Origin of the sequence: Pelagicoccus sp. SDUM812002, from assembly GCF_031127835.1 — a bacterium.
Lineage (GTDB): Bacteria > Verrucomicrobiota > Verrucomicrobiia > Opitutales > Opitutaceae > Pelagicoccus.
In genome coordinates this window covers 1-57671 of the sequence record NZ_JARXHX010000023.1, presented here as the reverse complement: position 1 = coordinate 57671, position 57671 = coordinate 1, and the positions used below count along the sequence as shown (strand labels likewise).

Sequence of the window (57671 nt, the reverse complement as noted above, 5' to 3'; positions counted from 1 at the left end):
CTTTGTGGATACGCAGGAGTCCTTCTGCGAAGACGTCTCTTGCAGTGGCTTGGACGAGGTTTTCGGTGAGCTTTCCGCCGTACCAGTGGAGACGTCGGCCGCCGCGTTCGGTGGTGGCGGTTAGGCCCTCCTCTTCTTGCACGTCGAAGTAGCGGATGGATCGCAGGCTCGGCAGGTACATGAAGAAGGTGCTCCCGATGTGATAGCGCATGCTGTCTTCGACAGCTTGCCAGAGACTGACGATACGAGGGTTCGCTTTGCGGAAGTCGTCTACGGTGCGTTTGGCTTCGCTGATGGACATCTCCAATCCGTATCCACGGGCCAAAGACTGGAAGGTTTTGCAACCGGCTCCGTAGCCAAGACCGATGACACGACACTTGGCGAGAAGATAGAGGTTCGGATTCTCTTTCTTGAGATCACCACCTTTCCAGTTCATCGAGGTTTCGGCGTGGGCTTGGTAGATCGGGAGACCGTTGCGGATCTTATCGAGCAGCTCGTGATCGCCTGCGATCCATGCGAGGACGCGGGGTTCGATCTGAGAGAGATCGGCGATGATTAGCTTGTGTCCAGGTCGAGCGACCAGGCACTTGCGGGGATCGACTCCATAGTAGGCTTCGCGATTGAAGTTCTGAAAGTTGAGCCCGGCGTCGCCTGCCCAGCGTCCGGTGGCGATAGCTCCGAAGTACTTGAGACCGAATGGAAGGCTGCCATCGCGGCGACAGCGGCTTTGCATGGTTTCGAGGACCTTGAGCATGCGATTGGCCTTTCGCCACTCGCTCATGTGCTTGAGCCATGGATACCGTTCTCCGTATCGCTCGATCCACTCTTGAGTTTGCGGATCGTCTTCGCTGGTGGAGTTGGGAATCGGGATGCGTGCTTGCTGGCAAGCCTCGGCGAATGCCTTGGGACTGCTCGGCTTGAGACGTGGGAACCAAGGGAGGTTCGTCGCTTCATCATCGCGAACTTGGGTGAGCGTTTCGATGCCTTCGCGGATTCGCTTCTGGTCGAGATGCACGCCGTACTCGCCTTGCTCGATGGTGAGCTGGGATAGGAGGCGTTCCTTCTTCGGCCATTTATCGCAATGGGAGATCCAGAGTTCGCAAGCGAGGCGAGCATCGTCGAGGGCGTAGTCAAGCACGGCTTTGTCGTGGCAGAGCAAACCGCCTTGGATGCCTTTCATCGCGTCGCGGATGGCCTTGTTCGGCTTTTCGCCAAGCAGCTTTTCTGCGGCTCCTGCGAGGTTGCGAGGAGCTTGCAGATAGACGGCCAAAGCGGCGGAGTCGTGCCACTCGCGAGGCATGATGTGAGCGGGAACGATTCCCAGCTCTTTCATACGGAAGAAGACAGCACGGTCGAAACGGGCGTTATGCGAGATCCAGACGCAGTCGTTGAACTCTTCCCAAGGACATTCGCTCGGGTGGCCGACGAAGTTGCCATGCGGCCCCCAGAAGGACGCGAGGTAGCAATCGAAGCGAGGATCAGCGACATAAGCGTCCACTCCGAGGGAGCGGATGTCGTATCCTTTAGTGTAATACGTTTCGGTATCGAAGCCGTAGACGCGACGTTGTGCCGCGGTGGTACGGGAGCCGCCGTTGGCCCCGGCCAGGAGTCCGAGACTCATCTGGTCGGGGTCGGTTGGTTCCGGCTTGGCGTAAGGTGGACTTAGGCAAACCATGATCGTTTAGCGGCGACGAGGGTTGACAGTGCAATTTTCGCTGAGGGCTTGCCTCACCTCTTCTACGTCGAATCGGACGAGATGGCCGATCTTGACGTATGGGATTTTGCGTTGGGCTTGCATTTGGCGGACCCAGCGAACGGAGGGGCGGGACGACTTGTCGAAGAGGACTTCGAGCAGTCCATTTGCATCAACGAGTTTAGGTTTAGATTCGGTAGATAAACTTGTTTCCATTTAGATTTTCAGGTTTCTGCACACGCGGGTGCATTGGGTTTCGTAATTGAGTTTTAGAAAAGGAGGCCCGCCCATCCGCGGACGGGCCTTTAGTTGTGGGTTTTTACAGCTTCGAGAGGTCGTCGGAGTGGACTAGTATCCAGAAACCCTTACGGTTCTTCTCAGCTAGACAAACGACGGGAGTTTTCTCCTCCTTGTCGGCGAGTTGCTTGGTTTCATCCCAGAGCGTGACGGCGGAATGCTTCTGACGTTGCTTGCACTCGATGAAGAGATCGGGGTGCAGCGAGTCGGAGCGAGTGACCTTGGAGTTGCCGCCGGAGAGAGCGTTGCGTTCCGTGTTGAAGTACGTGGCGACGCGACGCTCTAGGGCCTTCCAGGCCTTATCCGGCACCCTTGGCTCCCTTCCGTGGATCGAAGCCTTTCATGTGTCGCCACATGGAACAGGCTTTTTTGAATACGTCGTATTCCTCGATCAGAAGTTCGGGAGTGTAGGAGCAGACTTCGAGGCGTCCGGGCTCCGTGGTGGAGATGTAGACATTGGCTCCGAAGACTTTTCCGAGGTTCTCCTCGCCCCAGTAGGTCGCAGCATAGGCGGCGATCTGCATGGCTTGGCCGTCGTAGGGATAGACCGGTTGGCCGGGAGTGGTTTTGCGGGTCTTGAAGTCAATGACGCCAATTCCGTTCCCTCCATAGCGACAAGCTACATCCATTGTTCCGGCGAATCCTTCCTTGTGATTTACCAGCGTCTTTTCTCGTTCAACGAACTCGATTTGCTTCTCATGTTTCCAGTCAATGACCGGATTGGTGTAGACTTGGAGGTCTTCGGCAATCGGTACACCTTCGAAGTACTTTTCTAGAGCGTCGTGGATACGCGAACCGAGTTCCGCAGCTTCGCCGACTTGAGCAAATGCCTCTTCGATGATGCGATCTGAGAAATACTCGTCGCTTTCGTTCTTGGTGCGTTCGAGTCGCATCGAAGCGAGGGCGACTTGTCGCATCTTCCAGCGATCGAGTTGAGGCTTGGCGAAGATTCCGAGGATGGAGGTAACGCTTGGATACAAACGCAGACGTCGAGCGTCGCGAATGGTGGTGGGGCGGAGCCCGTCACCGCCTGCACGAGGCACGCGATGACAAGGGCTACCGTCTTCTTTGTACCAGTGGGATGAGGAACCACTGTCTTTTTTGAGAACTGCCATTTTTATTCTAGGTGTTGGGTGTTGGGTTTAGCTAGGCCTAGAACGGGTTGCTCGGATTCTGAGGAGCAATGGCAGGATTCCAGGCAGGCTGTGGAGCTTGCAGCTGGGGTGCCTGTGGTTGAGCGGGCTGGACCGCTTGCGGGTACTGACCATGCGGCGGCACATTCGCGGGAATGTGAGCTGCTGGTACTGATTGCTGCTGTGCTTGGGGAGCGGATACAGGAGCTTGCGGCTCTTGATCTGCTGGGAAGGCTTCGAGTGGAAGCACTTCGCCCTTCAGTTGCTCGATGACAGGAGCAATGCTGTTGAGGCTAGCAAAGGTGCGAGTGTTGTCGCGGTTTTGCTTGTGGGCGATGGTGATCATCGCGCCTTGGCCTTTCAGTTCGCAGTAGTCCCAACCGTACTTTGGGGGATTGCCTAGCCAAGCAGTGAGGAACTTGAAGAGGTTGCTCTTCGGAGAACCGCTAATGCGGAACTCGTAGGATTGAACCTTGTAGATGTTTCCGTCCTGGCCACGGAGGCCGAAGAGGAAACGAGTGACGTCGATCTTCTCGCTCTCGTTGGGGTTCTCGAACTTCGGGCGTTCGACACCGAATTGATCGAGGACGTCGAGACAGGTCGCGACGAAAGTTCCAGCTGGTGCGAGTTCTCCGACTTCGAAAGTGCTCGCTGAGGGTTGTGCAAGTTTTGCCATAATGATTTTCGATTCATTAGGCAGCCCCTCCTTTACTAGGACACCGCGTCTTTGTTTCTTGGAGGAGCTGCTAACACCCCCAAGGCGCGACTTTCGGCGTCACATCTGTGACATTTGGCGTCACATCTCATTTTTCTTTTGAAAATCCACGATTCTAGCGTCTTGCGAAATGGTTGAGATCCGTTCTCAAGAATTGACTTGAGTTTCCGGCAATCTTCTTCACACAAGGATCGTAACCCAAAACGGAATGAAACCTATCGTCGCCCTGATCTTCACAATCGCTCTCGCGTGCAACTCTGCACTAGCGGGCATTGGCGGTTGGGTCTATTGCGTCGAGAAGGATTCTGGAGCGATTTGCAGCGTCACTTCCGAGAAGGCTTCTGGCCTCCCAGAAAAATGCTGTCCAATCGAGGAGGCGAAGGCTTTAGCAAACTCCCCGCTTCCTTTCGAATGCGACCACTGCGCCGATTACGAGATCGATGCGAGCGACGAAGGAGCGACTGTCAGCGTTGACCGAGTTGTGGTCAAAGCCACCGCCGTTATCGCGTGGACCTCGACGGACTTGTTTGTAGTCCGCAACGAAGAGACCCTTTCAAAGAATGCTCCTGTAAGGGCTCCGCCAATACAGAATAGAGCAGCCCAGCTTTTTGCGGACACCGTCGTGTTCCGCGTCTGATATCCTGTTTTAAATTCGAAACCGTCCTAAGCGCCTAGGAGTGCCTCGGACCTTTCTGACCGCGATTCCCACAGGGAAACCGCGTTCTACACTCGAAAACGAAACAGGATTTTCCATGCCCAGTCACCAATCTTCTACTTTAGAAATCGCGCCGCATTGGCGTCTCAGATTAATAGCTATTTCGCTCGCTACCGCGCTTGCCTTCGCTGGCACAGCCGCCAAGGCACGAACGCCGGCTCATCCCGCTCATCCGGCTCCACGCGACATTCCGAGCGAAACTGAGGCTCCAAGAGTATCGGGTACCGTCACGCTTCAGCGTGCTATTTCGCTCGCCATCGAGCACAGCCCCGAGCTTCAGGCGCTCGCTTGGGATGCCAACGGCTCGCTTGCCAGAATTCGCCAAGCTCGCCTCTGGCCGAACCCAGAGCTTGAATACGAACGCGAGAACTTTGGAGGGAACGGAAAATTCGACGGTTCGGACTTGGCCGAATCCACTCTAAGCCTCGCGCAAACCCTCCCGCTCGGTGGAGGCATTAAGCAACGCAGAAAGATCGCTGAACTAGACTCCCAACTCGCCGACTGGGACTATCACGCGGCCCGCCTTGAAACCATTGCCGAAGTCACGCGGCGATTCATCGCCGCTCTCGCTGCGGATCGGAGCCTGGATCTTGCTAAACAGGAACTCGAACTCGCCGAAGCCACCGAAGAACTCACTCAAAACCGTGTTGACGCAGGCGACGCATCGCCGGTCGAGCTGTCCCGCGTCGTCGTCCCCGTTATAACGACCGAGCTCGCACTCAAACGCACCGAACGGCTACGCGAGGCCGCTTATCGAAGACTTTCCCTAAGCTGGGGAGAACGAGTAGTGACGTTCACAGAAATCGCTGGCGACCTGGACGCAGTGTCGCCAGCCCCCAGTCCCGAGGCCTTGATCCAACACCTAGGCGAGAATCCAGACGTTGCTCGTTGGGCCATCGAAATCAGCGCTCGGATCGCCGAACGCCGCCTCGCTAAAGCCGAAGCCATCCCGAATATAACTGGACGATTCGGACTAAAGCGAGACAACGAAAGCGGAGACGAAGCCATCGTAGTCGGGATATCACTACCACTGCCGCTATTTAATAGAGGACAAGCGCAAATTCAATCCGCCCGAGCTGGCGAAGCCTCAGCCCGCAGTCGCCAGAAAGCTGCCGAGCTTCGCCTCGAACGACTCCTTAGCGAATCCTATTCCGAACTTGCCAACGCCTACGACGAAGCCGTCGCCATCCGCGACCGAGCGCTACCCGCCGCAGAAAAGGCTTACCAAGGAACCCAGCTCGCATTCAAGGAAGGCAAGCTTCCCTTCCTCGACGTTCTCGACGCGCAGCGAACCCTTTTCGAGCTCCAAGAGAGCTACCTGCAAGCGCTCCAAGCCTACCACATCGGAGCCGCAAACATCGAATCGCTGATCGGCCGCAGTCTCGCCGATCTGCAAAAACAATCACCCTCCAAATAAACGAATATGAGAAAAAACAAAACGTATCCAAATATCGGATTGTCGTCACTGACAGCGGTTCTCCTCGCAGTCGGAGCGCTCTTATTGAGTGGCTGCGGCCAAGAGAAGACGGAAGTCGCCAAAACGGATGATCATGCCGGGCACGATCACGCCGCAGAGGAAGGCTACACGCCAATCCCTCACAGTCATGAAGTCGCAAGCGAAACATGTTTCATCTGCGACGCATCGAAACGCGACAAAGGCCGACTCTGGTGCAAGGAGCATGACCGCTACGAAGACCGCTGCTGGCTCTGCCATCCTGAACTGGAAGACAAGAGCCGCATGTGGTGCAAGGAACATTCCCTCTACGAAGACGAGTGCTACCTTTGCCATCCAGAGTTGAAGAAGGAAGACGGGGCCTCTGCCTCGGTCACCCCTTCAGCCAAAACCAGCGAGGGCGGTCACGCCCTTTTTTGCAACGAACACAACGTGCCCGAAGCGGAGTGCGGGATCTGCCAGCCAGACCTCGCCGCTTCGCTTCTCCCGGGCGATGACATGAAGGTTCGCTTCATCTCCGAAGCCTCCGCAGGCAAGGCAGGTATCCGAACGGAGCTTCCACGCATGAGCGAGGCCGCTCCTGTCATCGGAGCCTTTTGTGAAACGCAATACAACCTCAACACAATGGCTAAGGTGACTCCCCTCGTCGGGGGCGTCATCCGCCTTGTGCACAAAGACGTCGGCGAAATCGTCGAGGCGGGCGAACCGCTCGTAGAACTACACTCCGCCGAAGTCGCCGCCGCCAAGAGCGCCTACCTTTCCGCCGTAGTGGAACTAGACATACGCAAACAATCCTTCGACCGTGAAACACGCCTCCAGAAACAAAGCGTCACTTCCGAAAAGGAGCTGCTCGAAGCTCAAGCCAACTACCGCAAGGCTAAACTAGCCGCTAGCAACCTTCGCCAACGCCTTCTCAACCTCGGCCTCGAAGACGACGAAATCGCTCGCGTCGAAAACGAGCAGGACACCTCCGCCCAGCTCATCGTCTGCGCCCCGTTCTCCGGCACTCTGGTCGACCGCAAATCCGTGATGGGCGAATCCGTCGAAGCGGGGCACCCGCTCTTCACGCTCGCAGACCTATCCACGCGCTGGCTAGAGATTTCGGTTCCTTCCGATCACGTAGGCCAGCTTCAAGTCGGACAGCCCGTGGAAGCCGCTTTCCCCGAACTGCCAAACGCTCGCGTTACGGGGCGCATCACATGGGTAGACACTTCCATCGATCCGGACACCCGCATGATACGAGCGCGCGCCCTCATCACGGAAAACGCCGAACAACTCACCTCGGGCCTCTTCGGCAAGATCTACATCGCCACCGGCCAGAAACAACTATCGGCCATCGTACCCAAAGCCTCAGTACAACGACATGAAGGCTCGGACTTCGTATTCGTGCAAAACGCTCCCGACCTGTTCGCCCTCCGCCGCGTATCGCTCGGCAACGCGAGAGACGGCCAAGTGCATGTGCTCGCCGGACTAAACCCACGCGACTCCGTCGTGACCGACGGCAGCTTCATCGTCATGTCCGAATTTCTCAAGTCCCGCCTTGGGGCTGGCTGCGTGGACGATTAAGCCACTTTTATTTTCATTTTATCTAGAACCGGATTTTCATCATGCTTTCCAAACTCGTCGAATTCTCACTCAAGAACCGCCTGCTCATCGTGCTCCTGTTCGCCGCTGCCAGCGTAGTTGGAATCTGGAGGCTGAGCATGTTGCCAGTCGATGCGTTCCCAGACACCACACCGGTTCAAGTTCAAATCAACACTGTCGCTCCCGCGCTGAATCCCGAAGAAATCGAGCAGCAAATCACTTTGCCCATCGAACTCTCCGTCGGCGGCCTGCCCGGACTCAGCAACGTAAGATCCGTATCCAAATTCGGATTTTCCCAAGTCGTCGCCACCTTCGACGACGAAACCAAAATCATCGACGCCCGCCAATACGTCTTCGAACGCATCAACTCCGTCGAACTGCCCGACGGCATCGAACGCCCGCAACTCGGGCCCATCGCCACCGGACTCGGAGAAGTCTTTCACTACATCGTTCGTTCCGAAGATCCAGAGCGCACGCTCGAAGAGCTGCGAACTCTGCATGACTGGGTAGTCAAACCGGAACTACGAAAAGTCTCCGGCGTGGCCGAGGTCAATTCCTGGGGCGGCGAAGTCCGCCAGTACCATGTCGTCGTTTCACCCACCGCGCTACTCAAATACAATCTCACGCTAGACGAGGTTTACGAAGCGCTCGAATCCAATAACAGCAACGTCGGAGGCGGCGTGCTCACCGCAAGCGGCGTCTCCCAGCTGGTCCACGGTATCGGCCGCGTGACCAACATTGAGCAAATCGAAAACATCGTCGTCGACTCCTTCGACGGCAACCCCATCCGCATCCGCGACATCTCCGAAGAAGTGAAGATCGACCGCGAAATCCGTCGCGGAGCCGTCACTTCCGACGGACGCGGCGAATCCGTCCTCGGGCTCGCCTTCATGCTCATGGGCGAAAACAGCAAGGTCGTCACCGAAAACCTGAAGGAAAAGCTCGACCAAGTCCGCCCCGCGCTTCCCGACGACGTGATCGTCGAAGTCGTCTACGACCGTACCGAGCTCACCACCTCGGTCATAGGCACCGTGCAGCACAATCTTTTCCTCGGGGCCATCCTCGTTATCGTAGTTCTTTTTCTGTTACTCGGAAACGTCCGAGCCGGGCTCCTCGTGGCCTTCGCCATCCCGCTTGCCATGCTTCTCGCCATTCTCGGCATGTACGAATTCGCCATCGCCGCCAGCCTGCTCAGCCTCGGCGCCATCGACTTCGGCATCATCATCGACGGCTCCGTCGTCATGACCGAATCCAACCTGCGCAACCTCGCCAACAAATCAAAACAGCTCGGCCGGCCGCTCACTAAATCCGAGCGACTGCAAACGATTATCGAATCCGCCAAACAAGTCGCTCGACCCATCGCTTTCGGTATTGGCATCATCATCATCGTTTTTATTCCCATCCTCACCCTCGAAGGCATCGAAGGAAAGATGTTCAAGCCCATGGCCTGGACCTTCATCTTCGCCTTGCTCGGAGCCCTCGTCCTTTCGCTCACGCTATCGCCTGTACTCAGCTACTACTTCCTCCCCCGCAAGCAAAAGCACAGCCAAGGGATCGTAGAGAAAGCCATCCTCGGCGTCTACGGCTTTTGCCTCAACGGAGCCTTGAAAGTAAAGAAGGCCGTACTCATCACCGTACTCGCCATTCTGGCGCTATCCGGCTGGCAAGCCTTCCGACTCGGCGGCGAATTCCTCCCGCGACTCAGCGAAGGGGCCATCGCCATCAATACCATCCGCCTCGCCGGAATCTCCGTAGACGAATCCACCGCCTACAACACCCGCATCGAACAGCTCCTCAAAGACAATTTCCCCGACGAAATTCGCCACGTCTGGAGCCGCATCGGCACTGCCGAAGTCGCCACCGACCCCATGGGCACCGAGCTCACCGATATCTTCGTCTCGCTCAAGCCACGCGACGAGTGGACCAAGGCTGACAACCAAACCGAGCTCGTCGCCGCCATGCAGGAGGAAGTCGCCGACCTGCCTGGACTCAACATCGTCTTCACCCAGCCCATCGAAATGCGGCTCAACGAAATGGTGTCCGGCATCCGCTCCGACCTCGGCATCAAAATCTACGGCGACGACTTCGACGAACTCGTCCGAATCAGCGACGACATACAACGCGTCCTGCTCACCGTCCCAGGAGCGACCGACATCGCCGTCGACCAACTCACCGGCCAACCCACCTTGCAAGTCCGCGTCGACCAGCAAGCCATCGCTCGCTACGGCGTCCCTGCAAACGACGTGCTCCAATTCGTCGAAGCCGTTGGTGGCCGCGAAGTTGGCGAAGTATTCGAAGGACAACGACACTTCGACCTCGTAGCCCGTCTCCCCGACGAGCACCGCAGCGACGCCACAACACTCGCCAACACCATCGTGCCCACCGAGATCGGCCAACGTTTGCCGCTCCGCACGCTCGCCACCATCGCAGAAACCGAAGGCTCCGCCACCATCAACCGCGAGTGGGGTCGCCGCCTCATCCGTGTCCAGTGCAATATCGCCGGACGCGACGCCCGCTCCTTCATAGAAGAAGCCAGAGAGAAGATAGAGCAATCCGTATCGCTGCCAGACGGATACGTCGTCGAATGGGGCGGGCAGTTCGAAAACCTCGAGCGCGCGCAAAACCGCCTCATGCTCGTCGTTCCCGCCACGCTGCTGCTCGTCTTCCTGCTCCTCTTCTTCAGCATGAAGAACCTCCGAGACGTGTTGCTCATCTATACCGGCATACCGTTCGCCCTCATTGGAGGCGTATTCGCACTCTGGATGCGCGACATCAATTTCAGCGTCAGCGCCGCCGTCGGTTTCATCGCTCTCTCCGGCATCGCCGTTCTCAACGGGCAAATTCTCGTCGTCGCCATCCGCAACTTCATCGACGAAGGGCAAGCCATCGGAGCCGCCGTCAAAAACGCCGCTCTGCAACGCCTCAAGCCCGTCCTCGCCACCGCAGTCACCGACGCCGTCGGCTTCCTGCCCATGGCGTTATCGACCGGTGTAGGAGCCGAAGTCCAACGACCACTCGCCACCGTAGTCATCGGAGGCGTCGTCACCTCGACCATCCTAACCCTTGTCGTCCTTCCGATCCTCTACACCATGTTCGGAAAGAAGAAACCTGAAGCCACAGATGGAATGCAAGAAAACGACCTTTAGGATCAAGGACATGGACTGCCCTTCCGAGGAGCAGATGATCCGCATGAAGCTCGAACCGCTAGACAACGTCTGCCGGCTCGACTTCGACATCCAAGAACGGGCTCTCGAAGTCTACCATCACGAAAGTCCGCAAGAGATATTCGAGGCGTTGACCGAACTCGATCTTGGCACGGAAATGCTTTCCACCATCGATGCTCTCGTGCCGACTCACTCCGAGCCCCACGTCCAGAGAACCGCTCTCTGGTGTGTGCTCGGGATCAACTTCGGCTTCTTTCTCATCGAAATGACAGCAGGCTGGATCGCTCATTCGATGGGGCTAGTGGCGGACTCGCTCGACATGCTCGCCGACTCCATGGTCTACGGCCTCAGCCTCTTCGCTGTTGGGGCGGCCGTCGCCACCAAGAAGAAAATCGCCAAGCTTAGCGGCTTCTTCCAGATGGGGCTCGCCATGCTCGGTTTCGCCGAAGTGATCCGGCGCTTTTTCTTCAGCTTCGAGACGCCGCTCTTCGGCTGGATGATCCTGGTCGCCACGCTCGCCTTGATAGCGAACCTCATCTCGCTGCTCATCATCACCAAAGCCAAAAGTAGCGAAGCCCACATGCAAGCCAGCGCCATTTTCACCTCCAACGACATCATCGTAAACGGCGGCGTGATCGTAGCGGGCCTCCTTGTATACGCTCTGGAATCCCGTTGGCCCGATCTCCTCGTCGGCACCATCGTCTTCGCCTTCGTCATCAAAGGCGCAATCAAAATCTTGAAGCTGGCGCGGTAGCGCCCAGGCTATTTTGGAGGATCGACCTTCCAAACTTCGCCCGCATCCGGCGTGTAGGTGCACGTGTATCCTGTTTTCAAGCGCGCCGCGATGTGGTCACGGCCTACAGGCAAGGAAGCAAACATTCGCTTGAAGGCTCGCAAGACCGATTGGCGGGTCTTCTCCTTTTCGCCCTGCAAACGACTTCGACCTCCAGCACCGGCCACCGCCGAAAGGTGCTTTAAAATCGAATCCTTTTCATCCTCAAGGCGGTTGATTTCATCCTCGCGGTCAAAGGCGATAGCTTCTTCAAGCTCTTCTTCGATATCGAGGATGCGTTCTTTGTAGCGCCTGAGAGAAGCCGAGTCCGTCGCTTCTACATCAGAGGCATCTAAGGACTCGCACGCGGCTTCGGGATTAGCCAAAGCGAAAGCCGAGAACTCCTCGGACGGCTTACTCAGAAGCTTAGCCAGAAAGCGAATTCCCTTCGAGTCCGCAACCGTAGCGACCTCGCCATCGAAGATGAAACGCCACGTCTTCCCCTCACAGATCAACGCATGCTGAGGTTTCGATTTCTCGATGCCTAACGACATAGGCCAGTTGATTTCAAAACTATCTGTATCGAAATCAGTCACGAATAGATTAGAAGCCTCAAGCAACTCTTCCGTCGCCGAATCCAGATCCGGATAGACTGGGAACACGACGACCCTTGCCGAGCGGCTCCGTTCGCGAGCCAGAGCCCTCAATCGCAATTCTAGCGAATCGAGAAAACCACTACCTATCGAGAGGTAGACTCTCAGCGTATCCTTTGAGGTAATACGTTTATCTCCTAGTCGAACGAACCCCTCCGATTCCTGAAGTCCCTTGCCAGCGATGGCATTGGACCTCCGCAAAGAATCCGCAAAGGATGAAGGCGAAAAGCAATACTGCCTCACATCGTCTTCGCTCAGAACTTCAAAGCCGTTTGGCTCGTCGGAATCCTCCACGCCAAAGAGTTTCCCGTTCACCTGGCGAACGAGCATCCAGCGATTCTTCTCGTCCAGATAATTTTCGGGGATCGGAGTTTCATTGAGCAGTCCGTTCCGAACCAATGGCTCCCAAAGGTCAGGCTCGTAGCGCTGCAACTCGCGGAAGCGGAACAGAGGTTCCTCGACGGCACTGACCCTTCGCCAAAGAAACGATAGATCATCTGAAACTTTCATTACGCAGACAAGAGCCCCCAGCGTCGAAGATAACGAAAAACCTCCATGCAGCGAGTGGAGCGATTAAACGATATCTTGTTAGAGTCGGAAAGCGTAACCGTTTTTCCACGACGACATTCGGGAAACACAATTTTGATCTTGGCGGAGGCCAAGCGAGCTTCACTCAGAGAAGGGCGAAGTTTGAGCTTCTCCAGTGTTTGAAAAACGTCCTTCGAATTGAAATCGACCCGATGGACTTCCTTCCCGCCGAACTGGCAACGCACATCGGTCAAAGCCGCTTGGTGGCCGGACTCCAGCTCGAAAGTGAAGGTCGGATCCTTCAGCCGCTCTAAGTCGATCAGGGTTTGCGATTCCTCCGAATCGAAGAACTCCGGATCATTCAAGAACACCTTGCCAAAGGTTGTTCTCAAAATCGAAGTATCTCGCTTTGTCGACGATTCGATTTCGATCTTCCCGAAGCGCGGAAAGTAAGCGATGAAGTCCTGCTTCACCGGGCGGAAGATCAACGGCTGGATATCGATGGTCTGGCCATTCTCCTTCATCTCGAGCACGGCCTGCACCCGCTCCTCGTGGTAGACGATGAAGTTTTGAACATCGCCATCGACGAAGCGTTTTACCAAGACTTTCTCCGTTCCCTTGCGAACCGCGAACGCCTTTCGCAAGGCCTTCTCGAAACGCTCCGTGTTCGCATCCACTTCCTCAAGAGAACGAGCGTCCTTCCCCCGAAACATCGTAAACTTATCCACCCGCGAAAGGGTAAGAAAGTCGTAGGCCATCTCGAAGACCTCCGGATGCTCCGAATACACCCGCAAAGCCAACACCTCCACATGCAGCGAGTGAACGCCCGGGATCTCCACCCCGCATTGGTCCAGGGCGTCGAACAAAATCTCGTGCCCGTGCTTCGTCGACAGATCGTAAGCCCGATAGATGCCTTCCAGCATTCCTTTGTAGGCTACCCGATTCCCCGCCGAGGACCGAAGCCATTCCTTAAACGTTTCGACGGTCAGCATCTCCGGAAAGCCGTCTAAGCCTTCACGCCATTGATCACAATAGCGTCGAAGTACGCCTTCGAAACACTTGAATTTATCGAGAAACCTATCGGCATTGAACTTACGACGAGGCGATTTGGGCATAGTTGGATTCCTTCCTTTAGGGTTGTGATTACAGGATACTCGACCCGGCAACAGCTGACCGAATCGAAGAGGGATAAGACTATACCTCACCCATGGGACATAGCCTGTCCTATGCTAAAATTTCTCGAAAAGGACACACTTAATCGAAGGCGCTTATCGTCTTTGACTTCCGGGGATTTACTCCTCTCCGACATTCTTTTCCGAGCGGAATCGAAAACTCAGTCTGCCGCCTAAGCTATTTGCTTGTCAACGTACCGATTTTCATTGGCAACAGGGAGGTTTCTCGCCGGGGTTCTTCGGCGGCCAAGCGGACCACAGAGAAATCACTATCAAAGCAAAAACGCCAATCGGGACCAAATCCTCGGCTCCGTGAGAGAGCATTCCTAGCGTTACGAGGATGGCTCCGACTAGTCCATAGCGTACCGGTCTGTAGCCACGCCACTTGGACGCTTTCCAAGCGAGAGCGATTAGGTTTAGAAGGACGGCGAGACCGAGGATAAAAAATGTCCATCCCCCAATCATGAATCGATCGAGAGCGTAGGCGGCAACGGTCGCCAAGGCACCATAGATCGGGTAACGATAGATCTTCATTTCTTCGCCGACTCACTCGACTCTGGACGATGGCGCCACCAATCACGCACGCACCATGCCGCTAGGATGATCAAGACACCGCCCGAGCCTATTGGCAGGAAAATCTCTTTCTCATGAGCTACCGAGTACCAGACGTAGATAGAAAACCCGATAATGAACAAGATGGCGACCGCAGAGAGCCAAACGGCCATGCTCTTGCGTTCTCGTTGTTCCTTAAGAAGCTTGTGCTTACTACGCTTACTAATCCGTTTTTTGGATACTTTCAAAACAAGTAGTCAGGTCCGTAGATCAAGCTTCCGCCAAAGTGCCCTGCTGTTAAGACGAGAAGAGTGAGTGCCGCGTAAAGCGGAATACGGTAACGCGTTTTAGGCCAGTAGAGGATAACGGCTGAAACCAACACGGCGAGTGTCGCCACACTCGTGCCCAGCCATCTATGGTATTCAAGTATTACCGACAGGTTGTCGGGATAGGACGATTGAGATGCCGCGATCCACCCCATGATAGCCGCGCCAACCGCAGCAAAGGCACCGGCGAACAGTGAGATGTCCGCCAGTTGATTGAATGCAGGCTTTCGTAGTAATGGGCTAAGAATGGCCAGCAAAGCGGCAAAGGGTATCAGAGCCACCGGAAAATGCACAGCAAGCACATGCAACTTGCCGAGAAGCGAAATAATCGGGCTTGAACCGCTTTCGCCATGGTCGGAGTGATCGTGCTCGGAGTCGCCGTGTTCATGCCCATCATCCTTCCCATGGGCTTGCTCCTCTGTTGAACCGTGCTCGGCTTCGCCATGATCCCCACTTTCGACCGCCACCGCCAAGTTCGCCAAATAGGCTTCCGGATCTTTGTTGAAGTCGCGCAGACAAGACTTGCAGCAAAAATAAATCGTCTCGCCTTTGTATTCGGTATGAATGTCCGGCTCGGCGAGGTCCGTCGGCGTGACGGGGCAGTACTCGTTCTTGGTCGAGTCCTGGCTAAATGCCACGATCGTAATCGTGGCGAAAAACGCCAACACCAGAAGTTTTTTCAGTACACTCATAAAAGTATTGTTTAGAATAAAGGAAACGCGGGAACCGTCCTCCTCGACTGGCTCCCGCGCCCTGTTACCCTTCCTCAAATTCTAATGGCTATGACCACTATGGCCGTGGCTGCCTTCTTTCTTCTTCATCTTTCCATGGTCCATATGTCCGTGGCCGCCCTTTGCAGATGCAAGCGTTTCCTTCACGGAGCCGCACTTGAGCATCATCGCTCCATAATAGGGGTTGGCGAGATCTTCGCTGTTTTGCAGCCAGGCGCCGCCTTTGTTGTTAAAGGCCATTGGGCAATGCATCTTAACGACGTCGCTCTTGCCCGAGGTCCCAACGTGCTCGACCATCTTTGCGAGATCCTTAGAGATCGCGTGAAAGGCTTCGCGGGCGATCTTGATATCGGAGGCCGATTGGATCTTAGCCGCTTCTTCTGTAAGATCAGCGAGCGATGGCGCGTCTTCGTGCGAAGGGCCGTGGCCGAGCATTTTATTGAAGGTTCCGGCGCTGCTTTTAGCGGTGGCGAGATCGTCCTTTGCAAGTGCGGTTTGTAGCTCGAAGTAGGGAGTCAGCAGCATATCGACATACTCAGGCTTGATAGCCTTGGAATGGGCGAATGCGGATGCGGCGACAAATGCCGCGATGGTGGCTATTAGTATTTTCTTCATAATTTTCTCTATTTTGTATTTGGTAAATGGTTACGTTTTCCGACTACTTGCTGCAGCAAGAGCTTTCGCTACTATGTGAACAAGATTGCGAGGAGTGTGCATCGTGGTCGCTGCAAGCGCCCCGCGGAGATTTCGGAGCGACCGAAGACCCGATACTTCCCAGAACCGATCCACAGCGCAGCATGCTCGCTCCATAGTATGGGTTCGCTACCTCTTGGGTGCTTTGTATCCACTCGGCTCCTTCTCCGTCGAACGCCATTCCGCAGCGAACGAGGTAGAGCTGCTGATGCGTATTCGAAGCGAGATAGTCGAAGAGCATTTTAGCCTGACCCGTCAATTCTCTGAACGAGGCTCGCGCCGTTTGCAGATTCTGCGAACTGGCGATTTGGTCGGCGTAGCGCGTGAGATTTTCTGTATTGAGATCCGCGGTCGTTTTGTCGAAGGCAGCGATATAGAAAAGGGCGGCATCATGCACGGCTGCCAAGTCGTCTTGGGCTAAGGCCAAATGGATGGCGAGATAAGCCTCCGTGAGACTTTCCGAGAATGGAGAAACCGTCTGCGGGTGGTGTTGAGCGGAAAGGCTCGAAGCGAGCGAAAGCGCTAAAATTGCGGCGGCTGATTTGATTCGTTTCATGCGCGTATTGTATTAGAAAAGAGGAACGGCATGCGGGCTCCGGTCTATGCCCAGAGCCCGCGCCTTTGCCTCTACTTGTTAACGACTACTTTCGAGATGAAATACATCCTCTCCGCATCGTTCCCGTGATTGTCTTGATCTTCATTGTACTACATAAACGTAATAACCTGTCTCGCTTCCTTAAACGCGAGTCACTGTGAAAACCCTCACAACAATTCGTCGTTTATTTGAAGTCTTCCTTTTCTTGGAATAACGCATGCAGCTAGATTTCGCCGAACATTGCCGAGCTACTTTTCTTGCTCCTTTGGTATGCGGCAAAACAATCGGTTGAGCAAAGAGCCACGACGCCTTCTCCTTCCTTAAGAACGCAGTAGATGCGTTTACCGCCAAACTCGTAGTCACAAACATGACAGCTCGGTGGCGGCGTTTCGAAGTTGTATCGGCGTCGCGCGCTCATCAATCGATTCCTCCATCAGCTGTTCCTATTTCGTGAATTTCGTTTTGATCTCCTCGATCCCGCAATAAAGCACGGGAACGACGAAGATCGTCAGAATGGCTAGCATCATGCCTCCAAAGGACGGAATCGCCATCGGCACCATGATGTCCGATCCGCGCCCGACCGAGGTCAGAACCGGCAACAATGCTAAGATCGTGGTCGCGCTGGTCATCATCGCGGGACGCACACGACGGTTGCCCGCTTCGATGGTAGCCGCGCGAATCTCCGCGATACTCTTGGGCGACTTCTCTCGGAAGATTTGCTGCAGGTAGGTACAGACGATGACGCCGTTGTCGGTCGCAATGCCAAACAAGGCCAGGAAGCCCACCCAAACCGCAACGCTCAAGTTGATCGTCTCCATCTGGAAAAGCGCTCGCAGGTTGTGACCGAAAAGATCGATGTTCATGAACCACGGTTGGCCGTAGAGCCAGATCAGCACGAAGCCACCCGACCAGGCGAAAAGGATTCCAGAGAATACCAGCACCGTCTCCGAGATGCGCTTGAACTGAAAATACAGTATGAGCCAGATCGCAAACAAGGCGATAGGCAGCACGATTGAGAGCCGCTTCTCAGCCCGGACTTGGTTCTCGTAGCTGCCGGTGAATTTGTAGCTGACGCCTGCAGGTATATCGAGCTCGCCGCTTGCTATCTTGCCTTGCAGAAACTCCTGAGCTTGCTCCACGACTTCGACTTCCGCGTAGCCGTCGCGTTTGTCGAAAATGACATAGCCCACGAGAAAGGTGTCCTCGCTCTTGATGACCTGAGGACCGCGCACGTAGTTGATGGTGGCTAGCTCACGAAGCGGCACTTGGGTACCATTGGGCGAGGCAACCAGTATTTGTTCTATGGATTCAATCGTATCTCGAAGCTCTCGCATGTAACGCACCCGAACAGGGTAGCGCTCGCGACCTTCGACAGTTTGCGTGATAGGCTTTCCGCCGATGGCGACTTCGATGACATCTTGCACCATCTTGATTTTCACCCCGTAGCGAGCGATGGCATCGCGGTCGATGTCGATCTCCAGATAAGGCTTGCCGACTATGCGGTCGGCTAGCACTGCCTCCTTCTTGATGGAAGGCACTTGCTTGAGCAGCCCTTCGATATCAAGCGCGACTTTCTCGAGCGTTTCCAAATCAGGACCGTAGACCTTGAGGCCCATGGGAGCTCTCATGCCGCTTTGCAGCATTACGATACGCGCCGCGATGGGCTGCAACTTAGGCGCGGAGGTCGTGCCGGGGATCGAAGCCGCCTTCACAATCTCGTCCCAGATATCGTCGGGACTTTTGATCTCGTCTCGCCACTGGCGGAAGGGGCGACCATCTGGATCGAGCACAAGCTCCTCGTTCGCGTCGCGAACGAACTCGTCAGCGGCCTCGTCGTAGGCGAAGCTAAGGATACGACCGTCCTCGTCGGTAATGAACTCCGACTTGTAAGAAATGATGGTCTCGATCATCGAAATCGGCGCGGGATCCAGCGGACTCTCGACACGGCCCAACTTGCCTACGGCGCTCTCGACTTCAGGAATGGCGTTGATGGCCATGTCTTGTTTTCTCAATACATCCATGACTTCGCCAATCGAAGCGTGCGGCATGGTAGTCGGCATGAGAAGATAAGACCCTTCGTCGAGTGATGGCATAAACTCTTTTCCGAGCCCGGGCATGGTGTGGTTCATCGCCACATAGGTATCCGTCTTCTTGGCCCACTCCGGCATCCAGCCAAAGGTCTTTTCCCACCCCAGCCATGCCGTGAAGCCCATAAGGACAATCAGCAAGCTTCCAGCGACGAACAGCATCTTCACCTTTAACAGGAGCTGAAGAATAGGTGCGTAGAACCTGATGAAGATGTAGAAGAAACCAAGCAGGCCACCCACCGTCAGCAGAACGAAAATCGTATTATGTAGCGGCACCTCGGGTCCCAGAGGCTTCCAGTCGAGAGCGAGCCAAACAGCGACCACCGCCGCGACTACGAAGTTGAAACTAAACAAGGTACCTCGCTGGACCTTGGCCGGAATTTTCGGTCCGGCGATATGAAACGCAGCCGAAGCCACGAGGAGCAATCCAAGCCACCAAGGGAACCATGCGAAAGCAAAGATACCCACGATGCCGAACAAGCCCACCACGCCCCACAAGCTCGCCTTCGCTAGGTTCGACTTTGAACGGCCAGCGATGAACCAATGAGCCAACGGCGGGATGACGGTCAGCGCCACCACGATGGAACCGATCAGAGCAAAGGTCTTGGTGTAGGCCAGGGGACGAAAGAGCTTACCCTCAGCCGCCTGCATCGTGAAGACAGGCAAGAAGCTGATCACGGTCGTGAGCACTGCCGTCACCACCGCGCTCGCCACCTCGCTACAGGCCCGATACACGACCTCCAAGCGACTCTCGTCCGGCGGGGCCTCGTCCAGATGCTTGAGAATATTCTCAATCAGGACGACCCCCATGTCGACGATCGTACCGATGGCAATCGCGATACCGGAGAGAGCGACTACGTTGGCGTCCACCCCAAAGAGCTTCATGCCGATGAACGAAAACAGTACCGCCAAGGGTAGAACGCCAGAAATCAAAGCCGCGCTGCGTAGGTGTAGTACCATTACAACCACGACGATTATTGTAACCAATATCTGCTGACGCACTGCGTCTTCGAGCGTACCGAGCGTTTCGTAGATCAAGCCGGTTCGGTCATAGAACGGCACGATCTGCACTTGGCTGACAGTCCCGTCTTCCAACGTTTTTTTAGGTAGGCCAGGAGAGATCTCCGCGATCTTGTCCTTTACTCGCTTGATTACCGCCAATGGGTTCTCGCCATAGCGCGTGACGACCACGCCGCCGACCGCTTCCGCGCCTGCCTTGTCGAGCGCGCCGCGTCGCAAGGCGGGACCGTATTCGATTTCGGCAACCTCATCGAGCGTGATAGGGATGTTTTCCCGTTGCGTGATGACCGTCTTACGCAGGTCGTCCAGGCTTTCGATAAAGCCGAGGCCACGAATCACGTATTCGGCAGCGTTGATCTCGATAGTTCGAGCTCCCACATCGAGATTGCTGCCCCGCACCGCGTCAAACACCTCGTGCAAGGCGATCCCATAGGTTCGCAAAGCGTCGGGGTCCACGTCCACTTGATACTCTTTTACGTAGCCACCAATGGAAGCGACCTCCGCCACTCCATCCACCCCTTGCAAGGCGTAGCGAACGTACCAGTCCTGAGCGCTGCGCAGCTCGTCGAGGTCCCAGCCGCCGGTAGGCTCGCCTTCCGCGTCCATACCTTCAAGCGTGTACCAATAGACCTGCCCAAGCGCCGTCGCGTCCGGACCGAGTTGAGGCGATACGCCTTGCGGCAAGGTTCCAGACGGAAGGCTGTTAAGCTTCTCCAGAATGCGACTACGGGTCCAATAGAACTCGGCGTCCTCCTTGAAAATGATGTAGATCGAGGAGAAGCCGAACATTGAATAGCTACGCACCGTCTTGACCTGCGGCAAGCCGAGCAAGGCGGTCGTCAAGGGATACGTGATCTGGTCTTCGATGTCCTGAGGCGAACGACCCATCCATTCCGTGAATACAATTTGCTGATTCTCTCCAATATCGGGAATCGCATCCACCGGCACCGGATCGCGTGGCAGCGACTCCGTTTCCCAATCAAAGGGTGCGACCATGATCCCCCAAAGGATCAGGCCTGCGGTGAAGAGAACTACGACAAGCTTATTCTCCAGGCAGAACCGGATGAGCTTGTTGATCGGATTTGAAGAATTATCAGTGGGCATGACCTTGATGAGCGTCAGAATTTGCTTCGATGGTTTCCTTAACTTCTCCGCACTTGAGCATCATGGCTCCAAAGTAGGGATTTTGCAGCGGCTCGCTTCTCTGCAGCCAATCGGCTCCCCGATTTGGATACACCATAGGGCAATGCATGACAGTGAGCGATTGATCGAAAGCGTTCGGGTCTGCCTTAGCGGCGGCAATCATCGCATTCGATAAGATTTCGAAGTGGGGCTTGCGCAGGGCATCCAAGCTTTTCGCCGCAAGCATGTCGTGAAGCAGCGCAGGCAACTCGCCCGAGTGCCCCGTCGTCTCCATCATCGCTTTGGCGGAAGCCTTCGCCGCCTCGAGATCATCGCCAGCGAGAGCGGCTTGCATCTCCAGATAGTCGCCTACCAATTGCGATGCTTGTTCGGGCGCAATTTCCAGAGCCGACATTTGATGACCGCTATGATCTTCGCTGCCTTGGGCAGGGTCGCCGCCGTGATTGTGCCCAGGAGCAGGGCCTCCTCCTTGCGGGTTCATCATGCTGGGCTTCGCTTGAATCTGCAGAGCGCTATCGATCTTGAATGCACCCTTGGTGACAACTCGTTCGCCTTCGTCCAAACCAGCCGCCACGAGAAACTGATCGCCTGCCCGAGGACCGAGCACGATCTCGCGTCCTTCGTAGGTCGGGCGTTCCGTATCCGGTTTCTCGATATACACGACCGCACGCTTGCCGGTACGCATGACCGCTGAAGCGGGAACGTAGAGCGGAGCTTCGTCCTCCTCGTCGCGCACGTATCCAAGCTCCTCAGCAGGCACGAGATCCATGCCGCAGATGTCGCAATCCCCTGGACCATCCTTCACGATTTCCGGGTGCATGGGGCTAATCCATTTTCCCGCGAACTCTGGAGCATAGACTTTGCCGCCTTCCGCGAGCTGAGCTTCGACAAGCCCCTTTGCGAACATGCCGGGCTTCAGACGACGATCTTCATTCGGAACGTTGACGCGCACTTGGATCGTACGTGTCTTGCTGTCCACTTCCGGCTCGATGAAGGCGATTTGGCCATGAAAGGTTTCACCGGGGAACGCTTCTACCGTGAAGGCAACGTCCTGCCCGTAGCGGAGCCAAGCGAGGTCCGACTCGTAAGCATCGAGATAGAGCCAAAGTTCGTCGAGATCGACGATGCGGAACAACGACTCGCCCGTCTTCACGTAGTCTCCTTCGTTCACTTTTTTGGATACAACCACGCCGCCGATAGGAGCCCGCAAAATGAAATGGTCCTTCGCCTGTCCGCTTTCGAGAATCGCGTCGATCTGATCAGGTAACAGATCCCAGAGCCGAAGCTTTTCGCGAGCAGCTGCGGTGATCGATGAAGACGGGTCGCTCCGATAGGAAGTAAGCAACTCGCGTTGAGCGGTCAGCAGCTCGGGACTGTAGACCTTAGCGAGATGCTCGCCTCGCTTCACGGCTATGCCCGTGTAGTTGACGAACAGCTCGTCGATACGAGCCGGAAAGCGGGCCGTGAGCGATTTCTCCTTGGTCTCATCGTAGGCCAGCTTGCCGACGAGCCGCACTTCGGTACTCGGAAAACCGCGTTGCACGGCGGTCGTCTGGATCTCGGCCAACGCCTTCGAGCTTTTGCTCATGCTCATGACGCGCGGACCTTCGTCGGCACCAGAGTCCTTCTCCAGGGGGATCAGATCCATGCCGCAGATCGGGCAATCACCCGGCTCGGGCTGCTGGATCTGCGGGTGCATCGAGCAGGTCCATGTACTCGGTTCAGAGGTCGCTGATTGATCGGCCGAGCCGGATCCATCCGCTGCGTGGTTGTGCCCTTCGTGCCCCGTGTCTGGAGCAAGAACGAAGCGGCCGATACCAAGGCCAATTACGAGAGCGGCGCCTACTGAAGCGGCGAGAGTGACAATAGGTTTCCTGTTCATTTCGATTGAGTAGCTTGAAAGGTTCCGAGAATGGGTTGGTTCGCGAGCGTCTGAGCGGCGACGAGTTGCTGCCACGCGTCAGCGGCGGCCCGCCAGTAAAGAAGTTGGAGTTCGAGCAGCGAACGCTCGCTGTCGATGACTTCGAGAATTCCTGTGCGACCGCCTTGATAGCTCGTGCGGCTGTTTTCCACCGCTTGTTCGGCTAGACCGAGCAGCTCCTCCCCGTAAAGCTCGAGGCGGCGGTTTGCATCGGTGAGAGAAGAAAGGCTGCTGGCGAGATCGGCTTTCAGCGCATTGAGTCGGTTTTGGTATTCCGACTGGATCGCTTGTTGCGACGAGGCGGCTTCCGCTTGAGCCGCATGGTTCTTTTTCGACCAAAGCGGAATGTTGACGCCAAAGGTTACGCCCCAGGCATCCTTGCCGGAGTCGACACTCATAGCAGGCGTATCCAGGTCCCCAATTTGCACGTAATTCAAACCCACGGTGAAGTCGGGACGACTCTCCAGCTTGGCCAATTCGATCCTCGCTTCGGCGCTGGCGATCTTGCGTTCGAGCATTTGCAGCTGCGGGTTGTTGACCTCAATGGATTCGAGCAGCGAAGTCGCCCTAGGGCTAACGAGCCCCGGCTTCTGCCATTCGGGCCATGGAAGCAGCGTCGATACGGGAAGGGCCAGCAATTCGCTCAACTGAGCCGATTGAGTGACACGCTTTTGCTGCAGCGACTGCAAGCGGTCGTTCACCTTGCCGATTTCCACCTTGAGGCGAAGCAGAGCGTTGAGGTCGCCGCCCGCTTTTACCTTCTCTTCGACGATAGGTTCTAGCTGAGCTAAAAGATCTAGGTTTTCCCGGGTCAGTTGTGTCGCTCGTTGCGTGTACCCATATTCGTAGTACATCTTGGAAACCATGCGAGCGAGCATGAGTTGCTGGCCTTGGTAGGCATACCAAAGAGCCTCCGCTTGTTCGCTCGTCGCCTTTTCGCGAGCGTCCAACTTGCCGAACCACGGAATCCGCTGATTGACCATTAGAGCGTTCTCCTGCGGGCCGTTGCGCGTCTGAACCGACTCGACGAAGCTTGTCACCTGCAACATCGGATCCGGCAAGGCGGCTGCCTGAGGAATCCGTTGAGTGGCCGCTTCGTAGCGTTTCTCGAAAGCGTCGAGCTGCGGGTTGGCCTCTTGAGCGCGAGCAAGATAGTCCTCCAAAGAGGAGAGTCGGCTTGCAGCTCCCTCGTCTTGGGCGAACAGCGTGGCAACGCCCCAAATCCCGCAAAGAGCAAGGGCGGTTGTACGCAGTTTATGAAGGTGGCTTCGTAGTCGTAAAGTCATCGGTATTCGCTTCAACGCAATGATTTGCCGAAACCCTCAAAAAAAGAAGGTATAAATTCGGGGTGGGTTTTAGGCCTCTGAATTCGCTCCAAACACTAGGAATCGAAATGAAAGCCCCTCAATCTCAAGGCATTCGAAATCACCGATACCGAACTCAATGCCATCGCCGCTCCAGCAATCATAGGACTCAACAGAACCCCGAATATAGGGTACAAGATTCCCGCAGCCACAGGCACGCCGACCGCATTGTAAACGAAAGCAAAAAAGAGGTTTTGCCGGATGTTGCTCATCACGGCGCGACTCAACCGCAAGCCGCCCACGATCCCGCGAAGATCGCCTTTCACGAGAGTCAGACCCGCGCTCTCGATGGCGACGTCGGTGCCCGTACCCATAGCGATGCCGACATCGGCAGCGGCCAAAGCGGGAGCATCGTTGATACCGTCGCCCGCCATGGCTACGCGATGCCCTTGGGCTTGCAGTTCCTTCACGATGCGTTGCTTGTCCTCGGGGGAGACCTCGGCATGCACCGTGTCGATTCCAAGCTCCGCAGCGACCGCATTCGCCGTTCTCGGATTGTCACCCGTGCACATGACAACCGAAATCCCGAGTTTGTGAAGCGACTCGATAGCTTCCTTCGATGAAGCTTTTATCGGGTCCGCAATGGCAATCAGGCCCAACAAACGATCCGCTCTGGCTGCCCAAATCACCGTATTGGCTTTCGACTGCAGCTGCTCTGCTTGAGTTGCAAGCGACTCGGGGATAGCGATTCCTACGGCTTCGATAAAAGCCTGTTTGCCCACGCGGACTAGGCTACCCTCAACGCGAGCCCGCACACCACCGCCGGTAGTGCTTTCGAAATCGGCAGCATCGGGAAGATCGCTGCTCTGCGCTTTGGCCCTTTCGACGACAGAGCGGGCCAGCGGGTGTTCCGATTGGGACTCGACCGCCGCCGCTAAGCGTAGCAGTTCCTCAGGTGAGCTATTCTTGTGTACCACCATTGCAACGACACTAGGTCTTCCCTCGGTCAGGGTACCCGTCTTGTCGGTGATCAAATGGGTGATTTTCTCGGCGCGTTCAATAGCCTCTGCATTCTTAACGAGAATACCATTTTGAGCGCCTTTCCCCACGCCAACCATGATAGACATGGGAGTGGCCAAACCAAGAGCGCAGGGGCAAGCGATGATCAGCACCGAGACGGCCACGACAATCGCATACGCCATAGCCGGAGCTGGACCAAGCAACGCCCAAACTCCGAAAGCGACTAGAGCCACCAACACGACTGCCGGAACAAAATACCCCGCCACTGAATCCGCCAGCTTTTGGATCGGGGCCCGGCTGCGTTGGGCATCCGCGACCATGCCGACAATTCGCGAAAGCATTGTCTCTTCGCCCACCGCTTCCGCTTCCATCAAGAAACTACCCGTTTGATTCACGGTCGCGCCAATGACCTTATCGCCAACGGACTTCTCCACGGGAACTGGTTCGCCAGTTATCATCGACTCATCGACAGTGCTCTTCCCATCCAAGATCGAGCCGTCGAGTGGAATCTTTTCGCCTGGCCGCACTCGGAGGTTATCCCCTTTTTGGATACGGTCGATATCTACGTCTTCCTCTTCGCCATCGGCGTTCAAGCGGTGAGCAGTCTTTGCCGCCAAATCGAGAAGGCTTTCGATCGCTTTTCCGGTCTGTCTACGAGCTCTCGCTTCCAGCCATTGCCCGAACAAGATCAGCACCGTGATCACCGCTCCCGCCTCGAAATAGAGAGCGACCTCGCCATGCATGCGGAAGGAGTCTGGGAAGAACTCCGGAAACAAGACAGCCGTGACGCTGTAAACGTAGGCCGCACCCACGCCCAACATGATCAGCGTGAACATGTTAAGACTTCGGTTGACGAGCGAACGCCAACCTCGCGCGAAAAACATGCCTCCCGCCCACAGAATGACCGGCGTAGCGAACGCCAACTCAAGCCAACCCTGTATCCGTTGCGAGATGACGCTCTCGAATGAGAGTCCCGGAATCATGCTGTCGAAAGCGAGCAACAGTACCGGCACCGTTAGAATTGCTGCGAGGAGGGTTTTTCGCTTCAATTCTTCGATTTCCCCATCGTCATCCTCCTCGTCCCTAATGCCTGCGACCGGCTCCAAGTCCATCCCGCACTTTGGGCATTCCCCCGGATGGTCCTGCTGGACTTCCGGGTGCATCGGGCAGGTCCAAACCTTAACAGAGTCAACTTTGTAGGCAGGATTGCGCTCCAACCTCATGCCGCACTTCGGGCAGTCGCCCGGCTTGTCGGATTCGACACCGGGACACATCGGGCAATAGTACTTCGCGTTCGCTGTAGGCGTAACAGAATCGCCCTTCGAATGGTCGTGATGACAGCAGCTGTGCTTGTTTTCCATAGGATTATGATAACAGACTGGCGGTTTGATTTTCTTACATTGTGATGGCGAATCCTTACGAAATTCGGCCTGTACCGCTCAGATCGAGTCGAGAGAGCGGCGAGCCGGACGGTCCGATTTCTTGAACTGGCTAGGCGACATTCCCGTTTCCCGCTTGAACTGAGCGGAGAAGTGGGCCGCGCTGCTGAAGTCGAGCAACTCGGATATTTCGGTAACGTTCAACTCCCCGTAGGAGAGCAATTCCTTCGCCCGTTCAATCCGCTGAAGCATCGAATAACGCTCAATCGTCACCGCTTCGACTGCCGAAAACACTTTGCTCAAATAGCTATACTCATAACCAAGAGACTCCGCTAAGTATGCAGACAACTTAAGAGGCGATGAGATATCCGCATAATGAATACGCTCCAAAATCAACGACTTGATTTTATTTATCAGACGCTTCTCCTTGGAAACCAAGATCTCGAAACCGCTTTCTTCCAGCCTTTCAGCGAACGAGCGAAATTCGGAATCGGTCAATTGCCGTTGGAGCTTCACCTCTCCCAATGATACCGCTTCGGCCTGCAATCCGAGTCTATCTACAATCGACTCAACCGTCGCGACACAACGGGGACAAACCATGTGCTTGACCGCTATGCTTTCGAACTCCGATCCCATAAAAATGCTCCTCAAAAAGTACTCGAAAGCTCAGCAAGCTGCTCCCGAAGCGCCTTGCGGGCTCGATAAATCCGCATCTCCACCGTTTTCCGGTTTGTATTCAGAACCTCGGCGCAATCGTCGTAGCTATGCTCCTCCAAAACGCAGAAGATAAAAGGAAACTTCAATGGATACGGAAGCGTCGCAATCGCTACCTCGATGGCAGATAGAGCCTCGCTGGCTAATGCAACTTGCTCCGGCGAGCGTTCCTTCGATTCAACAACATCCGCAAACTCCAAACTATCCGCCCCCGGAACCCGAGAGCTCAGCGACACATCATTGCGGCGCTTTTTACCCCGTCGCAAAAAATCACGGCACAGGTTTCCCGCAATTGAAAAGATCCAAGTCACCACCTTCGCCCTAGGGCGGAACTTGCAAGCATTTTGAAAGACTCGCACAAACGTCTCCTCCGTCAAATCCGCAGCGTCCGTCTCGTTTGGCACAAAGCGAAAACAAAAGCGAAAGATCGATTCGCGGTGACGCTCCATCAGCTCGACTAATCCCTGCTCCTCGCCCGCCTGAACACGCTCGATCGATTGCAAATCCGTATCCATCGCTCGAGTCCCATCACTCATTCCGGTTCGCTGAGAGCCTCGACAGCCAACTTCCTCAGCTTCTCCTTCTTCTCCGGAGGCAATACGCTCATCATATCATAATAATGGCGAATCGACAGTTCCTGAAGTGAGCCATGCACGACGTGCAGCTCATGGATCGCCGCATTCACCTCAGGAGAAAAATCATCCTTTTCGACCAGTAAACCACGCAACTTCGTAATCTGCGTATTGAAGTCCTCTAAAAGCTTCGCCCGATCTCGGCGATAGTCAGGCTCGAACGCATCCACTGCAGCGACCTCAGAGGGCGTCAAAGCGAGCTCTTGGTGAAGCCAATGGTGTCCATGCTCTTCGTCATGTTCCCAAGACTGCCCGTTCCGTACCATTAGACCCGTCACAAAGTAGGAGACCACCACACAAACGACCACGAGCAAAGTCGCCCAAATCGCCAACGTTCCCAATCGTCTCGTTCGTACCTTGCTCTCTTCCATAGTGCTAGTCGTCGATGTTCAGAATCTTAGCTTCTGCGAAAACGTCGAAATCCAGAGCCTCCGACGCCAATAACTTACGCTCCGAACCGTTCGCAAAAGCAGAAGTCGCCAAAACGCTAGCGGTGGTACTGATCAGCAAAGCCGCCACCATCGCAGCTGCTGCAAACCGAGTCTGTTCGAAAATCCCCAGCAACCAATCCAAGCCAAAGGTCTCTGCCGACTCAGAACGCGCCATACGCAACCGACGCAGCACATTCGACTCAAGAGCTGGCGGGCATCCCGGCAGTGGTTTCTCCCGAGCCATTCCGATCAAACGATCCAAATCCTTGTCCTTCATAATCACCGTAAACGTATTCAAATCCGAAAACCCTCAAACTAATCAGAAAAAAGATCCTCCAAAAACCAAAATACTCAGAAAGCCGAAGAAGAGAATCCCGAGTTCCCTCAAGCAAACGGCCACAACCCATTGCCAATTCATTGCCAATCTGAAGTTTTTTTGATGCAAAAAGGCTCATTTTTCAGCAATCCCAACTTTCCATAAAGTCATAAACAACAACGTTTTGTTAAGAATAGTGAAAGTCTTATGACTGTTCGAATCCCTCTCTCTCCGCCACTTTAGATGCTGCGAAGTGTCACGAGCAGAAGTGCCTTGCAGCAAGAGGAATCCAATTCGAGTGGTCCGAGTTTCAACTCGCACGTGTTCGCATCTACAGAGAACTTCGCTCTCCGATTAGCTTCTTAATTCCCTAATCGACATTGAGATAGAGCAAACGGTGAAGATTGGAACACCCGGTTAATCTCATTGAACAAACGCCTCAGATTGGCGAAGTTGGGCTCTCATGAGCGAGAAGCAGCCCAGTTTTGCTGTCTACATTGATGAATCCGGTGATGAAGGATTCGTTTTCCGCGACGATGGCTCGGGTAGCTCACGCTGGTTCGTCCTATCGGCTGCAGTCATTCGAAAGTCTAACGATCTCAAGATGGTAGAATGCCTCAAGGAAACGAGAGAGGTACTTAGGAAGAAGCCCAAGACGCCACTCCATTTCGTTGATCTGAAGCACGAGCAGAGGGTACCCTATATTAAACGTGTTGGAAAGTTGCCGATCAGAACGGTCAGCGTACTGATCCATAAACCTTCGATCAAGGAGCCCGAAAAGTTCCAGAGTCAAAAATTCCTCCTATATCGCTACGCTACCCGCCTACTTCTCGAGAGAACATCCTGGCTTTGTCGAGATCATCGGAAAAAAGACGAAGGGAACGGCTTCGCGGACATCATCTTTTCGAACAGAAGCATCATGTCTTACGAGGAAATCAAAGACTGCCTACGTGTTCTGCTGGAGCAAAGCGACCCCAACCTGGCCCAAGTGCAGATCGAAAAATCAGTAATCGATCCTACACGGATCAGATCTGTTGAACACGGCAAACTCGCTGGGTTACAAGTCGCAGATGCTGTCGCATCTGGCGTGCACTTCGCGGTGAAGCGAAACCTCTACGGGGAAAGCGAACCTAGCTATCTACAGCACCTCAAGCGGTCGGTTTATCGCCATGAAGGCAAAGCCTTTGGTTATGGCTTCAAGTTTTGGCCAGACGACTTCGAAACCGTAAAACAGAAAGCTCCCGAAGTTGAGAACTTCGAGAGCTTCTAAAATTGTAGGCCCCAGAAACCGAGGATCCCACCCATAAAGGGCTGCCACTCAAGGAGAGCGACCTCTACATCTTCTGCGCTTGCCTGGATAAGAGTCCTACATCAAAGACGGATCCTGTCAAGGCAGCTATCTCGCATCACATTTCAACGAGTATCCGAACTCTCCTGCCCCTCGGCGTACCCCATCTCCTTGTAGGCAGGCCTACGCTTTCGAAACATGCTCATCGCGACGGGCAAATTTTCATCAATGAAATCGTATACCCTAACTTCTCTTTTACCTTCACATCTTCGGTGCAAACGCCCCGCATACTGAATGAGACGCCCCTTGAAGGAAATGGGCATTGCTAGAAAAAGCGTATCCAACTCCTGGAGATCATACCCTTCACCTAAAAAAGATCCCGTTGCCAACAAGCAGATTCCAAATCCATTACTCAAACACTTCCGAATACGCTCGTTTTGCTCCTTCAGAGCCTTCGAGCTTCTTCCTCCAGTCATCAATTCAGGAACGATGTCAAGGCGCTCGGCTCGTTCGCATAGCAAGGCTTCCATTGACTCCAAATGGGAAATGCGGTCGGAGATGATAAGACACCTGCGCCCCTGCTCTAGCTGTCTCTCCACAAAGGAAGCAATCAACTCATTTCTTTGCTCATTCTGAATGAGTTTTTCCCAAACCTCATGGAGAGCAAAGTATTGGCCTAGCCCTCGTCCGAATCCTGTTTCAATAAATTGGATACGCTTCAACAAGTTCGGGTCCGAATCTTCCGACAGTCGGAATCGAACTGGGCCACATTGCTGATAGAGCAACGCTTCCAAACCATCTTTCCTCTTTGGAGTCGCAGTGAGCCCCAATACCCTGCGGCACCCACATTTCTTCAATACGCTCTCAAAACTAACCGCCGCAATGTGATGGCATTCATCGATAACGGCCAAACTGTATCTACGAAAAAATGCGACTAAGTCCTCGGCTCGCGCGAGACTCTGAATCATCACCACATCAACAACGCCACTGAGCTTCTTCTTACCCCCGCCCCATTCTCCCAACCGGTCATCCGAAATCGATGTAAACTCACTCAAACGCTCTTTCCATTGATCAGCGATCGATCGGCGGTTTACGAGAATAACGGTTGCCAGTTTCCATCGAGCGATCAAAGAGCATGCCATTACCGTCTTTCCCGAACCTGGCGGAGTGACCAGCACTCCATGCTCATTGGTTTCCATTGCGGCAACAGCGCTCTTCTGGCTTTGAGTTAGCGTACCCGTAAATCGTATACGTACTCGCTTCTCGCTTAATCTGAAATCCTCGATTTCCAATCGGGAACCCCTCGTGGCAAATAGCTCTTTTACGGCGTCGATACACCCACGCGGAATTGATATGCCGCCAGATTGCCGCTCTACACTCACAATGTAGCGAGGAATGTTGAATACCGGGAAACGCATCCTTTGCTTTTCAAAAAACTCGGGGTTGGGGAAGGTCGCTAATCGAACAATCTTAGCGACAAATTCGTCAGGTAACCCCTCCTCCGGAATCAACAGAGACTCTCTCAACTCAGCTTTCCAATCCGGTATCTTTACCGCCGCCACTCCGGACTTGCCTCCTGAAAGAGACGCATCAGCGATATCCTCCGGAGAGCATTCTTCTACTGGTGAAACTTCAACGAAACGCTCCAACGCAGTTCGAACGTGATGTTCCCAATAACAGGGCGTCTTTGCTAGAGCCGCCCATTGATCTTCAAAAACGGATAGATTCGTATCAACGAAAACAGTACAGCCATCCTTCCTTCTATCCCACTGCAGTGGCAAACCGATGAGGTTTCCAAATCCGCCCTTTGGCATAGTGTCTTGATTCGGGAAAACGCGGTCGTAAGCCCCTAAGTCGAATTTCGATAGTCGGCTGGACGCTTCACCCAGAACAACCGTTCCCAAACTTCGCGCGAGTTGGACAGGAGTCGGTTCGGCAAAGAAGAGCCATGCATGGGCGCCGTTTCCGGATCTCGAAATCTCAAGAAGGGTTCGAAACCCGAAAATTTCAGCAGACTCCGCATAAGCCACCGCACACGCTTGCCATCCTCCACCGTCAAAATCCGCCGCGAGGAAAATACAGGTATCGTCCTTTCGAATCGAATACGAGCCAATCGTATGCTTTCCCCTCAAGTGGTCTTCGATCACCCTATCATCAAGTCTAGAGAATTTGGACGAACCAAAACGCGAATAAAGCTCTGACGGCTTCAAGCGAACTCCCGTTTCGTAGACCGCTTCGCAAACAGGATAGTAGCCCTTGGTCCCTTTCGATGTATTTTCCCAAAACCTTGGAAAGATGTCCGTTCGTGCCGCAAAACGCCGCTTGAAGAGCGAAACTTTATCTTCTGGATTTACTGGAACTTGATCAACGACTGCATCCATTTGCCTCTGCGAGCCCGCACGTTCCATCGCTTGGAGCTCCGACAAGATTACCAATCGTTCGTCTCGCAGAGCTGACAAACGAGTACGCAATTCCTCAAGACGACACCCAAGCTCAGATTCCATCTCGTCAAGGGATACAAAAACAAGGCATCAGAACTCAACCGACAATTGAAAGTCGCATCTTTATAATCAGAAGCATTATTACGATTCGAGGGACATTCACGATTTGCCTATGAGAGAGGCTTTGCCAATTCATAGCCAATCTGAAGTTTTTTAGCCTCATCCTGAGGCATTTTACGGCACCTCGGACTATTCATAAAGTTATAAACTACAAACATTTGTGAAGAATAGTGAAGGTCTGCTGACGATTCGAATCCCTCTCTCTCCGCCACTTTCGAAGGCGTCCTTTAACGGGACGCCTTTCTTTGTGGATACGCCTTGAGAGACCCTCCACCCAAAGTCGCTCACAAACCCAGAAACTTAAAAGTCGCTCGGACCAAGTTACCTTATCACCCGGTAGCAATGGATTTGGCGGTGAAAGGTGTTTATCTAGGTATTACGACAAATAGTTATTGTGTGCTTCAGCTTCTAAAGATTGCTTCGAATCTATCGACACTGGACGGCGCTTCGCGTCCTCGACCTCCTATCCGATCACTTGAGTTAGCATGAAGATCAAAAAGTCCCTCATTACCTTGGCCGACCCGAATCAACGCAATTTGCCGCTGCAAACGTTACTGGACCAGGAGGGAAAGAAAAGAACCGCGCTTGAGTTGGTGATAAAAGAGGCGGTGTCAGCAGGAACCGAGGAAGTCGGCCTGGTGATCTGTCCCGGAACCCAGGACGTGTACAGCAAAGCGGCAGGAGTTTACGCTGACCGTATCCATTTTATCGTACAAGAGCTACCTACTGGCTACGCCCAAGCAATTTTATCCGCAAAGGCATTTATCGGGAACGAACCTTTTCTACATTTGGTGGGAGACCACCTTTGCGTCTCGCAAAACGAAATCGGATGTGCACTCCAAATAGTAAACGTAGCCGAAGCCAAAGGAGTATCCGTAGCGGGAGTACAAGCAACAAGAGAAAGCCAACTGAGCTCGTTCGGAGCTATAGGTGGACGATTATCAGGACGAACGACCGGACTCTACGAAGTTGAGAGAGTTCTCGAAAAGCCCAGTCCGACGGAAGCCGAACTTAAGATTCTCGTACCAGGCCTGAGAGCAGGATTCTATCTATGTTTCTTTGGCATTCACGCGCTCCAGCCCAGCATCTTTTCAGTCCTTGAGGAAACGACCCGATTAGAGGGTCCTCAGGAGAGGAGCCTATCAACCGCTTTGGATCAACTCTGTAAACACGAAAAGCTACTCGCTCTGGAGGTAGATGGCAGCCGTTATGACGTCGGCGCTGACTACGGACTCCTCTTCGCGCAACTCGCGCTCTCTTTTGCGGGTAAAGACCGAGATCGCGTCCTTTCCAGCCTCGTCGAAATGCTCGCTCAAAAATAGAACACCTCTCAGCAAATGAGCGAAGAATTACATTTGTTATCTGTTATCACCAGCGAAGTCGCTGCAGAGCGCAATCGATCCCTGTCCGAGTTGTGCTCGTCTCTCTCAATTGAAGAGCTACTTGCCCAGGCGGACGAGCTGGAACAGTTTCGAAACTCCGAGGATAGCCTCTACCTGAAGGTTCGCTCTCTGTTTTTCCTGCAAGCGATACACCGTTACCACCTTCCCGCCCGAAAGGGATTCAAAAATCGAGCACGCTTGTCGTATGTAGCCCACGAATACATGCTCGAGCGGCGATTCGAAGAAGCGATCCGCGTTTTGCTAGCAGAAATGAAAAGAGGGGGAGCTAACGATTCCCTCTCAAGTTCGCTTGCTCACGCATACCACGCCCTCGCTTTCCAAACCCTAGCAGATCAGGTTCGGCAAACAGTCCGTTCAACTGCAGGGAATCAGTGGATTTTTCGCATGGGGCACAGTCTCGACCATCCACTTGTGCTTCACAAAGAGCTGTTCATAAAGGCTGGTCCGAACCAAGTGTATCCCATTTTGAAGGAGCAGACTGCGGTGCGTATGGATCTCACCCACTGCGCTTGGAGTGATATTTTTTTCTTGGGGATGGATTTTCCAGAGGGAGCTCGCGTCCTGAACGTATCAGTCGATCTCGGAGTACACGGACGGGATGAAGAAACCAAACCTCCCATTGAGGCATATTTTCGCGTCATCGAGGAACCCATCCTTCGACTATGTAGCGTGGACCTAGGAGTGAACACCGAGATTTCATCAGTTGATGAAGTATTCGATTTCGCGAGGGACCATCTAGGTCTTCTGAAAGCTGCAGTTATCGCTTCTGGAATCGTTCCGCCTGGCTTAGAAGGATCCGGCCAAAGTATCGCAAGCGTTTTCGAGAACGTTGTTGGAGTTGGAAAGGGCATAGAAATCGTCAGTAATGTTAACAAAATCCCCAAGGGATCACGTCTGGCCGTTTCGACGAATCTTCTCGGAGCGCTCATTGCGGTTTGCATGAGGGCCAGCGGACAAACGAGCTCACTCACAGGTCCTTTAAGTGAAGGCGAAAGACGTATCGTAGCAGCCCGCGCAATTCTCGGCGAATGGATCGGAGGCTCAGGTGGTGGCTGGCAAGATTCAGGCGGTATATGGCCAGGCATAAAGCTCATTGAAGGGGAAGAATCCAAAGTTGGAGACTCAGAGTACGGAACCAGTCGCGGTTGTCTCCTACCCCGCCACACAATCTTGGGAGATGACATAATAGACAAAAAGGCTAGAGCCAAACTTCAGGAAAGCCTCGTCCTCGTACATGGTGGAATGGCTCAAAACGTAGGCCCGATTCTGGAAATGGTGACGGAAAAGTACCTCGTACGAGGTACTAAAGAGTGGAACGCTCGGCTCAAGGCATTAGACACAATCGATCTAATCGTCGAGAATCTCAAGGCCGGTCGAGTTAAGGAGCTCGGCGAGCTCCTCACTGAAAACTTTTTCGGACCGCTCCATGAGATCATACCATGGGTTAGCAATATCTACACAGAAACACTCATCGCTGACGTACGCCGCGAATTCGGCGATGACTTCTGGGGTTTCTGGATGCTCGGTGGAATGTCCGGGGGTGGAATGGGCTTCATATTTGCGCCCGAAAAGAAAAGCGCAGGACAACAGTTTCTTTCAGAGACTATGCTCGTGCGAAAACGACAGTACGAATCCGCCCTCCCCTTCGCAATGGATCCTGTCGTTTACGATTTCCGAATTAATGAAAACGGATCAACTGCGGAGCATTTGACGGGCTCAAAGTCCTTCCTCCCTGAGGAATACTACCACTTAACGATTCCCAAGGCTCTAAGAACCGAACCTAAGTACCTGAACCACAGGCAGCGAAGTGACCTTCAACAGTACTCGGCAGCCGTCCAGGCTCGCTCCGGCGACCCATTTAGAGCCTCCGAGCTCATCTCACGTCTCCTCCCAGAGGTCAGAGACGTTGCCGAGGAAACCGAATCTCTCGAAAACCTGCTGCAGCGAAATGGATTCGACGCCGAGCAGCACGAGCAAATACGCGCGGATGTGCGAGCTGGGCGCATAGGCATGGCGATGAACCGGCTCTCGACCACAAGTACCATCGAGGACGTGCCCGCCGAAGATCTATTTGATGCGACTACCGTGGATAACCGAGAATTTGAAGAAATCGGTATCGACGCATTGAGGAAAGGAGAAGTCTGCACCCTAACTTTCGCGGCGGGTGTTGGCAGTCGCTGGACCCAAGGAGCTGGAGTCGTTAAATCTCTGCATCCTTTTTATCAGATGGGAGGCCGGCACCGAAACTTCATCGATATCCACCTCGCCAAATCGCGAGCAGCCAAAGCCAAGTTCGGCAGCCCTGTGCCACACATTTTCACCTCGAGCTACCTAACACACGCTCCAATAGATTCGTACCTAAAGCGTGAATACAGTAAAACGTACGGACAAGAGGCTTTTCTGTCACCCGGTAAATCGATTGGCCTCCGCCTCGTACCCACCGAGCGAGACCTCCGATTTGCTTGGGAAGAAATCGCCCAGCAGCGACTGGACGATCAAAAACAAAAAATGTTGGAAAGCCTCCGAGCAGCCCTATTGGAGTGGGCCCGGTCCACCGGTGAAGCTTCCGACTATACCGACAACCTTCCCTCCCAATGTCTTCACCCAGTGGGACACTGGTACGAAGTGCCCAATCTCATAAAGAACGGCACACTCGCTTCGCTTCTCGAGAAGTACCCTAATCTCAATTACATATTGGCCCACAATATAGACACCCTTGGAGCCTCCCTTGATCCAGTATTGCTAGGTTGGCACATAAAGTCGGAGGCTACTTTATCGTTTGAGGTCATGTCCAAACGCCTCGACGACCGCGGTGGAGGTTTAGCAAAAATCAACGGGCGCAACCGCTTGGTAGAAGGGCTGGCTCTTCCTAGAGAGAGCGACGAATTCAAGCTAACGTTCTACAATACTAACACCAGCTGGATCAACGTGAACGAGCTCCTACAGTTCTTCGGGCTGTCTCGCACCTCAATTCACGATAGCGCCTGCGTCGAAACGGCGATACGTGACGTCGCTTCGAGGATGCCTACCTACGTGACTCTCAAAGAAGTTAAAAAGCGCTGGGGCGAAGGCCAAGAAGACATCTTTCCAATCAGCCAATTCGAGAAACTCTGGGGTGACATGACAAGCCTCCCCGAGCTTTTGTCAAACTTCGCAATTGTCCCGCGTCAACGCGGCCAACAATTGAAAGACCAAGCCCAACTTGATAGCTGGGTACATGACAAGTCAGCTAGTTATGTAAACAGCCTCTGCTCTTGGCAGTGAAGAACGGGCGATGTCGACGCCTTGATGGTTAGCTCGCACACGCGAGCCACACGGGTTGGAAATTCGCATGATACGTATCTCCTCGCCGTTCTGCAGATGGTAAGAACAAGGTTTCAGCACAGCGCATGTGTTCATCGGAAAAGAACGAATCCAAATTATACTCACATCGCCCCCAAAAAAGATTCCCAATGGGGATGTCCAATCGGGACTCCATAGTCCTCGGAGGCGGCGATGCGAGCCGCCCTTAATCATGGAACGATTGTCGGCAATTGAGTGTTCGGTGAGAAAAATTATTCGTATCCCGTTTTACTTTAAACAACTCTACTCACTCGCTATCACTCGATAGCATACAGCGGTATCGACCGGCATCGGGTCTATCAGAGTAGTCGAGGTTGCCTCCATGACCGTCTGCGCGTCTACGACCTTCTCCCACGCACCATCCAAGCTATGGATTTTCCAGAGAGAGAATGTCGCATCTAGGCGATTTTCGACCTCTACAACCGCTAGCTTCTGCTCAATCGAGAATCCGAGGATCTTAACCAATTGTTCCGGAGCTAGAACCCGCAGATTGAATGCATGCCTCGTTGTACGAACCCCATCGCTCACCGACACTATGAGCTCCACCGTTCCGGTCATACCCGGACTCGGTGTTATGTCTAAGGTACGCTGGGAGCCACTACCTTTCAGCTTGATACCATACTGAGAGACAATCAACGCGTTCGAAGAACTTACCGACACTTCGAGGGAATTGGCAGCAGTCTCACGGTCTGAAATTGAAAAAGCTAGTGCTTCGATATTTCCCTCTTCATCTATGGTATAGATTTCTTCGAGGCCGCTGATAACGGGTGCCGAGTTCTTGGAAATATTCACGCTCAGCACGCCATTAGTACTGTTCACTCCATCACTCACCTTGAGCCGTATTGTGGTAGACCCTGATACACCAGCCTGCGTAGCGAAGCTCACTGTGCGGTTCGAACCACTTCCGCCGATCGAAATACTCTCAGAGGCAATTAGACTCTCATCCATCGAAGTTCCGATTACAGTTAACAGGTCTTCAGGATATTCCGCATCCGAAATGGTGAACTCAATAGGTCCCACCTGCTGCGAGTCTTGGACATTAGCTGCCTGAAGCATACCTACGGTAGGAGCAAGGTTACGCTTCACTTCTACTTTGAATGTCTGCTGAGCAAAATCCACCCCATCGCTGACCAACAGCGTGATCGTTGAGGTACCTGTAGATGAACCCAACGATGCAAATGACACCGTACCACTACCTTCACCCACCTCAACGAAAATACCGCTTAACGGCACTACGGACAAGTTCGAAGAAATCGCCTCGAACACTAATTCATCGGAGCCGGACTCAGCATCAGCAAACTGAAAATCTAAAACCGTTGAGGTGGTCCCCTTTACAACCGAGACGTCTTCAATCTCGCTTAACGTGGGTGCTGTGTTGGGCATCGTACCCGAAGAGACATTGGTGTATCCAGAATAACCGAATGAGTTGAAAGCCCGCACTCGATACTCGTACACATGACCCGGAACGACGGAATCGTCGACAAAGCTCTCTGCACCCGATTCTACGGTCGCCAATAGCCCAAAGTTCTCACCCTGTAAGCAACGTTCTATCTCGAAACCTTCCTCGTTGTTAGAGTTATCTTGCCAGGTCAGCGAAAGTTGTCCCGCTTGCAAACTAGCTACTCCCACAAAACAGAATATGATGGACACCACTCCCTTCCAAAACAAAGGGATAAAGTTAAGGGCGAGGCATCGGCCGTAGTGCTTAGCGTTGTGTGGGTTCAGCATGATGCCCCCAACTTCGCCCGCAGGGAGTTGCCCTGAAGACTCCCAGCCCAAATTGAGGAACCATCTGCGCACTTGAGCAAAAGCTACGCAAGCCCATTAGGGTCCATCCGCGCCCGCTACCTGCGGACTTACTTCACGTTAGAATTGGGACACTAAAATCGAATGGAGACTACACCTCTTTTGCGATGCGACGGCAAATCCCCGTGGTCACAGCAGAATAAAGACGCTCAAAATTGGCCCACAACCGACTGAGGTGGACCCGTTTGGTGGGACAGGGTCAGCTGAGTTTTAGTTGGTTTCTTTGTATTGGTTTGGTTGTAGGTTTCATCCCATCCCCATGCGCCCCCTAGGGGGCGGCGCCGATCAGGCGGCCATTTTCCCCTTTTTCTCGGATCTATAAACTTCGGCGGGCGTTTCGCCGTCAAGCGAGGAGTGCCGACGGCGGTTGTTGTAGAACTCGAAGTAGGCTTTCAGGCCCCGCTTTAGTTGGGCCATGTCTTCGTAGCCCTTGAGGTAGACGTCCTCGTACTTCACGCTTCGCCAGAGCCGTTCGACGAAGACGTTGTCCAGGGCGCGTCCACGGCCGTCCATGCTCACCTTGATCTCGCGATCGGTCAGCTCCTTCACGTAGTCCGGCGAGGTGAACTGGCTGCCTTGGTCGGTATTGAAGATCTCGGGACGGCCCGAGAGCAAGGCCTCCTGCAGCACCGACTTGCACCAGGCGCCGTCCATCGTGCAGGAGAGGCTCCAGCTGATCACGTAGCGGCTTTTCCAGTCCATCACCGCGCAGAGGTAGACGTGCCCGCCCCCGAGCGGGATGTAGGTGATGTCGGTGGACCAGACCTGGTCGACGCGCTCGACGGCCATGTTTCGCAGCAGGTAGGGGTAGACCTTGTGCCCGGGATGCGGCTTGCTGGTCGAGGGCTTCGGGCAGATCGCCTCGATGCCCATCTCCCTCGTCAGCCGCCGCACGCGCTTGCGGCCGATCTGCTCGCCCTGGCCGCGCAGCTCGAGGGTTATCTGCCGCGAGCCGAAGAACGGGCATTCGGTGTAGATGCGGTCGATCTTCGCCTTTAGCCGCTCGCTCTCCCGGCTCCGGGCGCTGGGCATCGCCTTGGCGCGGCGGTAGTGCCCGGAGCGCGACACGCCCAGAAGCTCGCACTGCCGCTTCACGCTGGGGTAGCCCTTCTTCGCCTCAATCGTCATACTCAGGCGGCAGCTCGATCCCAAGCTTGCGGCAGCTTTTTTTTAAGAACTCGTCGTCCATGCTCAGCTCGCCGATCTTCTTGTAGAGTTTCTCCTGCTTGCGTTCGCTGCGATCGGCCTGCTCGGCCGCCCGCTTGCCCTTCTCGAAGGCCGCCGAGTCGTTGGCGATCATCTCACCCTTCCATTGGCTCACCTGGTTGGGGTGCACCTCGTAGAGCTGGGCGATCTCGTTGACCCTCTTCTCCCCCTTCATCGCCTTCAAGGCAATCTTGGCTTTGGCTTCCGCTGTGAACGTTCTTCTCTTTCGTTTCATTTGTGGCTTCGTTGCTTATCAGTCCAACTAAGCCCCGCGTCCACTTTTTGGGAGCCACTTCAATTTTGCACGGACTTCCAGGCGGCACCAGGACCTTAGCGATTGTATCCTGTCGTCGGAAAGCCTAGGCGAAGCGATCCAGCAGTCCGAAGCGGCTGAAAGAGATTTCCTCCTTTCGAAAAGACTCGATACAGCCCACTAGGTTAAACGAAAAGATTTTTGCCACTTACTGAAAGAGACAGAAGCAATTGCAAGGCCATGAGTACCGCGGTGACCATATTCGATAAAGACTTAGAGTACCCTCGCTTAGCCACGGATCGAGCCTGGTGGTGACAGTTCAGCGAAAGGCTGAGTGCCCATGCATAGTGTTTTCTCGCGCTTGGCGCAGGAATCCACGTTCCTCATTGCAATAGAACCTCTTAAATGGCCAAGATTACGGATCCTTGGCGCAGAGCAGCAGAACCCTTTCGATCGATCTCGTCCAAAAAGTTCAAGTTTCACCCTCAATCACCGAAAAAACAAGAAAGACAACTCACTTCACTTTAGGTAAGTCTCTCGCTAAATATGACCCTCAAACTTCCGCTCTCGTCGCTTTCAAGGGTTCCGGAGACCAAAATACCTAAAACGAAGCTTCATAAACACTGCGCAACCTTACTTGAAATCACTGGGTCTCCTGCACACCAACGATTAAGACGAAACAGAATTCACAATTGCCTAACGATTTGAGAAACCCGGGAAAACTTGACCCATCAATATTGCTTGATCCAACAACAAACAGTTCAGATGACTCTTAACGAGCCTTCCTCGCAATCCAGTACTCCTGCAGTATGCGAGGCGATAACCCAATCCGGCAATCAGAAGGCTTGGATCGCTGCGATCTGTTCGTTGGATGAATCTTCCCGCTTCTTATGCTCAGATTGGACGCAAATACTGCACAAGGCTTACGGCTTTGAACCAGAACTCGTAATCCTTTTGGCGGGAGAACGCGTGGAGGCCGTTCTACCTTTCGTGGAAGTGAATTCCATCCTCACCGGGAAACGAGCTGTGTCCCTACCTTTTATCGACATCTGCCGCCCTTCCGCGAGAGATTCAAATCACATCCCTCTACTACACGCCGCACTACGAGCCGAGGGCAAGAAGCGTGGGTGGAATTACTTGGAGCTTAGAGGTGAAATCCCCGAGAACGAGAGCCCACAATCATCCCTTAGCTTCTTTAACCACATTGTAGACTTGCGTCCCTGCCCCGACAACATCTTCGCGGATCTGGCTCCCTCAAATAGACGTGCTATCAGGAAAGCCCAAAAGGAGGGCATACGAATCGAGTTTTCTCATTCATTAGGCTCATTGAGGGGATTCTACCGTCTCCAGTGCATAACTCGCAAGCGACACGGCCTTCCCTCACAGCCGTTCAAGTTTTTTAAATGCCTGCACAAAGTGTTAATCGAAACTAGGCGCGGTGTCATCGTTTCCGCCTTCACGAACGATAACCGACTTGCGGCTAGCGCCATCTACCTAGAGCAAGGTTCGACAGTGCACTACAAATACGGAGCCTCCGACAAAAACTTCCAAAATTCCAGGTGTAACAACCTCGTCATGTGGAGCGCGATGGAGCACTACTCCAAGCGAGGATTTCACCAGATGGACTTAGGTCGTAACTCGACGACAAATGCCGGACTTCGCCGCTACAAACTATCTTGGGGCTCCAGCGAACAAGAGGTACACTACCAAAGGTACGACTTAAAGAAAAACGCAACCGTACCGATGAGTGACGACGTTTTCGGTTGGCACAACTCCGTTTTCAAACGATTGCCTATTCCCATTCTGAGGTTGGCAGGACGCCTGCTGTACCGCCACATAGCTTAGATTCAGCCTTCGGCTTGAAAAAAAACGAAGCACACACGCAAACTTTCACTTCCTTCCCGACACAATTTAGTCCAAACGAACAACCATAGCACAACTCTTTTCCGATGAACAATCTAGCTCCAAACAACCAGTCATCTGGGCTAAAGCTCTCTCCCGGCGACATTATTTACACCCTGTTCCGCCATTCCAAGAAGATCTTGTTTTTCTTCGTATTGGGCTTGGGTGTCGGAGCGGCTATCTACAAAGAATGGCCCAAGATGTACGAATCGCGGGCTACGATCATGATCAAGTTCATAACCGAGGACCGGACTATGAACGCAGAGCAGAACACTCAGGTGGTCAACACAGGTGGACGGGGTTCTGGCCACATTATTGCAGCTGAGCGGACCATATTAAGCAGCCTAGACCTAGCTAAAACAGTCGCCGAAAGAGTCGGCCCCGATAGGCTCGTAACTAAAATCGACGCAGAAAAGACCGTTCAAAACGCAGCTGGAGCAATCCTTGGCGGACTTACAGTAGAGAACCCTGGTTCAACCAGCATGCTAGAGATAAAGTTCCAGCATGAATCTCCTGCCGTCGCCGCTAACACTCTCGAAACTCTCATAAGCAGTTACTTGGACCGCCATCACGAAATCCATCGAAAATCTCCAGAATTCGACGGATTCCTAACACGTGAAACGGATCAAATGAGGACAAGGCTGCAGCAAACAGAAAAAGAGCTTCAACTCGCGAAAAGCACTGTCGGAGTCATAGATATAGATGCCGCTAAGATGCGTCTCGCAGACGACATGGATCAAGTTCGAGACCAAATCTTGGCGGGAAAGACAGAGCTCGCAGAGCTTAGTATCTACCTAGACCGAGAAAAGGAAATCAATGAAGCATCCCAACCAAAGGCTGCAACGAATGACTCCACTACGCCAATTACGAGCCGAGACAAAGCCCGAGAAATAGCGGCAGCGATGGACAAGTACGCTGCGGTACAACAGAAAGTGGATCTTCTCAAGAAACGTGAGCAAACTCTTTCGCTGCAGTACACGGACGAGAACAGCCTGCTGAAGAGCACCCGCAGCCAAATTACCAAGTCTGAGACCGAATTGAACGACCTTCGCTTACAGTACCCGCAGTTCGAAGCCATTGCTTTCAATGAGTTAAATGAGGACGCGGGGTCACCTCCGGTCTTAAACAGCCAAGAATACGAGCTGCGATCAGTAGCCCTGAAGGCACGACTCAGGACGCTGGAGTCAATACTCGACGAAATGCGTGCGGAAGCAAAGAAATTGGATATAGCTGAAATCAGCGTAAATGAGCTTCAGCGGCGTAAAGAGCTTCAAGAAGCAAATTACCGCGGCCTTTTGGCCAGCATGGAGCAGGTTCGAGTGCAGGACGAACTGATGGATGGTAGGGTGAACAATATAACGATTCTCCAATCTCCCACTCCGGCTTACCCTGCTATAAATCAAAAAATCCAGATCGCCGGTGGCGTGGGCGGAGGTATAGCAGTCCTAGGCTTACTATGGGCCTTTCTAACCGATCTGGTTTTTGACAGGTCGATCAAACGACCTACCGAAATACAAAGAAACTTGGGAATTCCTCTTTTTATGAGTCTTCCAGACATGAAGAGCAAACGCTTTCGGAAATTAGGGCGGAGCCCGAACCGACGACAGCTCCAACAAGCCGGCCGAGCAAAGCAGCTGAAATCGTCAAAAAAAGAGCAGTACGAACCGACAACTACGACGCTCAAGGCGGCGGCCATTTCAAAACCAGACGAATATAACCAAGGAAAGGGGCCAGAGGTCCATACCATCGCACCCTGGGAAGAAGAGCATGCCCTATCCGGGCATTTCGACGCCTTGCGTGACAAGGTAATAACCTATTTCGAAAGCAAAAATCTGACACATAAACCAAAGCTAATCGCAATGACTGGTTTGGGAGAGTCTTCTGGAGTTACCACCATTGCATCTGGACTCGCGGGAAGCCTTTCCAAAATCGGTGAAGGCAGCGTCTTATTGGTAGACATGACACTGGGGAGTGAGACGGCACAACAATTTTACAATGGGAAGAATATTCTGAATTTAGACGATGTACTCGACTCCGCTGATGATGCGAAAATCGAAAATAATCTCTATGTCGTCGCGGAAGGTTCAAACGGCGTCAAGTTACCGCGCATTATGCCGCAGCGTTTCAACAAAATTATGCCGAAGCTGAGAGCGAGTGACTTCGATTACATCGTATTCGACATGCCACCAGTCAGCCCTATCAGCTCTACCCCACGCTTAGCTTCCTTCATGGATGTGGTTTTAATGGTAATGGAGTCAGAAGAAACGAACCGCGATGTAGCAAATCAAGCCCTAGAGCTTTTGTCAGAATCCCGAGCGCACCTTGGCGGTATTCTTAACAAGACAAAGTCTCACGTCCCCAAAAAACTTGAGCAAGACCTACTGAGCCAATCATAATTTGATTCAGATAATTCGCTCAATTTTTCGGGTACTTAAGTGAAAGACGACTCTGATAAAAATAGAACAAGGAAAACCAAGAAAGTGCTAGCAATCGCCTCCGGCGGAGGTCACTGGGTTCAATTGCTAAGACTACGACCAGCATTTGAGGGATGTAAGGTCATCTACGCGACGACAAAAGAGAACTACGCTTGCGATCTAGAAGCAGGAGCAGAGTTCTACGTCGTGCCAGATTGCAACCGTTGGGAGAAATGGAAGCTCGTCAAAGGCTCTCTATCTATTTTAAAGCTCATTATCACACAAAAACCAGACATAGTGGTTTCTACCGGAGCTGCACCCGGTTTCCTTGCGATTCGCTTCGCAAAACTCTTTGGAAAAAAAACAATATGGTTAGATAGTATTGCAAACGCCGAAGAGCTATCCCTATCAGGCCAGAAAGCGAAAAATTCCTGCGACATGTGGATGACGCAATGGGAGCACCTAGCCAAGGTGGACGGGCCTATATATCGCGGTAATATCCTTGGAGACTGATGATATAAAAGCAGATGCCTGACTCCAATAAACAAAAGATTTTCGTAACCGTCGGAACCGATCTCCCTTTCGATCGGCTCGTTAAGGCTGTCGATCACTGGGCAGAACAACACCCTCAATACGATGTGCTAGCTCAAATCGGAGATAGCCTCTTCGTTCCCTCCAACATGCTCTTTCAGAAATTCGTGGAGCCAGACGAATACAAACGAATCTTCTCTCAATCCGCCCTGATTGTCTCCCACGCGGGCATGGGGACTATCTTGACCTCTCTTCAGTTTCAGAAGCCTCTTCTTGTAGTACCGCGTAAAGCGTCGCTAGGGGAACACCGCAACGAGCACCAACTCGCTACCGCTAAACATCTGAAATCTCTCAATAAAGTTGAGGTAGCCGAGGACGAGCACGAATTGATAAAAAAACTCAGCACCTTTAGTGAGCTCAAGATTAAAGACCCGATCGGACCGTTCGCGTGTAAACGACTCACCGATTCGATCTCAAAATTCATCCGAGAGAGATAGAGTTTAGGATGGATAATTTACCTCCCAATAAATCAAAATTGAAGAGACTGGTTGATGCGCTGCTTTCGATTCTTGATCCACGAAATTACCTCCATGCATTCCGACTCATACACTTCTACGGCTATAGTCACGTACAACCCAAAAGAAAGATTGAGAGCGGTCCTGGAACGCTTCTTTCGCCGAATGTATCCCTGAGGAATGGGTCTAATATAAAGATAGGCAAAGATTGCCATATCGGCGAGCGTGTCTGCCTCTGGGCCGGAGACAGCCACGGGAAGATCATAATCGGAAACAACGTTTCAATCGCTCCGGGTAGCTTTATCACCGCCTCGGATTACCAATTCAGGAAAGGCATAAAGTTTAGAGAACAACCCAAGAAGGACATGGATGTCATCCTCGGCGACGACATCTGGATAGGAACCGGGGTTACTATAACAGCCGGCGTTGAAATTGGAACCGGCTGTATCGTCGCGGCGGGTGCCGTCGTGACCAGGTCTCTACCCCAAAACAGTATAGCTGGAGGCGTACCCGCTCGCGTGATAAAAGAACGAGTCTGACTAAATAAAATGGACGTATCCATCATCATCATCACCTACAACTCCGAAAAGGAGATCGAAGACTGCCTGCAAAGCGTTTACAATCAACAAGGTCTTGTCGCACAGCAGGTTGTCGTTCTCGACAACCTTTCCCGCGATCTGACAGTCAAAATAGTCAAGGAGAAATTCCCGCAGGTGAAGCTTATCGAGCCTGGCGAGAATCTCGGCTTTGCCAAAGGAGTGAATCGAGCGATAGAATCCGTCTCAACAAAATACGTGCTACTTCTCAATCCTGACACCCGTATCATTGAGAGGGCCATCGACAAAATTGTAGAGTTCGCCGAGGAAAACCCCGGCCACGGACTCTATGGAGGGCGCACGCTCCAGCCCGACATGAGCCTAGAGCCTTCTTCGTGCTGGGGATTGCCCTCGCTGTGGAGCCACTTCACCTTCGCAACCGGCCTCAGCACACTGTTCAAAAGAAGTCGCGTCTTCGACCCCGAGTCGCTCGGAAAGTGGCAGCGAGACACCGTGCGCGAAGTGGGAATCATCACAGGCTGCTTTCTACTATCAACGAAGGAGCATTGGGACAGTATTAAGGGATTCGACGAAAGGTATTTCATGTACGGCGAGGACGCAGATCTCGCAATGAGAACCAGAGCTCTCGGGATGCGCCCCATCATTTGCCCTGATGCGCAGCTGATCCATGAGGTTGGGAAATCGTCGAAGACACCCACTCACAAGATGATGCTGTTGTACAAGGGCAAGGCTTGCTTGGCCCTAACACACTGGAGTGGACTGAAGCAAAAACTCGCGCTGTTTTTCCTACTCGCTGGCGTAACGCTCCGAGCCATACCGTCATTGCTGTCAGGTAATGGTGGCGAAGAAGCAGAAGGTTACGTCGCCCTACTGAAAAAGAGGCGAGAATGGCTTGCCGGATACCCGAATAGCTAGAGCAACACTCAAATAAGCAGTCACAAAATGCCCAGCCTTCCACTCCTTGAACAGGCAAAGTTACTCAGCCGATCTTCTAGCAATTACGGCAACCCAGCAAATGAGCGCCCCAGTGCAAACAGCGGCGACCAAGCTCTACCCTTCGCCAGCCCGTCACCCAGTGCCTGTTGTACTAAACCCCGGGCAGAAAAGCCTGAGGCCCGATGATCAGCGTAGTCATTCCAAGCTACCGGAGAAAAGAGAGCATGCTCGCTCTGCTTCGTGACGTCATGCGTCAACAAGGTGTAAACTTCGAGGTCATCGTTGTCGACGACGTCTCCGATGACGGCTCCGTCGACGCTATAAAAAACGAGTTCCCAGAGGTCAAATTACTCGTAAATACGCACAACTCTGGTCCCGCGGTAACGAGAAATCGAGGTGTTCGAGCCGCGAAATACGAAATTATTGTCGGTTTCGATAGCGATGTCACAGTTCCAGATCCCAACTGCCTCGCCAAGACTTGTCGTGCTCTGAACAACCAGCCGCAAACCACTGCAATCGCCTTCCGTCTCTTGCAGCCAGATGGTATGACCGACGACTACGCGAGATGGTGGCACCCGAAAGACTACCGAACCTTTTCGAAAAAACCCTTCGAAACAGACTACTTTAGTGGAACAGGCTACGCTTTCCGTAAGTCCGCTATGCTCGAGGCCGGAGCATTCCCAGAATACCTCTACATGCACTACGAAGAAGTGATTTTGGCATTGAGAACCATAGACCGCGGAGGTCGGATTATGTACGAGCCATCGCTCACGGTCATCCACCACGAGGGACAAGTTTCACGCCGGAGCGAAATTAAATCGTTCTATAAACACAGGAACCAACTGCTTCTCGCCTACCTCCACTACCCATTTTTTATCGCTATAGGATATATTTTACCACGATCCTTTTACACTTTCGCCAAGGCGTTAAAAGGTGGCTACCTAAGGTCGTATTTCCGCTCAATTGCCTCTGTCAGTAAAGTAGTGAGAGAAAACCACCTTTCTAGAAGACCCGTGAGTAAAAAAACGCTTCAAAAGTTGAAAGTAATAAGACACTAGACCGAATTTAATGCGCCGAACTAAGGAAATCATCCCGACCGTCGATGCCACTACGGGAACATGAATAACTGCAAAGAAAACTTCAGACCGTGTGCATTCGCGAGGAATTATCCATTTCTCGCTACAGTCCTTTTTCTGCTAGCCTCGGCACATTGCTTCGGCGCTAAATCAATTAAAAGAGGATCGGTCACTTGGACTTTCGATCGCGACTACCCGGCTGGACAGTTCGCCAACGGCGATTGGTATGTGGTCAGCACTACCGGAATAACGATCACCTCGATTTCTCCTTCTTGGGACGGCCAAAAGAACGGAGCTCAGATAAATCCGTTGATGAACAAGAGTCTCCAAGGACTCGACAAACGCATATCAACCTCAGGCATTAACTACGACGGCAACCTCAACGTAGCAGATGACCTGCCTATTTCGCTGTATGCAAATCAGACCCTAGTGTCCGTAGTTGGTAAGGACAACGCTTCACGCAGCCCGTGGATGGAAGAAGCTCAAGTACTAACGGTGCTTCCGACTGAACCTCCAGCTAACAGCTTCCGTCCTCCATACGCGGGTACTGACAAAACTATCCGCGGAACGACTGATGATATAGATTGGAACTGGGTTCTGGACCTGCCTCACCCTCCAAACGCACGCTCCCCAAATCGAGCGATCGGTAACATACAAATCGATTGGTGGGAGCAATGGCAGTCAAGCGACTTGAAAACAGCGAATACCGAGCATACCTACGGCCGGGCGATCGCCTACGAAGCGGCCACCGCAGTGCTCTGGCTACACCTGTCCAACTCCCGCTCTAAAAAAGAGGAAGTCATGATCGACCTAATTCAAAGGGGTATCGACAATTTCGGTCTCGTAAAGTCAGATCGCCACGGATGGTGGCCAAATGGAGGTCACAACCTCGGACGAAAACTGCCATTTCTCATCGCCGCCAAAGCTCTCAACGATTCAGAGATGATGACCTACTCCACCAGTGAAAAAGGAGGCCGAAGAGCGTGGCACGAAGACGAACAGCACTTCTACGTTTCTTCTGAACAAATTGACAAGCAACCAGCGTTGAACACTAACGGCACTCGCCCTTATTCTGATAGAACCCCATATTTGGCAGAACATCTCGGGATGGCTGATTGGACCAGCAATGGCTACAACGAACGACACCGGGCTACACCGAAATGGACAGGCTGGTCTGGTTCAGGCTACCGCTTTGCGAACGGAGGACCGAATGTCGGACAGGTCGCAGCAGCCATGCTTTCCGGACTTGAGAGTGCCTGGGATGCACCCGCGTTCTTCGACTATATTCGAGAGCGCTACTGGCCTGCAGAAGAGGATGCCAGACAAAATGCGTTCAACCAAATCTACCTCTTTCACGCTGAAATGTTTGAGAGAGCTGTGGATGGAGATTATTCTTGGACTCTTCCATCAATAGAGCTCGAAACTCCCAAGTTTGACCGCCAACCAGGCCTCTACTTAAGTGAACAGAATGTCACTATATCAAGCTCAGATGGCTTGAAAATATATTATACACTCGATGGGTCTACGCCCAGTCAGAATTCATTTCTGTACAGTCAACCACTACATCTTCAGAATTCGACTCTAGTTAAAGCCGTAGCAGTGAGAGATGATGGAAAGACCTCTTCGGTAGCTTCACTGGATATGGTTATAAATGATTTTGTTTCCAGTAGCTTGTGGCAAAATGTACCTCTATCGGAATTGGCTGGCATTTCAGAATTCAGTTTTACAGCAGTCCCTCCTAATTCTGACATCGATACGGTTATGGGATTTTCCCAAAATCCTGTCGTAAACTATTCAGAGATGGCTTGCCTTATTCGCTTCAACAGCGATGGCTTTATTGACGCAAGAAACGGAAGCAAATACCAAGCAGAGGGAGCGATCCCTTATACAGCAAATACCGAGTACACCTTTCTGATCAAAATCGACACCACAAATAAAACGTATAGTGTCTATGCAAGGACCAATCCCTACGATTCGGCAATAGTAGCAAAAGACTATCAATTCAGGACAGAAAGTCTCAACACGGATCAAATCAACTACTTCGCCACAAAATCTCTTTACGACGATCCCGTACGAATTGCAGGCATCCAAGGGACGGATTTCGAAAACGAGGTCCTCTACCCTAGCCCACAATTAACATTTTCACACCCAAGCGGAAGTTACGAATCGATGACATTAGACTTATCGATAACGTCAGATCAGGACGACTCTGAGATTTTCTACACCGTCGATGGGACTGCACCTACACCTGGCAATGCTTCGACGTCGTTATACACAAAGCCCCTTAGCCTGAGTCAAAGCATGACGGTAAAGGCAATCGGAGTCTCGACCCAAAACACGCTGTCGCAACTCACCAGCGTCGACATAACGGTGAACGAATTAGCCTCGACCGAAAACTGGAAAAACTTAGATATAGGTCCACAGACGGAATCATTTTCGTTCAATTTTTCAGGTACCGCTCCTGCGGCCGAGTTGGACGGAGTGGTTGGGTTCGGCGCGGAAACTGCTGATAGCTATTCCGACTTGGCTTGTATCATCCGGTTTAACGATGCGGGCTACATAGATGCCCGAGATTCAAATATCTACCGGAGCGATTCCATTTTCGAATACGAACCTAATGTTGAATACCAATTCACTGTAAAGGTCGATTTCGCTACAAAACGTTACTCAGTTACGGTTCTAGACCCAGAAAACGGACCTGTTAAGATCGCAGACGGCTTCTACTTTCGTTCAGAACAAAACCACATCGAGTCGATTAACTACTTGTCCACGCGTACTCTGGCACCGAATAATTTGAAAATCTTTTCCCTTGGATTTCCCACTCAAAGGATCCCCTCTTCTCCATATGGCCTGATATTGAGCAAGATTGAGTGAGAGAAGTAGCCGCTAGCCCAGCATCGGTGAATATTGCCTATTTCAAAAATAAAACATGACAGAAAATTTTAACGCGAAGACGTCCACCCGTCAAATTCGCGTCGCCTACAGTTTTCCTCACCGCATTGGTGCAGGGCGGATTTGTCACACAGCTTGGCAACAGGTTTCGGGAATTAGCAACGCCGGATGCTTGGTCAAACTTCTAACTGGCTCAGTCGCCAAAGCTCTACCAGCGAACGTCGACGTAAAAAAAACACTCTCAGTGGGAAAAGTTAGGATTCCCATCAGATTGCTAGGCCGGCAACTTGCATGTGCTATCCACGATAGGAGAGTAGCGAGATGGTTACGCCGAAACGCAGATGCCGTGGATCTCGTTCATTGCTGGCCTATGGGTTCCCTATCAACGTTACGGGAAGCGCGAAGACAGAAGATACCTTCCTTCCTCGAGCGCCCAAATGCCCACACAAGGTTTGCCTTCGACGTCGTTAAGGAAGAAAACCTAAATATAGGTATCAATCTTCCAATCGACCACGACCATACCTACAACTCTTTGACACTCCAAACTGAAATTGAAGAATACAAGACTGCAGATTTCCTTCTTTGCCCGTCAGAATTCGTCAAAACCAGCTTTATCAATGAGGGTTTTCCAAAAGAAAAACTCATCCGGCATCAGTATGGCTGTGATCTCCAGCAATTTGTTCCCAAAGAAACGATTGGAACACCAGCTTTTCAAGCAATCTACGCGGGCGTATGTGAACCACGTAAAGGACTTCACTACGCTTTACGTGCTTGGCGTGCATCAAGAGCCTGCGAATCGGGAAAATTTTTCATTTGCGGCTCTTTTGTCCCTGGCTACAGGGAAAAGCTAGCGAGCTTGCTCGATCATCCAAGCATCCAATACCTAGGTCATCGCAACGACCTCCCTGAAATAATGGGGAAGTCTAACGTCTTTATCCTGTCTTCCATGGAAGAGGGAAGCGCCCTTGTTACGTATGAAGCTCGTGCTTCAGGCTGCGTATTACTCGTTTCAGAATCGACCGGAGCGATAGGAGACCATCAGCGTAACGCTCTTTTGCACGAGCCACGCGACTGGCAGACTCTTGCCCAGCACCTAGACCAGGTCTACCTTGATGACCTTAGGTTGACCAACTTGCGGGAAAGCTCGCTTAAAGATCGCGATCAGCTGAGTTGGACATTCGCCGGTTCCAGGCTAGCCAACATCTACCGAGAATATATCTCCTAACCGACTCTAAAGAACACGATTGATGACTCCATTCTCGATCATATTCGTTGTAACTACTTCCGTCGCCATTTTTGCGACAAATCGTAAAAACGCACCTTTCCCGGTTCTATGTGGCATTTGCTACCTTACAATGGGCCAGGGCATCGATATTGGCCCGTTTTCCTTCCATGCTTACCGCATTATTCTACTATTCGCTCTGCTCAGAGTTTTTATCAAAGGAGAGCACAAAAATTACATTTCGAATCCAGTAGATAGACTTGTGTGGCTATGGGCGGCGTGGACCCTCTTTGCTAGTTTGTTTCACGAATACACACCAGGATCCGGTCCAGTATTCGCACTTGGAAATATATTTAATATTATTGTCGCCTATTTCGTATTTCGACTATGGTGCCAGACGATAGAGGAAGTTCAGAGCTTGGTGAAATTTCTAGCGATTGTGCTTGCTCCTATCGCTATAGAGATGACTTTAGAAAAAATCTCCGGCATCAATTCTTTCGCGTTCCTAGGAGGTGTACCTGAAAACGTCGTTATCAGAGAAGGAGCTCTTCGGGCGCAAGGTCCATTTCGACATCCTATTCTGGCAGGTACCGTTGGTGCCACGTGTGTGCCAATTATGATGAGTATCTGGAGAAGCAGCCGCTTTCTCTCCGTAATCGGAATCGTATCCGGTTCGACTATGGTTTTCGCCAGCGCATCCAGCGGGCCGATTATCAGCCTAGTTGCGGGGCTTGCCTGCGTAATGGCTTGGCGTTTCCGAAGACTTACGATGAAGGCCTTCTGGATAGCGTTCACCACCTACGTTTTTATTGATTTAATATCAAGTCGTCCAGGCTACCATGTACTCGTCGAAAAGTTAGCTATAGTTGGAGGAAGTACAGCATACTACCGAGCGCGCTTGCTCGACACAGCCATTCGCCACTTCGACGAGTGGTGGCTATTCGGTACCGACTACACTCGGCACTGGATTGGTCCCGGTTTAGGCAGCGTTATAAATGGCAATCACATGGATATAACTAACTACTATCTCGGGATGGGCATAAATGCAGGGCTTCTCGCTATTGTGATATTAGTAATGATCCTTTGGAAGTGCTTAAGAGCTACTGTTAACTTCATAAACACTCCGGATACACCAGAAAACTATCCAGTAAAACACTCAATTTGGTGCATTTTTGCATCTCTAGCCTCTCACGCACTTTCCTCTTTCTCTGTCTCATATTTCGATCAGTCACTTGTATTTTTTTGGGCAACCGTAGCTCTTCTAACATCCTACACCTTCGCTCGTGAGATCCAACAACCAATTGAAGGCAGAGGAGTTGTTTAATCCACTAACCAATTACTTGCATCACCCAGTTTCGAGCAGCATTGAAAAAAATCCTCTTCATCTCCCACTTCTTCCCTCCTACCGGAGGATCCGGCGTTCAGCGCTCTGTAAAGTTCGTAAAGAACTTGCCGGAACTCGGGTTCCAACCAACAGTTATATCAAGCTACATTGATAATAAAAACAAGTGGACACCGTCCGACACATCTCTAGAGAACGATGTCCCGGATTTTATAAAAGTTCATAGATTACCAGACAATAGCGAGTTCGCTGTTCCGAACAATTTTGCGGAAAACCCCTCCCGCACAAAAGGTATCTTCGAAATAGGTTCCTCAATTATCGCTGAAGAGAAGATTTCATTAATTTATGTTTCGCTATCTCCATTTGGCGATCTCTCCCCAGCAATTAAACTCGCAGAGTTTTTCAATTTACCTTTAGTCGCAGATCTCCGAGACCCATGGGCTCTCGATGAATTCCAATCCCAACGATCCGCGTACCATAGGAGAAGAGAAATCTCTAGAATGAGATCCCAAATCGCGCGCTGCACCCACGTGATAATGAACACTCCCGAGGCAGCGAACAAGACTTTACGCTTTTTCCCTGAGATTGAGGCGAAGAGTATAACATGGATTACAAACGGCTTTGATGAAGATGATTTTATTAAACCTCTATCCAACAAGGAATTACTACCGAAGAATCGCTACAATATTATCCACACAGGTACTTTTCATTCTGACTACGCAAGGCGTCAAGAGTCAGAGAGGTACATAAACTATCTGCTAAGAAAGCGAGTGCCCGGACTAGATATTTCAGGTCGAACGCCTATATACTTGCTAAAAGCGATTTGCCTACTCCGCGATGAGCAACCACACCTATTCGAGAAGCTCAACGTCGTATTCGCAGGAATCATCTCACAGCAGGACAAAGATCTAATAAGAAACCAAGGACTCGAGCCGATTATAACAGCAACCGGCTACTTAAGTCACGACATTTGCATCGAGTACACCCGTAGAGCTGAAATGCTATTTTTGCCCTTGCATGGACTGAGGAAGGGAGAGCGATGCTCAATTGTGCCAGGCAAAACATACGAGTACTTAGCTAGCGAAGCAACGATCCTAGCTGCCACGCCTCCAGGGGATGCGAAGGATTTTGTCCGGCAGAGAGGCCGATGTTTTACCTGCTCTCCGAGGGACACCAATAGTATCCACCAAGCTTTGGTGAGCAGTATTTTAAATTGGTCATTAAAAGCTGAACTGCAACCGATAGACAAAGAATTCATTTCACATTTTTCTCGTGAAAAGCTCAGTATCAAACTTGCAGAAATCCTGTCCAAAGCAATATCGAGGAATAAATCGAATAAGTAGTCTAGGCCACTCGCGATTCAACCGCTGTTTTCGCAACACCTTCAAAGCTAAATTGCATTTAGCTCTGATTTTTAACGAAGACAGTTGGTTATTATCTGAGTTGCTTCTTCGCTTGAAGCAACCTCTACAATGCTGAAAGTTCGATTAATTTAGACCGATTGCTAGGGTTTGTGTAGTTCCCAGAGATCAGCGTAAAAATGATAGATCTGATTGAGCGCAGTTGCTCTGTTAGACTCTTCTGCGGGCCAGTACCTTTCTTCGATGTAACGGAACAAAGGCTCATGGTTCCATACCTGCCTGAAGCCCATTAGCTCTGCTGCAAGAACGACTCCTGTGTTGGGGCCGCCATTCACATCTCGATACGGCTTAACCCATGCGGATGTGGTGTCCTCTAGCTCAGTGATTGGGTTAGATGCCCACTCAGGCATACCTAGATGACTTTCAGTGTAGCTCGAATTTCTAGACAGAGTTTCACGGGTTACAATAAAAGTCTGCATATCCTCCTGAAATACTAAATGCTTTTGCGCATCAGACCATTCTAACATTTCCGAATCACCCAAAGCCCTCGCGGCGGTAACTAGCAACAGTTTTCTACCGTGGTTATGGCCTCCATTCGGAGCATATACGAGTCCTGATTTTACGGAACCATAAACGTCAATTCCTCTCTGAATAACATTTTCAAATACTGTTTGCTTGCTGGAAATGGGTCTATCCAAATTTAACCATAGCATCGTGTCTGCAACACCATAGGCGATCTGCCGACCATAGCTATTTAGTCCCGTGTCAGTCTTCAGATCTGAGTTTTGCCACTGAGATATTAAATCCAAAAGGACGTGACTCATTTCTCCCCTAGGATTCTGTACATGTTCAGGGTCCTGTAGAGATCTTAGAAATGAATAGTCTATATCAAACTTATTTCCGATAATCCGCTTATCCGTCCCCGCATACGGAGGGCGGAAACTATTGACTGGAGGTTCTTCCGAAAGCACAGTTAGGACCGCAACATCATATATTGGACGTCCATTGGATGCGACGGCACGGCGACCCACACTACTGACGACCGAGGAGTTCGCAGCGATAAATAAAGGCAGGTCGTCTGCGATATTTAGCAGCGGATCATATTCGGTATTTGATACGTTCTTATCGAACCCTTGCCGACTTCCCCTGCCTCCACCGAGTGGATTCAACTCTGATCCGTTAGTGGAACCATCCCAATCCGGCGTTATTCGAGTTATAGTCAAGCCAGACGGAGCCACCACGTAATGATCACCATTGATAAATCTTCCCGTGAGGTAGGCTTTGTCAAAGTACCAAGTTACCGCCCCTTTACTGAGACTGTTTTCTACCGATGGTAAACTGGATTCTGGATCGACTTCGACAGTCGTATGATAACGGAAAAACGCACCGTCACGACTGATCCAGGTTACGGTAATTTCATGAACGCCAACCGACAAGAAAGATACTACTTTTGAAGTTCCTTGACCTATTTCACCATCGATACTCGAGTGCCAGATAACCTCGTCTGAGTCTAAAACTTCACTAGCTACGCTCTGCTCCAGACTGAACGTGATTGGACTATTTTCCAAGTGTACGGAGCGAATCAACGGAGATTGGATAGGGTTCCCACGTACACCTCCAAGGTATCCTGTTGATATATCCATTGTGAGTACAGGTTCGGAGCCACTGCTGTCGGCGGAATGTAATTCCCAGAAACGGTATTTATCCTCCCAAACCTCATCTGAATTTAATCGGAAATAGACCAAGCTCTCTGGATCATGATTACGAAGCATGTGGTCCATCAAGAATGCAGTTATTTGCAATCCGGCATCCGAGGAGGTAGTCACGTTTCCACTAGACTGATCGTTACTGATAAAGTCGTCTTGAATCGGCCAAACCGTCTCGTTCAAATCCTCCGCAAAAGTGCCGGTAAAGTAACTCCCACCACCCTGATCGGCATTGGATGCCGTGGCCAATCCATACAAATCAACAGAACCCGCTGGGATAGAACTTATCCGCTTCAATTTGACTGTAAGGTTCACATCGCTAATTGCCGACCCGTTAGTCAATGCCGGAACCTTGAAGGCCAGCACAGCGACATTGTTGTAATCCGGAGATACACCTCCCGCGCGCAATGTGTTCTCGCGCACGCTTGTCGGAACTAAATCAGACCGAATACTGGCATCACTGCGGTCGCCCAAAACTCCTACAATTTCTGTGGTTATAGTCTCCAAGTTGATCTCGTCTACCGAGAGCGAGAAGCTAGCGGAGGCGCTCGCGCCGGAGGGGTCCGAGCCGGTCACCCGGACGGTCCAGGAGCTGCCCGCGCTGCCGGAGGGGGC

The 57671-nt window shown here is 52.5% G+C and carries 45 protein-coding genes (1 of these 45 running past the window's edge); 19 read left to right on the top strand and 26 right to left on the bottom strand.

Annotated elements, in window-relative coordinates:
* The 5 genes from QEH53_RS21200 to QEH53_RS21180 form a co-directional block, all read right to left on the bottom strand.
* Window positions 1-1621 carry the 5' portion of a DNA polymerase gene (locus tag QEH53_RS21200; RefSeq protein WP_309025231.1) on the bottom strand. It extends 170 nt beyond the left edge of the window, so only the first 1621 of its 1791 coding nucleotides appear in the window; it begins with the start codon at window positions 1619-1621; its stop codon lies beyond the left edge, outside the window.
* A gap of 60 nt (window positions 1622-1681) precedes the next feature.
* Complete coding sequence (locus QEH53_RS21195; protein ID WP_008100425.1) at window positions 1682-1909, bottom strand: hypothetical protein; 228 nt, start codon at window positions 1907-1909, stop codon at window positions 1682-1684.
* A gap of 103 nt (window positions 1910-2012) precedes the next feature.
* On the bottom strand, window positions 2013-2300 hold the full coding sequence (locus QEH53_RS21190) for a hypothetical protein (protein WP_309025230.1): 288 nt from the start codon (window positions 2298-2300) through the stop codon (window positions 2013-2015).
* A complete protein-coding gene (locus QEH53_RS21185; RefSeq protein ID WP_309025229.1) occupies window positions 2290-3105 on the bottom strand; it encodes a hypothetical protein in 816 nt (271 codons plus the stop codon). Before QEH53_RS21185 ends, QEH53_RS21190 begins: the two co-directional genes overlap by 11 nt.
* 37 nt (window positions 3106-3142) lie before the next feature.
* A complete protein-coding gene (locus QEH53_RS21180; protein ID WP_309025228.1) occupies window positions 3143-3799 on the bottom strand; it encodes a hypothetical protein in 657 nt (218 codons plus the stop codon).
* 247 nt (window positions 3800-4046) lie between these two features.
* On the opposite strand from QEH53_RS21180, the gene QEH53_RS21175 reads away from it, so the two are divergent.
* The 5 genes from QEH53_RS21175 (at window position 4047) to QEH53_RS21155 (ending at window position 11508) form a co-directional block, all read left to right on the top strand.
* Window positions 4047-4475 (top strand): hypothetical protein, encoded by a 429-nt coding sequence (locus tag QEH53_RS21175; RefSeq protein WP_309025227.1) that lies wholly within the window; start codon window positions 4047-4049, stop codon window positions 4473-4475.
* 115 nt (window positions 4476-4590) lie between these two features.
* Window positions 4591-5970, top strand: a complete 1380-nt coding sequence (locus QEH53_RS21170; protein WP_309025226.1) for a TolC family protein — start codon at window positions 4591-4593, stop codon at window positions 5968-5970.
* 6 nt (window positions 5971-5976) lie between these two features.
* The gene (locus tag QEH53_RS21165) at window positions 5977-7572 is read left to right on the top strand and encodes an efflux RND transporter periplasmic adaptor subunit (protein WP_309025225.1); all 1596 of its coding nucleotides are present in this window, start codon (window positions 5977-5979) and stop codon (window positions 7570-7572) included.
* A gap of 41 nt (window positions 7573-7613) precedes the next feature.
* Window positions 7614-10736 (top strand): CusA/CzcA family heavy metal efflux RND transporter, encoded by a 3123-nt coding sequence (locus tag QEH53_RS21160; RefSeq protein ID WP_309025224.1) that lies wholly within the window; start codon window positions 7614-7616, stop codon window positions 10734-10736.
* Window positions 10711-11508, top strand: coding sequence for a cation transporter (locus QEH53_RS21155; protein ID WP_309025223.1), 798 nt, complete (start codon window positions 10711-10713; stop codon window positions 11506-11508). The genes QEH53_RS21160 and QEH53_RS21155 overlap by 26 nt, the downstream gene beginning before the upstream one ends.
* An 8-nt stretch (window positions 11509-11516) precedes the next feature.
* On the opposite strand, the gene QEH53_RS21150 is transcribed toward QEH53_RS21155, so the two are convergent.
* The 16 genes from QEH53_RS21150 to QEH53_RS21075 form a co-directional block, all read right to left on the bottom strand.
* Window positions 11517-12689, bottom strand: coding sequence for a hypothetical protein (locus tag QEH53_RS21150; protein ID WP_309025222.1), 1173 nt, complete (start codon window positions 12687-12689; stop codon window positions 11517-11519).
* Window positions 12689-13822, bottom strand: a complete 1134-nt coding sequence (locus QEH53_RS21145) for a hypothetical protein (RefSeq protein WP_309025221.1) — start codon at window positions 13820-13822, stop codon at window positions 12689-12691. The genes QEH53_RS21150 and QEH53_RS21145 overlap by 1 nt, the downstream gene beginning before the upstream one ends.
* 261 nt (window positions 13823-14083) lie before the next feature.
* Window positions 14084-14413: a hypothetical protein gene (locus QEH53_RS21140; RefSeq protein WP_309025220.1), complete on the bottom strand. Its 330-nt coding sequence runs from the start codon at window positions 14411-14413 to the stop codon at window positions 14084-14086.
* Window positions 14410-14604 carry a hypothetical protein gene (locus tag QEH53_RS21135; RefSeq protein WP_309025219.1) on the bottom strand — a complete coding sequence of 65 codons (195 nt, stop codon included), beginning with the start codon at window positions 14602-14604 and terminating at the stop codon, window positions 14410-14412. Before QEH53_RS21135 ends, QEH53_RS21140 begins: the two co-directional genes overlap by 4 nt.
* A 71-nt stretch (window positions 14605-14675) precedes the next feature.
* A complete protein-coding gene (locus QEH53_RS21130; RefSeq protein WP_309025218.1) occupies window positions 14676-15449 on the bottom strand; it encodes a YHS domain-containing protein in 774 nt (257 codons plus the stop codon).
* An 81-nt stretch (window positions 15450-15530) separates the two neighbouring features.
* Entirely contained in the window at window positions 15531-16103 is a 573-nt protein-coding gene (locus QEH53_RS21125) for a DUF3347 domain-containing protein (protein WP_309025217.1), read from the bottom strand.
* A 43-nt stretch (window positions 16104-16146) separates the two neighbouring features.
* Window positions 16147-16737 (bottom strand): hypothetical protein, encoded by a 591-nt coding sequence (locus QEH53_RS21120; protein ID WP_309025216.1) that lies wholly within the window; start codon window positions 16735-16737, stop codon window positions 16147-16149.
* Window positions 16738-16999: 262 nt separating this feature from the next.
* On the bottom strand, window positions 17000-17194 hold the full coding sequence (locus QEH53_RS21115; protein ID WP_309025215.1) for a hypothetical protein: 195 nt from the start codon (window positions 17192-17194) through the stop codon (window positions 17000-17002).
* Between the two features lie 25 nt (window positions 17195-17219).
* The gene (locus QEH53_RS21110) at window positions 17220-20987 is read right to left on the bottom strand and encodes an efflux RND transporter permease subunit (protein WP_309025214.1); all 3768 of its coding nucleotides are present in this window, start codon (window positions 20985-20987) and stop codon (window positions 17220-17222) included.
* Window positions 20977-22908, bottom strand: a complete 1932-nt coding sequence (locus QEH53_RS21105; RefSeq protein WP_309025213.1) for an efflux RND transporter periplasmic adaptor subunit — start codon at window positions 22906-22908, stop codon at window positions 20977-20979. Before QEH53_RS21105 ends, QEH53_RS21110 begins: the two co-directional genes overlap by 11 nt.
* The gene (locus QEH53_RS21100; RefSeq protein WP_309025212.1) at window positions 22905-24233 is read right to left on the bottom strand and encodes a TolC family protein; all 1329 of its coding nucleotides are present in this window, start codon (window positions 24231-24233) and stop codon (window positions 22905-22907) included. Before QEH53_RS21100 ends, QEH53_RS21105 begins: the two co-directional genes overlap by 4 nt.
* A gap of 95 nt (window positions 24234-24328) precedes the next feature.
* On the bottom strand, window positions 24329-26632 hold the full coding sequence (locus tag QEH53_RS21095; RefSeq protein ID WP_309025211.1) for a copper-translocating P-type ATPase: 2304 nt from the start codon (window positions 26630-26632) through the stop codon (window positions 24329-24331).
* Window positions 26633-26710: 78 nt separating this feature from the next.
* The gene (locus QEH53_RS21090) at window positions 26711-27286 is read right to left on the bottom strand and encodes an AraC family transcriptional regulator (protein ID WP_309025210.1); all 576 of its coding nucleotides are present in this window, start codon (window positions 27284-27286) and stop codon (window positions 26711-26713) included.
* 11 nt (window positions 27287-27297) lie between these two features.
* Complete coding sequence (locus QEH53_RS21085) at window positions 27298-27900, bottom strand: sigma-70 family RNA polymerase sigma factor (RefSeq protein WP_309025209.1); 603 nt, start codon at window positions 27898-27900, stop codon at window positions 27298-27300.
* Window positions 27897-28367 (bottom strand): periplasmic heavy metal sensor, encoded by a 471-nt coding sequence (locus tag QEH53_RS21080; protein ID WP_309025208.1) that lies wholly within the window; start codon window positions 28365-28367, stop codon window positions 27897-27899. The genes QEH53_RS21085 and QEH53_RS21080 overlap by 4 nt, the downstream gene beginning before the upstream one ends.
* Window positions 28368-28371: 4 nt before the next feature.
* Window positions 28372-28725 carry a hypothetical protein gene (locus tag QEH53_RS21075; RefSeq protein ID WP_309025207.1) on the bottom strand — a complete coding sequence of 118 codons (354 nt, stop codon included), beginning with the start codon at window positions 28723-28725 and terminating at the stop codon, window positions 28372-28374.
* Window positions 28726-29206: 481 nt separating this feature from the next.
* Between QEH53_RS21075 and QEH53_RS21070 the strand changes: the two genes are divergently transcribed.
* Window positions 29207-30013: a DUF3800 domain-containing protein gene (locus tag QEH53_RS21070; RefSeq protein WP_309025206.1), complete on the top strand. Its 807-nt coding sequence runs from the start codon at window positions 29207-29209 to the stop codon at window positions 30011-30013.
* Between the two features lie 143 nt (window positions 30014-30156).
* Here the strand turns inward: QEH53_RS21070 and QEH53_RS21065 are convergent, their stop codons facing one another.
* Window positions 30157-32535, bottom strand: a complete 2379-nt coding sequence (locus QEH53_RS21065) for a DEAD/DEAH box helicase family protein (RefSeq protein ID WP_309025205.1) — start codon at window positions 32533-32535, stop codon at window positions 30157-30159.
* Between the two features lie 542 nt (window positions 32536-33077).
* Between QEH53_RS21065 and QEH53_RS21060 the strand changes: the two genes are divergently transcribed.
* Window positions 33078-33914 (top strand): sugar phosphate nucleotidyltransferase, encoded by an 837-nt coding sequence (locus QEH53_RS21060; RefSeq protein WP_309025204.1) that lies wholly within the window; start codon window positions 33078-33080, stop codon window positions 33912-33914.
* Between the two features lie 15 nt (window positions 33915-33929).
* Window positions 33930-37259: a UTP--glucose-1-phosphate uridylyltransferase gene (locus QEH53_RS21055; RefSeq protein ID WP_309025203.1), complete on the top strand. Its 3330-nt coding sequence runs from the start codon at window positions 33930-33932 to the stop codon at window positions 37257-37259.
* Between the two features lie 321 nt (window positions 37260-37580).
* On the opposite strand, the gene QEH53_RS21050 is transcribed toward QEH53_RS21055, so the two are convergent.
* From QEH53_RS21050 to QEH53_RS21040, 3 genes are all read right to left on the bottom strand, one after another.
* Window positions 37581-39065 carry a fibronectin type III domain-containing protein gene (locus tag QEH53_RS21050; protein WP_309025202.1) on the bottom strand — a complete coding sequence of 495 codons (1485 nt, stop codon included), beginning with the start codon at window positions 39063-39065 and terminating at the stop codon, window positions 37581-37583.
* Between the two features lie 363 nt (window positions 39066-39428).
* On the bottom strand, window positions 39429-40271 hold the full coding sequence (locus QEH53_RS21045) for an IS3 family transposase (RefSeq protein ID WP_309025201.1): 843 nt from the start codon (window positions 40269-40271) through the stop codon (window positions 39429-39431).
* Window positions 40261-40584, bottom strand: a complete 324-nt coding sequence (locus QEH53_RS21040) for a transposase (RefSeq protein ID WP_309025200.1) — start codon at window positions 40582-40584, stop codon at window positions 40261-40263. Before QEH53_RS21040 ends, QEH53_RS21045 begins: the two co-directional genes overlap by 11 nt.
* A gap of 783 nt (window positions 40585-41367) precedes the next feature.
* On the opposite strand from QEH53_RS21040, the gene QEH53_RS21035 reads away from it, so the two are divergent.
* The 11 genes from QEH53_RS21035 to QEH53_RS20985 all read left to right on the top strand — a co-directional run bounded on the left by QEH53_RS21035 (window position 41368) and on the right by QEH53_RS20985 (window position 55332).
* On the top strand, window positions 41368-42447 hold the full coding sequence (locus tag QEH53_RS21035; protein ID WP_309025199.1) for a GNAT family N-acetyltransferase: 1080 nt from the start codon (window positions 41368-41370) through the stop codon (window positions 42445-42447).
* Window positions 42448-42551: 104 nt separating this feature from the next.
* Window positions 42552-44900: a hypothetical protein gene (locus tag QEH53_RS21030; RefSeq protein WP_309025198.1), complete on the top strand. Its 2349-nt coding sequence runs from the start codon at window positions 42552-42554 to the stop codon at window positions 44898-44900.
* 39 nt (window positions 44901-44939) lie between these two features.
* Entirely contained in the window at window positions 44940-45431 is a 492-nt protein-coding gene (locus QEH53_RS21025) for a hypothetical protein (RefSeq protein ID WP_309025197.1), read from the top strand.
* A 14-nt stretch (window positions 45432-45445) separates the two neighbouring features.
* On the top strand, window positions 45446-45946 hold the full coding sequence (locus tag QEH53_RS21020; protein ID WP_309025196.1) for a glycosyltransferase: 501 nt from the start codon (window positions 45446-45448) through the stop codon (window positions 45944-45946).
* A 38-nt stretch (window positions 45947-45984) separates the two neighbouring features.
* Window positions 45985-46503, top strand: coding sequence for an acyltransferase (locus QEH53_RS21015; RefSeq protein ID WP_309025195.1), 519 nt, complete (start codon window positions 45985-45987; stop codon window positions 46501-46503).
* Between the two features lie 9 nt (window positions 46504-46512).
* Window positions 46513-47436 carry a glycosyltransferase family 2 protein gene (locus tag QEH53_RS21010; RefSeq protein WP_309025194.1) on the top strand — a complete coding sequence of 308 codons (924 nt, stop codon included), beginning with the start codon at window positions 46513-46515 and terminating at the stop codon, window positions 47434-47436.
* Window positions 47437-47639: 203 nt separating this feature from the next.
* Window positions 47640-48515, top strand: coding sequence for a glycosyltransferase (locus QEH53_RS21005; protein ID WP_309025193.1), 876 nt, complete (start codon window positions 47640-47642; stop codon window positions 48513-48515).
* 60 nt (window positions 48516-48575) lie between these two features.
* Window positions 48576-51407, top strand: coding sequence for a chitobiase/beta-hexosaminidase C-terminal domain-containing protein (locus QEH53_RS21000; protein ID WP_309025192.1), 2832 nt, complete (start codon window positions 48576-48578; stop codon window positions 51405-51407).
* A 388-nt stretch (window positions 51408-51795) separates the two neighbouring features.
* Complete coding sequence (locus tag QEH53_RS20995; protein WP_309025191.1) at window positions 51796-52650, top strand: glycosyltransferase family 4 protein; 855 nt, start codon at window positions 51796-51798, stop codon at window positions 52648-52650.
* Between the two features lie 22 nt (window positions 52651-52672).
* The gene (locus tag QEH53_RS20990; protein WP_309025190.1) at window positions 52673-53971 is read left to right on the top strand and encodes a hypothetical protein; all 1299 of its coding nucleotides are present in this window, start codon (window positions 52673-52675) and stop codon (window positions 53969-53971) included.
* Between the two features lie 41 nt (window positions 53972-54012).
* Window positions 54013-55332, top strand: a complete 1320-nt coding sequence (locus tag QEH53_RS20985; protein WP_309025189.1) for a hypothetical protein — start codon at window positions 54013-54015, stop codon at window positions 55330-55332.
* A gap of 161 nt (window positions 55333-55493) precedes the next feature.
* On the opposite strand, the gene QEH53_RS20980 is transcribed toward QEH53_RS20985, so the two are convergent.
* Window positions 55494-57671: hypothetical protein (locus QEH53_RS20980; protein ID WP_309025188.1), on the bottom strand; the 2178-nt coding region annotated here is incomplete at its 5' end.

What these genes read in the sequence shown, in the direction of transcription:
- QEH53_RS21010 (WP_309025194.1), top strand. Translation starts at nt 46,513, where the DNA reads ATGGACGTATCCATCATCATCATCACCTACAACTCCGAAAAGGAGATC.
- QEH53_RS21140 (WP_309025220.1), bottom strand. Translation starts at nt 14,413, where the DNA reads ATGAAGATCTATCGTTACCCGATCTATGGTGCCTTGGCGACCGTTGCC.
- QEH53_RS21035 (WP_309025199.1), top strand. Translation starts at nt 41,368, where the DNA reads ATGACTCTTAACGAGCCTTCCTCGCAATCCAGTACTCCTGCAGTATGC.
- QEH53_RS21050 (WP_309025202.1), bottom strand. Translation starts at nt 39,065, where the DNA reads ATGCTGAACCCACACAACGCTAAGCACTACGGCCGATGCCTCGCCCTT.
- QEH53_RS21070 (WP_309025206.1), top strand. Translation starts at nt 29,207, where the DNA reads ATGAGCGAGAAGCAGCCCAGTTTTGCTGTCTACATTGATGAATCCGGT.
- QEH53_RS20990 (WP_309025190.1), top strand. Translation starts at nt 52,673, where the DNA reads ATGACTCCATTCTCGATCATATTCGTTGTAACTACTTCCGTCGCCATT.
- QEH53_RS21085 (WP_309025209.1), bottom strand. Translation starts at nt 27,900, where the DNA reads ATGAGTGATGGGACTCGAGCGATGGATACGGATTTGCAATCGATCGAG.
- QEH53_RS21005 (WP_309025193.1), top strand. Translation starts at nt 47,640, where the DNA reads ATGATCAGCGTAGTCATTCCAAGCTACCGGAGAAAAGAGAGCATGCTC.
- QEH53_RS21165 (WP_309025225.1), top strand. Translation starts at nt 5,977, where the DNA reads ATGAGAAAAAACAAAACGTATCCAAATATCGGATTGTCGTCACTGACA.
- QEH53_RS21000 (WP_309025192.1), top strand. Translation starts at nt 48,576, where the DNA reads ATGAATAACTGCAAAGAAAACTTCAGACCGTGTGCATTCGCGAGGAAT.
- QEH53_RS20995 (WP_309025191.1), top strand. Translation starts at nt 51,796, where the DNA reads ATGGGTTCCCTATCAACGTTACGGGAAGCGCGAAGACAGAAGATACCT.
- QEH53_RS21135 (WP_309025219.1), bottom strand. Translation starts at nt 14,604, where the DNA reads ATGGCCGTTTGGCTCTCTGCGGTCGCCATCTTGTTCATTATCGGGTTT.
- QEH53_RS21185 (WP_309025229.1), bottom strand. Translation starts at nt 3,105, where the DNA reads ATGGCAGTTCTCAAAAAAGACAGTGGTTCCTCATCCCACTGGTACAAA.
- QEH53_RS21045 (WP_309025201.1), bottom strand. Translation starts at nt 40,271, where the DNA reads ATGACGATTGAGGCGAAGAAGGGCTACCCCAGCGTGAAGCGGCAGTGC.
- QEH53_RS21160 (WP_309025224.1), top strand. Translation starts at nt 7,614, where the DNA reads ATGCTTTCCAAACTCGTCGAATTCTCACTCAAGAACCGCCTGCTCATC.
- QEH53_RS21030 (WP_309025198.1), top strand. Translation starts at nt 42,552, where the DNA reads ATGAACAATCTAGCTCCAAACAACCAGTCATCTGGGCTAAAGCTCTCT.
- QEH53_RS21155 (WP_309025223.1), top strand. Translation starts at nt 10,711, where the DNA reads ATGGAATGCAAGAAAACGACCTTTAGGATCAAGGACATGGACTGCCCT.
- QEH53_RS21060 (WP_309025204.1), top strand. Translation starts at nt 33,078, where the DNA reads ATGAAGATCAAAAAGTCCCTCATTACCTTGGCCGACCCGAATCAACGC.
- QEH53_RS21065 (WP_309025205.1), bottom strand. Translation starts at nt 32,535, where the DNA reads ATGGAATCTGAGCTTGGGTGTCGTCTTGAGGAATTGCGTACTCGTTTG.
- QEH53_RS21120 (WP_309025216.1), bottom strand. Translation starts at nt 16,737, where the DNA reads ATGAAACGAATCAAATCAGCCGCCGCAATTTTAGCGCTTTCGCTCGCT.
- QEH53_RS21055 (WP_309025203.1), top strand. Translation starts at nt 33,930, where the DNA reads ATGAGCGAAGAATTACATTTGTTATCTGTTATCACCAGCGAAGTCGCT.
- QEH53_RS21195 (WP_008100425.1), bottom strand. Translation starts at nt 1,909, where the DNA reads ATGGAAACAAGTTTATCTACCGAATCTAAACCTAAACTCGTTGATGCA.
- QEH53_RS21080 (WP_309025208.1), bottom strand. Translation starts at nt 28,367, where the DNA reads ATGGAAGAGAGCAAGGTACGAACGAGACGATTGGGAACGTTGGCGATT.
- QEH53_RS21100 (WP_309025212.1), bottom strand. Translation starts at nt 24,233, where the DNA reads ATGACTTTACGACTACGAAGCCACCTTCATAAACTGCGTACAACCGCC.
- QEH53_RS21105 (WP_309025213.1), bottom strand. Translation starts at nt 22,908, where the DNA reads ATGAACAGGAAACCTATTGTCACTCTCGCCGCTTCAGTAGGCGCCGCT.
- QEH53_RS21110 (WP_309025214.1), bottom strand. Translation starts at nt 20,987, where the DNA reads ATGCCCACTGATAATTCTTCAAATCCGATCAACAAGCTCATCCGGTTC.
- QEH53_RS21180 (WP_309025228.1), bottom strand. Translation starts at nt 3,799, where the DNA reads ATGGCAAAACTTGCACAACCCTCAGCGAGCACTTTCGAAGTCGGAGAA.
- QEH53_RS21175 (WP_309025227.1), top strand. Translation starts at nt 4,047, where the DNA reads ATGAAACCTATCGTCGCCCTGATCTTCACAATCGCTCTCGCGTGCAAC.
- QEH53_RS21115 (WP_309025215.1), bottom strand. Translation starts at nt 17,194, where the DNA reads ATGAGCGCGCGACGCCGATACAACTTCGAAACGCCGCCACCGAGCTGT.
- QEH53_RS21145 (WP_309025221.1), bottom strand. Translation starts at nt 13,822, where the DNA reads ATGCCCAAATCGCCTCGTCGTAAGTTCAATGCCGATAGGTTTCTCGAT.
- QEH53_RS21090 (WP_309025210.1), bottom strand. Translation starts at nt 27,286, where the DNA reads ATGGGATCGGAGTTCGAAAGCATAGCGGTCAAGCACATGGTTTGTCCC.
- QEH53_RS21020 (WP_309025196.1), top strand. Translation starts at nt 45,446, where the DNA reads ATGCCTGACTCCAATAAACAAAAGATTTTCGTAACCGTCGGAACCGAT.
- QEH53_RS21125 (WP_309025217.1), bottom strand. Translation starts at nt 16,103, where the DNA reads ATGAAGAAAATACTAATAGCCACCATCGCGGCATTTGTCGCCGCATCC.
- QEH53_RS21150 (WP_309025222.1), bottom strand. Translation starts at nt 12,689, where the DNA reads ATGAAAGTTTCAGATGATCTATCGTTTCTTTGGCGAAGGGTCAGTGCC.
- QEH53_RS21170 (WP_309025226.1), top strand. Translation starts at nt 4,591, where the DNA reads ATGCCCAGTCACCAATCTTCTACTTTAGAAATCGCGCCGCATTGGCGT.
- QEH53_RS21095 (WP_309025211.1), bottom strand. Translation starts at nt 26,632, where the DNA reads ATGGAAAACAAGCACAGCTGCTGTCATCACGACCATTCGAAGGGCGAT.
- QEH53_RS21130 (WP_309025218.1), bottom strand. Translation starts at nt 15,449, where the DNA reads ATGAGTGTACTGAAAAAACTTCTGGTGTTGGCGTTTTTCGCCACGATT.
- QEH53_RS21040 (WP_309025200.1), bottom strand. Translation starts at nt 40,584, where the DNA reads ATGAAACGAAAGAGAAGAACGTTCACAGCGGAAGCCAAAGCCAAGATT.